Raw genomic sequence first — 52,921 nt, 5'->3', positions numbered from 1 at the left:
GGGGATCATGTTGTCTGGGCGACCCGGTCCGTCCGGGACGGTCCCGGTGGCCTCGATCGTCGTGTCGATGTGCCGACCGGCCGGGTCGAACTCGTGCAGGACGGCGTACCAACGCCGCACGACGGTGCCGGCGTCCCCGTCCTGCCGCCCTTGGGGGAGTCCGGACAGGTGCGCGAGGAACTGGCCCCGCTCCCAGCGGCCGATCGTGGCTGTGCGGTTGTCGGGCTCCCACCGGATGGGAATCAGGTCAGGCACACTCATGGCCGCACACCGGTGATCACCGGTGAAGTCCCTGGCGAGGCAGCCGCGGCCCGGGTGATGTCTCCCGGTTGCGCCTGGTCAGCGCCGTGACGGCTTGCGAGCAGCAGATCAGCGCGAAGCCGGCCCCTGCCGCCGGGATGGCGAGGCCCCTCTCGGCGCGGCCATCCGCCAGGAGCCACATTCCCGCGCCGACGCCGAGAAGGGCGATCCCCGGGATCAGAGTCAGGAGGCCGGCCGTACGGATCATGATCGTCCTACCGGTGGACCGGTGCGGCGCCCGGCCCCGAAGCGTCGGCCTCGTCCGCGAAGTCGGCGAAGTCCGAGTTGGCGATGCTCAGATTGGCGGAGATCTCCGCGTACCGGTCAGCCGGGACCCGGAAGGTCCGTCCGGGTTCGTCGTAGAGATCGACGGCCAGGAGGGGAGACGACGCGTCGGTCATCGTGATCGCGTCCGCGAGGAACACATACGTGAGTTTGTCGTCCTCATCGGCGGCGTCCTCCTCGTCGATGAGTGCCTGGATGCTCACGTCCGTGAAGCGGGGATCGCTGACGTACGTGGCGTGCGGGGATCCGTCGGCGGCGGCGATGGCCGCCCGAACCGCGGACCAAGCCGCCTCATCGCGGAAGTCGGTGCGCAGGATCGTCGAGGTCAGATCCTTCGGAGCGGGCAGGGGCATGCGGGCCATCCTGTCACCTGCCGGAAGCGAGGCCGAGGCCGCCCGTCGACCCCGGTCCGATCGGCTCCCCGCGACCGGCGCGTGCGCCGGCCAGGCCCGCCCGGCCCCCGGCACGAGAGGTCCCGCGCTGACCGCCGTCACAGCGACGGTTGTGGACGACCGCGGCTACGGGAGCCTCCTCATGGCGCGCAGGCCCAGCCGGTAGGCGAGGGTGGCGACGGCGAGGCCGACGAAGGTCGCGGTCGTGTGGGCGTAGTCCGGGAAGAGGTGGGTCGTCACTTCGAGCGCGGGCGGCAAGGTGACGAAGAAGCCGGTCGTGGCGGCCAGGGCGGCGCCGAGCCTGTCCTTGGTCCAACGGGCGTTCGGCGTGGGGGCGGTTGTCACGCGAAGGTTGTACCGGGCGGCCTCAGGACGCGCAACGCCCCACGGCCGGTGGCACGGAGACGCGATGCCGCTACGCTCCGACCGGCACCGCCCAGGGTGCGCGGACCGGAAGGGGTCGTCCATGCGGAGTCCGGGGAGAGTCGGCGGGGCGCTGGACCTCGCCCTCGGCTACCTCGCTCTGCTGCTCACCGTGGCCCTGACGGTGAAGGGCGTCGTGATGCACGAGCACGACGGCGCCTCGTGGTGGTGGGCCCTGACGGCCGGAGTGCTGGCGCTGCTGAGCCTGCACGGTCTGTACCGGCGTCACCGTGCCCGGGGCCGTGGCCGGGCCTGAAGGACCGGGCCCGCGGACCGCCTGCCTCGCCCCCGCGGTTCGGGGCGGGGCCGGCGGTCGCGTCGCGGGCGGATCGGGGACGGGATCAGGCGGCGGAGAGAGCGGCGCGGCCGGCGCGCTGGACGCGGGCGGTCTGGGCGAGGCGGGCGCCGAGGTGCTCGGCGGTCTGCAGGTCGGCCTTGTGGACGGCCTCCGGACCCTCGTCGTTGTTGGTCTGCGCGCCCGCGCCGAGGAAGAAGCCCAGCCGGTTGATGTCGTTCTCCGACGCGTCGGACATGTTCCAGCCCGGGTGCAGGCCCAGGTTGACCCAGGTCATGCCGTGCTGCGCGGCCAGCAGCGTGAAGAACTGCAGCGTGTGCAGCTTGTCGCCGCTCTTGGCGCCGGAGTTGGTGAAGCCGGCGGCGAGCTTGTCCCGCCAGGAGTGGGTGAACCACCGCTTCGAGCTCTCCTCGGCGAACGCGTGGAACGCGGCCGAGGCCGTGCCCATGTAGGTGGGCGAACCGAACGCGATGGCGTCCGCGCCGTCGAGCAGCTCCCATTGCTCCTCGGTGATCTCGTCGACCTTGATCAGGTGGACGGTGGCGCCCTCGGTCTCTGCGCCGGCCCGGACGGCCTCGGCGACGACGGCGGTGTGGCCGTAGCCCGAGTGGTAGGCGATGGCGATGACGGGGGTGGACATACGTGCTCCTCGTGGGGACGGGGCCCGAGCGGGCCGCCCATAGTTGAGCACTAACTTTTGGAAAGCGCAACCCATAGGTGAGCACACTCCACAAGGAAGCGCTCTCTCAGGGAGAGCGCAACCTCTAGGCCGGCGTTCCCCAAAAGGAAGCGCGGCCCCACGGAAAGCGCTGTGGCCGAGTACGCTTGTCGCATGAGCCAGACCCAGCAGTCCACGGGCGAACCGGACTCGGACGGGTACGACGTCTTCGAACGGGGCTGCCCGTCACGCGAGACGCTGGAGCACGTCACGGGCCGCTGGGGCAGCCTGACGATGTGCGCGCTGTCGTACGAGACGCTGCGCTTCAACGAACTGCGGCGCCGGATCGAGGGCGTGAGCGAGAAGATGCTCTCCCAGACGCTGCACGCACTGGAACGCGACGGCCTGGTCATCCGGGACGCCCAGCCGACCAACCCGCCGCACGTCGAGTACCGGCTCAGCCCGCTGGGCCGTGACACCGCCGACCGGCTGCTGGCGCTGATCGGCCTGGTCGAGGAGCGGATGCCCGACGTGCTGGTGGCGCGGGAGCGCTACGACGCGGCGCGCGGCACCGGCTGACAGCGCGGGCAGAAGTAGCTGGAGCGGTTCATCCACGCCCGGCGCCGGATCGGCGTGCCGCACCGGCGGCAGGGCTGGTCCTCACGTCCGTAGGCGTCCAGCGAGCGGTCGAAGTACCCCGACTCGCCGTTCACGTTGACGTAGAGGCTGTCGAAGCTGGTGCCGCCGGCCGCGAGCGCGTCGCCCATCACCTCGCGGATGTGCGTGAGGAGTTCGGCGGTGCGCGGGCGGGTCATCGTCGCCGTCGGACGCTCGTAGTGCAGCTTGGAGCGCCACAGCGCCTCGTCGGCGTAGATGTTGCCGACGCCGCTGATCAGGGACTGGTCGAGCAGGGCGCGCTTGACGGTGGTGCGCTTGCGGCGCAGGGCCGCGTGGAACGCGTCGTCGTCGAAGGCCGGGTCGATCGGGTCGCGTGCGATGTGCGACAGCGGCGCGGGCAGGCCCTCCGGGTCGCCGGGGACGGTCTCGTGCAGCGACAGGCCGCCGAAGGTGCGCTGGTCGACGAAGCGGAGGTCGGTGCCCTGGTCGTCGTCGAACGTGATGCGGACGCGCAGGTGGGTCTCGTAGGACTCGTCCTGGGGGCGCACCAGGAACTGGCCGCTCATGCCCAGGTGGGCGACGAGGGCGGTGCCCTCGGTCAGGGGCAGCCAGAGGTACTTGCCCCGGCGGTGGGCCTCGCCGAGGACGGCGCCGGAGAGCCGGTCGGCGAAGTCCTGGGCGCCGGCCGGGTGGCGGCGGACCGCGCGGGGATGCAGGACGACGGTCCCCGCGACGGTGCGGCCGGAGGTCCAGCGGGCGAGGCCGCGCCTGACCACCTCCACTTCCGGAAGCTCCGGCACGGCCCTCTCCTTCCACCTGGACGTGTGGGGTCCGCCCGGGACGGGCGGACGTCAACCATGAGGGGCGCGAGGTCCCCCGGGCGTCACCCGGGAGATCTCGCGCCCCTGAAACCCCTGCCCGGTCAGGCCGGGGTGGAGGATTTGCGGATGGAGCGCCAGGCCGCCTCGGCCGCCTGCTGCTCCGCTTCCTTCTTGCTGCGGCCGGTGCCGGTGCCGTACTCGACACCACCGACGCGGGCGGCAGCCCTGAAGGTCTTCTCGTGGTCGGGGCCGGACTCCGTCACGGCGTACTCGGGCACGCCGAGTCCTTCCGTGGCGGTGAGCTCCTGGAGCGAGGTCTTCCAGTCCAGGCCGGCGCCGAGGTTGGACGACTCCTCGATCAGCGGGTCGAAGAGCCGGTGGACGAGTTCGGAAGCAGCGTCGAGGCCCTGGTCCAGATAGACCGCCCCGATCACCGCCTCGAGGGTGTCCGCGAGGATCGACGCCTTGTCCCTGCCGCCCGTTCCCTCTTCACCCCGGCCGAGCCGGATGAACGCACCCAGGTCCAGCCCGCGGCTGACCCCTGCCAGGGCCCGCGAGTTGACCACCGCGGCCCGCAGCTTGGCCAGCTGGCCCTCGGGCAGGTCGGGGTGGGTGCGGTAGAGGGTGTCGGTGACCACCAGGCCGAGCACGGAGTCCCCGAGGAACTCCAGCCGCTCGTTGGTGGGCAGCCCGCCGTTCTCGTAGGCGTAGGAACGGTGGGTGAGCGCACGCACCAGAAGGGCGGGCTCGAGGGTGTACCCGAGCCGCCCTTCCAGAATCGTGTGGGACGAGGCCTTGTCCGTCGCGGTCTTCTGCGACGCCGGGACGTCGCGCTGCGATGACGTGGAGGACATTGAGCCTGTCACCCGCCGATCAGACCTCGAGGACCTGACGACGGTTGTAGGTGCCGCAGCTCGGGCACGCGATGTGCTGGAGCTTCGGCTCGTGGCAGCGCTCGCACGCCACCAGGCTCACGGGCGCAGCCTTCCACTGCGAACGGCGGTGGCGCGTGTTGCTGCGCGACATCTTCCGCTTCGGAACAGCCACGGCTACTTCTCCTGGTTCTCGTCGGCGCCGTCGCCGGCGCCGTTCTGCTGGAATTCCTGCAGGGCCGCCCAACGGATGTCGGCGACCTCGTGGTGGTGGTCCGGGTCGTCGGCGAGCCGCGCTCCGCACTCGGAGCACAGGCCCGGACAGTCGTCCTGGCACACCGGCTGCATCGGCAGTGCGAGCACCACCGCGTCGCGCAGCACGGGTTCGAGGTCGAACAGGTCGTCCTCGAGTTGAAGCGTGTCCTCGTCCTCGGCGTCGTCACCGGCTTCGTCCCTGCGGGCGGTCCGGGTGTCGGCGTCGGGGTAGGAGAACATCTCCTGGAACTCCGCGTCGAGCTCCTGCCCGACCGGCTCCAGACACCTTACGCACTCCCCCGTGACCGGTGCATGGGCGGTGCCGGTGACCAGCACACCCTCCATGACCGACTCCAGGCGGAGGTCCAGCTCCACCGTCGCACCCTCGGGCACGCCGATGACCCCGATCAGGCCCAGGTCCGGCGGCGCCGGCACGGAACGGGAGACCTTCTTCATCGCACCAGGACGCCGACCCAGCTCGCGTGTGTCGAACACGAGCGGGTTGCGGTGGTCGAGGCGGGTGTTCAGGGCTTCCTCTTTCGAACGGGCGCTGCTGCGCGGTGACGGCCCTCACCGCTCGACGAGAGCGGGCAGGCCGAAGCGCCGGCGATTCACACGGCTGGAGTGGACAGGATACTGGACGCGCCGCCCCCGCCCAAACGGACCCTTTTCACCTGCCCTGTTCCAGCTCCCGCAGCCGGTTGAGGTCGATCATCCCGGTGTCGAAGAAGCTGGTCTCGTCCAGGGCGGCGGGCTGCTGCCCGTACCCCTGGTGGTGGCCCTGCTCCTGCGGGTGGCCGCCCTGCTGCTGGTACGGGATCTGCGGCGGGTACTGCTGCTGCCCGTACGGGTCGGCGCCCTGCTGCTGGTAGTCGTACCCCTGCTGCTGGCCGTAGGCGTCGGCGCCCTGCTGCTGCCCGTACGGGTCGGCGTAGGCGGCGGCCGGCTGGGCGTACTCCTGCTGCTGGTAGTCGTAGCCCTGCTGCTGGTACTCGTAGCCGCCCTGGTCGTACGGCTCGGGCTGCCCGGGGGTCTGCTGCGGCTGCGGGTCGTAGCCGTACTGGGCCAGGTCCGCCTGCTCGGGGGCCGCGGGGGCGGCGAGGCCGGCCAGGTACTCCGCGTCGGACTGCTGGTGGACGTCCGCGCCGCCGGCCGCGTCGGCGGCGGCGATCTGCGCGGCGAGGTCGTCGATCGGGTTGTGCCCGGTGAGCTTGAGCCGCCCGCGGCCGACCGCCTCCAGGGTCTTGCTGAGCACCGCCTCGAAGGCGCCGAGCTTGGTGTCGACGTACTCGTCCGCGAGCCGGCGCAGCGTCTCGGGGTCGCTGCTGCGCTCCGGGGCGTCCGGGTCGTCCTCGCCCTCGGGGTAGCCGCCCTCGGCCTCGTACGGGCTGCGGCCGAGCAGCTTCTCGCGGCCGCGGTCGACCGAGCCGATGGTCTTGGTGAGCACGACCTCGAAGTTGGCCAGCTTGCTGTCGACGTAGTCGTCGGCCTCGGCGCGGATCTCGTCGGCCTCACGGCGGGCCTCGGCGAGGATCCGGTCGGCCTCGTCCTGCGACTGCCGGGCGATCTGGGTGTCGGAGACCATCGAGCCGCGTTCGGCGTGTGCGGACTCGATGATCCGCTGCGCCTCGGCACGGGCTTCCTGCACCATCTGCTCGCGGCCGCCGAGCAGTTCCTGGGCCTGCGCGAGGGAGCCGGGGAGTGCCGCGGACACTTCGTCGAGCATGGCCAGCAGCTCGGCCCGGTTCACCACGCAGGAGGCCGACATCGGCATGGACCGGGCGTTGGCCACGGTCGTCACGATCTCATCGAGCTTCTTCTGGACGTCCACGCAGGAGAGCCTAGCGCTGCTTCAGCTTCGCGTTGAGCGCCTCCAGGACCGGCCCCGGCACCAAGTGCGAGATGTCGCCGCCCCATTGGGCGACTTCCTTGACGAGGCTGGACGACAGGAAGCTGTACTCGGGGTTGGTGGGGACGAAGAGGGTCTCCACGCCCGACAGGCCGATGTTCATCTGGGCCATCTGCAGCTCGTAGTCGAAGTCGCTGACCGCGCGCAGGCCCTTGACGATGGCCGGGATGTCGCGCTGCTTGCAGAAGTCCACGAGCAGGCCGTGGAAGGACTCCACGACGACGTTCGGGAGGTCGGAGGTCACCTCCTCGATCAGCGCGATCCGCTCCTCGATGGGGAACAGGCCCTTCTTGGACTGGTTGATCATCACGGCGACGTGCACCGTGTCGTACAGCCGGGAGGCACGGGCGATGATGTCGAGGTGTCCGTTGGTGATGGGGTCGAAGGACCCCGGACAGACTGCGCGGCGCACGACTGTCTCCTCGCTCTGCGTACGGGGGTGGCCGGTGCTGGTCATGGCGGGCTCATGTCGTTCGGCGGGCTCATGACCCATCGGTAACGTGGGCGGCGCGACCGTACCAAAGAGTCGCCTCGCCGTACCGGCGGGCACGCAGGCCCTCGAACCCCTGCGGCCAGCCGAACTCGCCGCCGCGGGTCCTGCGCTCCACGGTGACCAGCGCGTCCCCGGCGAGCCAGAGGTTGGTCCGGAGTGTGAGCAGGATCTCCCGCAGTTCGGCGTCGGCGACGTCGTAGGGCGGGTCCAGGAAGAGGACGTCGTAGGGCTCGGCGGGCGCCGGTCCCGCGGCGGTCTTCTCGGCCCGGCCGGCCCGCACCTCGGCGCCCGGCAGGCCGATCGCGGCGGCGTTCTCGCGCACGATCCGGGCCGCCCGGGGGTCGGCCTCGACCAGCAGCACGTGGGCCGCCCCGCGGGACAGCGCCTCCAGGCCGACGGCCCCCGACCCGGCGTACAGGTCGGCCACGCGAGCGCCCTCCAGGGTGCCGCGCAGCGACTGCCAGGTGGAGAACAGGCCCTCCCTGGCCCGGTCCGAGGTGGGCCGGGTCCCGGTGCCGGGGGGCACGGTGAGGCGCCGCCCTCCGGCGGCACCGGCGATCACGCGGGTCATGAGGTGCTCACGCCGACGACACTACCCCGTGCCGACCTGGTCACCCCTTGTCGAGGAACTCCTCGCGGTCGGCGTCCAGCAGGCTCTGCAGGGCGCTGCGCAGGTCGGCGTGGGCGGTCAGCTCCGGGTCGGCGGCGACCAGCGCGGTGGCCTCGTCGCGGGCGGCCTCGATGACGTCGCGGTCGTCCATCACCGCCAGGACGCGCAGCGAGGACCGGGCGCCGGACTGCGCCTGGCCGAGGACGTCGCCCTCGCGGCGCTGCTGGAGGTCGATCTCGGAGAGCGCGAAGCCGTCGAGGGTGCCGGCGACGGCGTCGAGCCGGGCGCGGGCCGGGCTCGCCTCGGACGCCTCGGAGACCAGCAGGCACAGCCCCGGCGCGGAGCCGCGGCCGACGCGGCCGCGGAGCTGGTGGAGCTGGGAGACGCCGAACCGGTCGGCGTCCATGATCACCATGGCCGTCGCGTTGGGCACGTTGACGCCGACCTCGATGACGGTGGTGGCCACCAGCACGTCCACCTCGCCGGCCGCGAAGGCGCGCATGACCTCGTCCTTGGCCTCGGGCGCCATCCTGCCGTGCAGCACCTCGACGCGCAGGCCGCGCAGGGGGCCGGCGGCGAGCTGCCCGGCGACGTCCAGGACGGCCAGCGGCGGCCGGCGCTCCCCGTCGTCGGGCTCGTTCTCCGCCTTCGCCGGCGGCTTCTGCGCCGCGGCCGTCGACCGGCTGCCGGACCTGCCGCCGCCCGGGGCGTCCGCCGCGTCCTCGGCGTCGCCGATCCGCGGGCAGACCACGTAGGCCTGGTGGCCGCTCTCCACCTCCTCCCGCACCCGCTCCCAGGCGCGGGCCAGGAAGTGCGGCTTCTCGGCGGCCGGCACGACGTGGCTGGCGATCGGCGAGCGGCCGGCGGGGAGCTGGTCGAGCACGGAGGTGTCGAGGTCGCCGAAGACCGTCATGGCGACCGTGCGCGGGATGGGCGTGGCGGTCATGACCAGCAGGTGCGGCGGCTGTTTGCCCTTGCCGCGCAGCGCGTCGCGCTGCTCGACGCCGAAGCGGTGCTGCTCGTCCACCACGACCAGCCCGAGGTCGTGGAACTGCACCTTGTCCTCGATCAACGCGTGGGTGCCGACCACGATGCCGGCCTCGCCGGTCGCCAGGTCCAGCAGCGCGGCCCGGCGGGCGGGGGTGCCCATCGAGCCGGTGAGCAGCACCACCTTGGTGCCGGCGTCGGATCCGCCCAGCATCCCGGCCTCGGCGAGATCGCCCATCATCTCGGTGATCGAGCGGTGGTGCTGCTGGGCGAGCACCTCGGTCGGCGCGAGCATCGCCGCCTGGCCGCCGGCGTCCACCACCCCGAGCATGGCCCGCAGCGCGACCATCGTCTTGCCGGAGCCGACCTCGCCCTGCAGCAGCCGGTGCATGGGGTGGTCGGTGGCCAGGTCGGCGAAGATCTCGGCGGAGACGGCCTGCTGGCCGTCCGTGAGGGTGAACGGCAGCTTGGCGTCGAACGCGGTGAGCAGGCCGTCCGCGGACGGGCGCCGCGGCACGGCGGGCAGGGCGGCGTCGGCGGCCCGGCGGCGGGCCAGCGCGACCTGCAGGACGAACGCCTCGTCCCACTTCAGCCGGTGCCGGGCCGCGGCGATGTCCTGCTTGGACCGCGGCCGGTGGATCTTCTCCAGCGCCTCCGGGAGCGGGGCGAGGCCGCGGTGGGCGCGCAGTTCGTGCGGCAGCGGTTCGCCGACGCCCGCCCAGCCGGTGGCGGCGAGGGAGTTCAGCGCGGTGTCGACGGCCTGGGCGATCCGCCAGGAGGTGATCTGCTTGCACGCCGGGTAGAGCGGGATGAGCCGGTTGGCGAACGCGTCCGCCGCCTCCCGGGCCTCGGCGCCGTCCTCGGCGTCCAGCAACTGGTAGTCGGGGTGGGCGAGTTGGCGTACGCGGTTGAAGACGGACACCTTGCCGGAGAACATCCCGCGGCGGCCGGGGATCAGCCGGTGGGCGTGGGCGTGCGCGGCCTTGCTGAAGAAGACCAGGGTCAGCGAGCCGCTTCCGTCGGTGACCACGACCTCCAGCCGGACGCCTTTGCCGCCGCCGTAGGTCCGCTTGTCGGCCTTGGCGATCTGGGCGACGACGGTCACGTACTCGTCGACGGGCAGGTCGGCGAGCCGGGTCAGCTCGCCGCGCTCGGCGTACCGCCGCGGGTAGTGGTGCAGCAGGTCGCCGGTGGTGTGCAGCCCGAGGTGCTCGCCGAGCACCTTGGCCGTACGGTCGCCGACGAGGTCGCGGAGCCGGTCGTCGAGGGGGTTCGCGCTCATCCCCACCATCTTCCCGCACGCCACCGACAATTCCCCGGCACCCACCGCGCCGGGGACGCGCTACTCCACGCCGATCAGGAGCGGGGCGGCGCTCTGGCCGCCCTGGTACGTCATCGTGTCCACCGCCAGGTGCACCTCGCGGACGTGCGCCTCGATCCGCTCGCCGAGGCCCGACGGCGCCCCCTCGCCCAGCACGAGGGTGACGAGTTCACCGCCCGCGGCCAGCATCCGGTCGAGCACGACGACGGCGGTCTCCGCCAGGTCGCCGCCGATGACCGCCACGTCCCCGTCGATCAGACCGAGCACGTCCCCGGCCTGGCACACGCCGGCCATCGTCCACGACCGGTGCTCAGCGACCGCGAGTTCGGCGTACCGGGTGGCACCGGCCGCGGAGGTCATGGCCACCACGTCCTCGTCGAACCGGCGGGACGGCTCGTGCACCGCGAGGGCGGCCAGTCCCTGGACCGCCGAGCGGGTCGGGATCAGCGCGACGCGCACGCCGTCGGTGCGGGCCTGTTCGGCGGCAGCGCCCGCGGCGTCGCGCAGCTCGGTGTCGTTGGGCAGCAGTATCACCTCGTGGGCGTGCGCCCGCCGGACGGCCGCGGCGATCTCGCCGCTGGCGGGCGGCTCGCCGGGGCGCACCGCGACGACGGTCGCGCCGGCCTCGGCGTAGAGCCCGGCCAGGCCGTCGCCCTGGACGACGGCGACGACGCCCCGCAGGACGCGTTCGCGGTCCGGCGCCCGGTGCTGCGCGCCGAAGTGGGTCACCCGGATCCGGTAGGGCCGCCCGGCCTCGATCGCCGCCTCGATGGCCGCGCCGACGTCGTCGACGTGGACGTGGACGTGCCACAGGCCGTCCCCGCCGACGACCACCAGCGAGTCGCCGAGGGCGTCGAGGCGGGTGCGCAGCCGGGCGACGGGGGCGTCGCCCGCCGCCTCCAGCAGGAAGATCACCTCGAAGGCGGGGCCGTCCTCCCCGGTGTGACCGTCCTGCTCGCAGGCGTCCTCCCCGGGGGCCGGGGCTGGGCCCAGGTCGGGGTCGAGGACAGCGCCGGGACCGGGGGTGAGAGCGGCGCCGGGGCCGGGTTCCGGCACCGGGATGGGTTCGGTTCCGGGATCGGAATCGGGCTCGGGAGCGGCGGCCGGACCCGCACCGCCCGGGCGCGCGGTGTGCGTGGTCGCCGACCCGGCGACAGGGTGGGCGTGGCGGAACGACGTGCCCGCGCCGGTCACCGCTCCGGGCAGCGGCGTGAGCGGGGCCTCGCCGGTGACGGCCTCGCACAGCGCGCCGAGGACGGCGACCAGGCCCAGGCCGCCGGCGTCCACCACACCGGCCCGGCGCAGCACGCCCAGTTGCCCCGGGGTGCCGGCCAGGGCGGCCAGCGCGCCCGCGTGGGCGGCCCGGACGACCTCGGCGAGCCCGCCGTCGGCCGTCTGCGCGGCGTCGGCGGCCCCGGTGGCGACGGTCAGCATGGTGCCCTCGACCGGCCGGGACACCGCCTCGTACCCGGACGCGGCGGCGGTGCGCAGCGCCTGCCGCACCACGGCGGCGGCCGCGTGCTCCGCGTCGGGCACGCCGGGCCCGGCGACTCCGCCACCGGCGCCGCCCGCGCGGGCTTCACCGGTCCCTGCGAATCCGCCGAGCGTCACCGCGGGCGCCGCGATCGACTCGTTCATGCCGCGCAGCAACTGCGCCAGGATCGTGCCGGAGTTGCCGCGGGCCCCGATCAGGGCGCCGTGGGACATGGCGAGGAACGCCTCGGCGAGCGTGGGGCGGGTGCCGTCCGCGTCACTGGTGGCCGCGTGGCCGTCGAAGGCCGCGTCCACGGACTGCGCGGCGGACTCCATGGTCAGGTAGAGGTTGGTCCCGGTGTCGCCGTCGGCCACCGGGTAGACGTTGATCGCGTCGATCTCCTCGCGCGCCCGGCCCAGCGCCCGCAGGGAGAGCCGGCACCAGGCGCGCACCGCGGAAGCGTCGAGCGAGGGCGGCAACAGGTCCTCCTGGGACACGGCGAACGGGGCGGCTGCCCGTGAGGGTAGTCGTGAGCCGCGTCACGCGCCCAGGGCGGGCGGGTCGGGGCGGGTCCCGGACCATGGTAGTTTCGTTGTACGGGAGCAGGCGTTGTATGCTGCTCCGGTTGTCCGGGGCTCTCTCGGACTTTTCATCGTAAATGCATCTGAAGTCTTTGGAGTGACCCGTGGCTGCCAACTGCGACGTCTGCGGCAAGGGGCCGGGCTTCGGCAACAGCATCTCCCACTCGCACCGCCGTACCCCGCGTCGTTGGAACCCCAACATCCAGCGCGTGCGTGCGGTCGTCGGGAAGACGCCGAAGCGCCTCAATGTCTGCACCTCGTGCATCAAGGCCGGCAAGGTCTCGCGCTAGTTATCCAAGCGCGTACGCACGCGTACGTCGTAGTAGCGCAGCCTTGCGGCTACCGAAAGCCGGTCCACCTCGCGGTGGGCCGGCTTTTCAGTGTCCGCGGGCGAGCCATCCGTGATCGACCGGGCCGATGCCGGCGCCCAGCGGGAAGCCGGCCGCGATCGCCCCGGTGACGTACCGCTTGGCCCGGCCCACCGCGTCCGGCACGTCGTGGCCCAGCGCCAGGTACGCGGCCACCGCGCTCGCCAGGGTGCAACCGGTGCCGTGGGTGTGCCGGTTGCCGTGCCTCGGGGCCCGGTACCAGTGCTCGCGGGCGCCGTCGGTCAGCAGGTCGACCGCGTCGGAACCGGCGTCCAGGTGCCCGCCCTTGATGAGCGCCCACGCGGGGCCGTGCGCCAGCACCGCCTCCGCGGCCGCCCGCATGCCGTCCTCCCCGGTGACCCGGACGCCGGTGAGCAGGGCCACCTCGTCCAGATTGGGTGTGACGACGGTCGCCCGCGGCAGCAGCCGCTCGCGCACCACCGCGACGGCCTCCGCGGCGAGCAGGGCGTCGCCGTGCTTGGAGATGCCGACGGGGTCGACGACGACGGGCGCCGCGACATCGGCCAGCAGGTCGGCGACCACGACGGCCAGCGCCGCCGAGGCGAGCATGCCGGTCTTCACCGCCTGCACCCCGATGTCGTCGGCGACCGCGCGGAACTGGGCGCGGACCGCCTCCTCCGGCAGTTCCCAGGAGGCCGTGACGCCCAGGGAGTTCTGCGCGGTGACGGCGGTGACCACGCTCATGCCGTGCACGCCCAGGGCGAGCATCGTCTTGAGGTCGGCCTGGATGCCGGCGCCGCCGCCGGAGTCCGAGCCGGCGACGGTCAGCACCCGGGCCGGGGCGGCCGCCGCCGCCGGGTCCCGCGTCCCGGTGGTGTCCCCGGGGCGCGGCTCGTCGTACGTCATGGTGATCCCCCCGGGTCAGGACTTGTCGTCCCCGAAGTGGTCCCAGCCGCCGGCCTTGTCCCAGGGGGCGCCGTCGACGGTGACCTGCGGGGTGCGGCCGGCCGGGGTCCGGACCTCGCCGATCACCCGCCAGCGGGCCGGGAGTTTCACGTCCCGCGGGAACGCGGCGACTATCGCGTGGTCCTCGCCGCCGGTGAGCACCCAGTGCAGCGGGTCGACGCCGACCGCCTGGCCGATGTCCGACATCTGCGCGGGCACGTCGACGTCGGCGGACCGCAGGTCGATGTCGACGCCACTGGCCGCGGCGATGTGGCCGAGATCCGCGACCAGCCCGTCGCTGACGTCGGTCATGGCGGTCGCGCCGAGCTCGGCGGCCGCGGGGCCCGCGTGGTACGGCGGTTCGGGCCGGCGGTGGGCCTCGACGAAGGCGCGCGGCGACCGGAAGCCGCGCGAGAGCACCGCGAACCCGGCCGCCGACCAGCCGAGCCAGCCGGTCACGGCGATCAGGTTGCCGGGGCGGGCTCCCGATCGGGTGACAGGGGCGCGGTTGCGCAGGTCACCCAGGGCGGTGACGGCGACGGTGACCAGATCGCCGCGCACCACGTCGCCGCCGACCACCGCGGCACCGGCCACCTGGCACTCGTCGCGGATGCCGTCCATCAGCTCGACCGGCCAGGTCGCGGGCAGTTCGGTCGGCACGACCAGGCCGACCAGCACCGCGGTGGGCACCGCGCCCATGGCGGCGACGTCGGCGAGGTTCTGCGCGGCGGCCTTGCGGCCGACGTCGTAGGCGGTGGACCAGTCGCGCCGGAAGTGCCGGTTCTCCAGCAGCACGTCGGTGGTGGCCACCACCCGGCGGTCGGGCGCGGCGACGACCGCCGCGTCGTCCCCGGGGCCGATCTTCACGGCGGGGGTCGAGGTGAGGCGGGAGGTCAGTTCCCTGATGAGACCGAACTCCCCCAGCTCGCCCACAGTCCCCTTCATAGTGTCGTCCCCTTCGGTCGTGACTCCGGTCGCGGCTTCCGCCGGTTCTGCGTGTTTCCCGTCAATACGGGGGTCAGGTACCGCGCGGGTCTCCCCGCCGCAGGCGGCAACGCGATACCGTGGCGTCCCCCTTCCCACATGATCCTCGAAGCCGCCCTGGAGGTTCCGTGGTACAGGCGTACATCCTGATCCAGACCGAGGTCGGCAAGGCCTCGGCAGTAGCGGAGGTGATCTCCAAGATCGACGGGGTGATCCAGGCAGAGGACGTCACCGGTCCCTACGACGTGATCGTGCGGGCCCAGGCCGACACGGTCGACGAACTCGGCCGCATGGTGGTCGCCAAGGTCCAGCAAGTGGACGGCATCACCCGAACCCTGACCTGCCCGGTCGTGCATATCTAGTCCCCCACTATGCTCGCCCGGTGAGGATTCGCCGCCGGGCCGCGCTGATCGCCGTGTCCGCCGTCGCCTGCCTGTCAGCGGCGGCGGTCTACGCCGCCACGTCCGGTACGGACGAGACGGTGGCCGTGCCGGTTCCTGACGCCCAGGTGGCCCGCTACTGCAGCGCGCTGCACGCGCGGCTGCCGGAGAAGGTCGACGGACTCCCCCGGCATGATCTCAAGCCGAGTTCCGAGCTGACCGCCGGGTGGGGCGATCCGTCGATCGTGCTGCGCTGCGGTGTGCCCCGGCCGGCCGCGGACGACAGCGTGAACACCGACGCCGTGGAGGTCGACGGTGTGGGGTGGTCCATCGAGCCGCAGGGCGACGGCGTGTTCCGGCTCACCACGACGCTGCGCAAGGCGTACGTGGAGGTGACGCTGCCCAAGAGGTACGCCCGCGATCTCGATCCGCTGACCGATCTCGCGGGCGCCGTCAAGGCGGCCGTTCCCGAGGGGATCTGAGCGCGCTCCCGGCCGGGAGCGCGCTCCGCGCGGGTCTCAGCGCAGGCCGGTCGGGCGGCGCAGCGCCGCCTGGATGAGCCGGTCGACGAGCTCGGGGTAGCCGATGCCGCTCTCCTGCCACATCCGCGGGTACATCGAGATGGGCGTGAAGCCGGGCATCGTGTTGATCTCGTTGATCACGAACTCCCCGCTGTCCAGCAGGAAGAAGTCGGCCCGGACCAGTCCCTCGCAGGACGCCGCCTCGAACGCGGCCACCGCCAGCCGCTGCACCTCGGCGGTCTGCTCGGGGGTGAGCGGGGCCGGCACGACGCCTTCGGCGGAGTCGATGTACTTCGCCTCGAAGTCGTAGAAGGAGTGCGTGGTGGGCGGCGGGATCTCGGCCGGCGCCGACGCGCGCGGGCCGTCCTCGAACTCGAGCACCCCGCACTCGATCTCGCGGCCGCTCAGCGCCGCCTCGACGATGACCTTCGGGTCGTGACCGCGGGCCTCCTCGATCGCCGCGTCGAGGCCGTCGGGACCGTCGACCTTGGTGATGCCGAACGAGGAGCCCGCCCGGGCCGGCTTCACGAACAGCGGCCAGCCGTGCTGCGCGGCGAACGCCAGCACGCGGTCACGGGCGGCGGCCGGGTCCTGCTCCCACTCCCGCGGCCTGATCACCACGTAGGGGCCCACGGCGAGCCCGAACGAGGTGAAGATCCGCTTCATGTACTCCTTGTCCATGCCGACGGCCGAGGCGAGTACGCCCGCGCCGACGTACGGGACGCCGGAGAGTTCCAGCAGGCCCTGCAGGGTGCCGTCCTCGCCGTACGGGCCGTGCAGCATGGGGAAGACGACGTCGACCTCGCCGAGCGCCTTGGGCACCGCGCCGGCCTCGGTGTAGACCACCTCGCGGTTGGCGGGGTCCACCGGCAGCACGACCGCGCCCTCGTGGTCGGTGACCTGCTCGACGGTCGGCATGCGCCGCTCCGCGATGGCCATCCGGTCGGGCGCGTCCGCGGTCAGCGCCCAGCGGCCCTCGGTGGTGATGCCGATGGGCAGCACGTCGTACTTGTCGCGGTCGATGGCGCGCAGCACGCTGGCGGCGGTCACCACGGACACGCCGTGCTCGGAGCTGCGGCCGCCGAAGACCACGGCGACGCGCGGCTTGCGACCGTAGCCGGGCCGCCCCGCGCGGGGCTCCTCGGCCTGGTCGGGACGCTGCTCGGGGCTCTGGGGAGAAGGCAGGTTGCTCATGTCGCGTTGACCTTACCGTTCCGGCTTCGCAGAACGTGACATCAACTCCTTGACGGCCACGACGGGCGGCTTCCCGTTGTGCACGATGTCGACCACGGTCTCGGTGATCGGCATGTCGACGCCGTGCCGGCGGGCCAGATCGGCCACCGACTCGCAGGACTTGACGCCCTCGGCGGTCTGGCTGGTGACCGCGATGGTCTCGGCCAGGCTCATGCCGCGGCCGAGGTTGTGCCCGAAGGTGTTGTTGCGGGACAGCGGCGAGGAGCAGGTGGCGACCAGGTCGCCCATGCCGGCCAGGCCCGCGAAGGTGTGCGCGTCGGCGCCCATCGCCAGCCCCAGCCGGGTGGTCTCGGCCAGGCCGCGGGTGATCAGCGACGCCTTGGTGTTGTCGCCCAGGCCCATGCCGCCGGCGATGCCGACGGCGAGCGCGATCACGTTCTTCACCGCGCCGCCGAGTTCGACCCCGACCACGTCGGTGTTGGTGTAGGGGCGGAAGTACGCGGTGTGGCAGGCGGTCTGGATGCGCCGGGCGACCTCCTCGTCCTGGCAGGCGACGACGGACGCGGCCGGCTGGCGCGCGGCGATCTCCGGTGCGAGGTTGGGGCCGGACAGCACGGCGATCCGCTCCGGGCCGGCCTTGGCGACGTCCTCGATGACCTCGCTCATCCGCTTGGCGGTGCCGAGTTCGACGCCCTTCATCAGGCTGACCAGGACCGCGTCGGAGCGCATCAGCGGCGCCCAGTCGGCGAGGTTGGCGCGCAGCGACTGCGAGGGGACCGCGAGGATGACGAACTCCGCGCCGGCCGCGGCCCGCGCGGGATCGGCGGTGGCCGTGACGGCGGCGGGCAGTTCGAGCCCCGGGAAGTAGTCCGGGTTGGTGCGGGTGGTGTTGATGGCGTCGACGAGTTCGGGCCGCCGGCCCCACAGCGACACCTCACACCCCGCGTCCGCGAGGATCATCGCGAACGCGGTACCCCAGGAACCGGTACCGAAGACCGCGCAGCGTGCCGTCATGCGCCCTCCCGCGTCTCTTCCGCCGCCTCGCCGGAGCCCTCTCCGGCGCCCGCGCCGGCCGCAGCCACGGAACCGTTCCCGGCGGCACCGGACGCACCGGCGGCCTCCTCGGCGGCGGGCTTACCGGTTCCCCTGCCCGGGCTCTCCACGCGCATGCCCTGGCGCGGGTCGTACAGGCCCGCGGGGGCGGGTTCGCCGCGCAGTTCGGCCAGCAGGTCCTTCACCGCCTCCATGATGGTCTCGGTGACCTCGCGCAGCACCTCGGCGGTCGGCTCCTTGCCGTAGTACGCGCTGAGGTCCACCGGCGGGCCGGCCAGCACCTTGTGCGTCTTGCGCGGCCACAGGTCCATCTTCTTCGCGTACGGCGCGAGCAGTTCGTTGGCGCCCCACTGCGCGACGGGGATGACGGGCGCCTGGGTGAGCATGGCGACGCGGGCGATGCCGGTCTTGGAGACCATCGGCCACAGGTCGGGGTCACGGGTGAGCGTGCCCTCGGGGTAGAAGGCCACGCACTCGCCCTTGTTGACCGCCTCCACCGCGGCGCGGTAGGCCGCGGCGGCGTCCGCGGTGGCGCGGAACACCGGGATCTGGCCGGTGTTGCGCATGAAGGGGCCGACGAGGAACGGCGTGAACAGCGAGGCCTTGGCGAGGAAGCGCGGGACGCGGCCGGTGTTGTACTGGAAATGCGCATAGACCAGCGGGTCCAGGTACGAGTTGTGGTTCACCGCCGTGAGGAATCCGCCCTCGGCCGGAATGTTCTCGATTCCCCGCCAGTCCCGCTTGAAGAGCAGGATGAGGGGCGGCTTCGCGATCACGGCCGCCAGGCGGTACCAGAAACCGATTCTGCGGCGGGACACCCGGACTCCTCTACGTTGCGCCGGCACTGCGTGTGTGCAGCGCCCGTACTTGCCGCGCAGCATGGCGGCAAGCAGAGACTAACGCCAGGACAGGGCCAGGCGGGGGGCACCTCTGGCACCTCAGGAGCACAGCACGGTGACAATGGGCTGGTGCAACGGGTGGAACGGGTGGATCGGGCGGAGGGAACCGGCGGCGTGTGGTCACTGGTCGTGCCGTTGAAGCCGCTGGCGCTGGCGAAGAGCCGGCTGGCGCAGGCGACGGGCGAGGTGCGGCCGGCTCTGGCGCTGGCGTTCGCCCTGGACACGGTGGCGGCGGCGCTGGCCTGTCCGCGGGTGGCGGACGTCACGGTGGTCACCGACGACCCCACCGCGGGCCGGGAGCTCGCACGCCTCGGGGCGTTCGTGGTGCCCGACGTGCCGGCGGCCGGCCTGAACGCGGCGCTGCGGTACGGGGCGGAGCGGGTCCGGGAGCGGCGGGAGCCCGGCGGGGCGGATACCGGGGCCGGAGCCGGCGGACGGTACGCGGGAAGGGCCGCCGCAAAAGCCGCCGGAAGGGCCGAGGGAGGGGTCGCGGCGCTGAACGGCGATCTCCCGGCCTTGCGGCCCGCGGAGCTGTCCCTGGTGCTCGACGAGGCCGCGCGGGCGCCGGAGCGGGCGTTCCTGGCCGATGCGGCGGGCGTGGGGACAACCTTGCTCGCCGCCGCGCCGGGTGTCGCGCTCTCCCCCGCCTTCGGCGGTCCCTCGCGGGCCCGCCATCTCGCCTCGGGCGCGCGCGAGATCACGCTCGCCCGGGTGCCGTCCGTGCGGCAGGACGTGGACACCGCCGAGGATCTGCGGGCGGCCGGGGCGCTGGGCCTCGGCCCGAGGACGGCCGCGCTGCTGGGCGCGGTGCCCTCGGTGGCGGCTCAGGCGCCCGGGTCCGGATAGGTCGGCAGGGTCAGGAAGACCACGCGCCGGGCGTCGCCGGACCCCTCGGTGCGGATGCGCACCCGCTGGCCCGAGCGCAGCAGCCGCAGACCCCCGGCGTCGAAGGCCGCGGCGTCGAACGGCAGCGGCGTCCCGTCGTCCAGCAGCACGCTGCCGGCCCGGGTCGCGGGGTCAAAGGTGAACGCGGTGGCCTGCATGCGGCCAAGCCTACGGGCGGGCCGTGCGGCCATCTCGCCCGGAGGCGAGACCGCGGCGGCACAGCCGACGGGCCGGGCTCCCGGTGGGGGGCCCGGCCCGTCGACGGTGCCGGTGGGGCGGCCCCCACCGTCGGGGAGCCGTGGGCTGCGCGGCCCGGCTATCACCTGGCGGCGGCGCGCTTGCGGGTGGATCGCTTGGCCGGGGCCTTCTTGGCGGTGGCCTTCTTCGCCGGGGCCTTCTTGGCGCTGGTCTTCTTCGCCGTGGCCTTCTTCGCCGCGCTGGTCTTCTTCGCCGCCGTCTTCTTGGCGGTGGCCGCCTTCTTCGCCACGGTCTTCTTCGCGGCGGCGGTCTTGGCGGTGGCCTTCTTGGCGGCGGCCTTCTTCGTGGTGGTCCGGGCCGTGGTCGCCGCACCGCCGCTCAGGCTGCCCTTGGGGGCCTTCTTGACGGAGACCTCGCCGCCGCGGGGAAGCTTCTTCGCCCCGCTGACCAGGTCCTTGAAGCCCTGGCCCGCGCGGAACCGCGGCACGGAGGTCTTCTTGACCCTGACCCGCTCCCCGGTCTGGGGGTTGCGAGCGTAACGGGCGGGACGCTCGACCTTCTCGAACGAACCGAATCCGGTGACCGACACCCGGTCGCCGGCGACCACCGCGCGGACGATCGCGTCGAGAACCGCGTCAACCGCGTCCGCGGCGTCCTGACGCCCGCCAACCTTGTCGGCAATCGCTTCTACGAGCTGCGCCTTGTTCACGTCTTCCCCTTCGGAAACTTGCCCGGCGAATGAGTGCGGGCTGATTTCGCACGCTAGGCGGATATATACCGCAAATCAAATACGAAACGGGCGAATCACCCTTGTGCCGCAACGAACTCGGGGCTTCCGGCGATCAGCGATCGGGGATTCCGAGCTCGTCCAACTCAGCCGTCAACACGTCCAGACGCCGTGCCGCGTCGGCGAGATCGTGCTTCGCCACGGCGGTCACCGCGAGCAACCGCCGACTCAACTCCCGCCTGGTCTCATCAGGGACTTCGGGATTCGCAACGCGAGTGTGCGCCTGCTTCAGACGCGCGGCCAGGACCCCGTAGAGCTCGAGTTGGCCGTCACGTCCCATGCGTCGATTGTGCCATCTGCGGCGAGTTGTCGGGGGCGACAGGGCCAACCGGGTGCCTCCTTGCTCCCGTTTGCCCGCTCGTGCGGCCGCCATGCGGCCCCGCGGGCCGTCGCACGGGCGTCCCCCGGGAAGGCCCGGAAAGCGCCCGGGGAACGCCGAAGCGCCCCTCGGCCGGCGCGTGCCGGGGGGGCACGGTGGGGCGAGGGGCGCTTCGGAGAGTGACGAACGGGCGTTGCCCGGGAGGGTCAGAGCTGCACGGTGCTCGGCTTCCAGGACGGCCGGTGGGCCTCGTAGGCGGCGATGTCCGCCTCGTTGCCGAGGGTCAGGCTGATGTCGTCCAGGCCTTCCAGCAGCCGCCAGCGGGCGTTGTCGTCCAGCTCGAAGGGCGCGGTGACGCCTTCGGCGCGGACCTCGCGGGCCACCAGGTCCACGGTGATCTCCGCGGCCGGGTCGGCCTCCACGAGCTTCCAGAGCTGCTCGACGGTCTCCTGCGGCAGGACCACCGTCAGCAGGCCGTTCTTCAGCGAGTTGCCGCGGAAGATGTCGGCGAACCGGGAGGAGATCACGGTCTTGAACCCGTAGTTCTGCAGCGCCCACACGGCGTGCTCGCGGGACGAGCCGGTGCCGAAGTCGGGTCCGGCCACCAGCACCGTGGCGCCCTTGCGCTCGGGCGCGTTGAGGACGAACGACGCGTCCTTGCGCCAGGCCTCGAACAGCCCGTCCTCGAAGCCGTTGCGGGTGACCTTCTTCAGCCAGTGCGCGGGGATGATCTGGTCGGTGTCGACGTTGCTGCGGCGCAGCGGCACGGCCCGGCCGGTGTGCGTGGTGAAGGCTTCCATGGTGCTCAGACCTCCGCGGGAGCAGGGACGTCGGACAGGTCGGCGGGCGAGGCGAGCCGGCCCACCACCGCGGTGGCGGCGGCGACCTGGGGCGAGACCAGGTGGGTGCGGCCGCCCTTGCCCTGCCGTCCTTCGAAGTTGCGGTTCGAGGTGGACGCGGAGCGCTCGCCGGGGGCGAGTTGGTCGGGATTCATACCCAGGCACATCGAGCAACCCGCGTGCCGCCATTCGGCGCCCGCCTCGGTGAACACCTTGTCCAGGCCCTCCTCGACGGCCTGCAGCGCGACCCGTACGGAACCCGGGACGACCAGCATGCGGACACCGTCGGCGACCTTGCGGCCCTGGACCACGGACGCGGCGGCCCGCAGGTCCTCGATACGGCCGTTGGTGCACGAACCGACGAAGACCGTATCCACCGCGACCTCGCGCAGCGGCTGCCCGGCCGTCAGGCCCATGTAGGTCAGCGCGTTCTCCGCGGCCAGCCGGTCGCTGGGGTCGGCGAACGAGGCCGGGTCCGGCACCGACGCGCTCAGCGGAGCGCCCTGGCCGGGGTTGGTGCCCCAGGTGACGAACGGCGTCAGCGCGGAGGCGTCGATGACCACCTCGTGGTCGAACGCCGCGTCCTCGTCGGTGCGCAGGGTCTTCCAGTACGCGACGGCCGCCTCCCAGTCCTCGCCCTTCGGGGCGTGGACCCGGCCCTGAAGGTAGTCGAACGTGGTCTGGTCCGGGGCGATCATGCCCGCCCGGGCGCCCGCCTCGATCGACATGTTGCAGACGGTCATCCGGGCTTCCATCGACAGCTTCTCGATGGCCGAGCCGCGGTACTCGATCACGTAGCCCTGGCCACCGCCGGTGCCGATCCGGGCGATCACCGCGAGGATCAGGTCCTTGGCCGTGACGCCGTCGGGCAGTTCGCCGTCGACGGTGACGGCCATGGTCCGGAACGGCGCCATCGGCAGCGTCTGGGTGGCCAGCACGTGCTCGACCTGCGAGGTGCCGATGCCGAACGCCAGCGCGCCGAACGCGCCGTGGGTGGAGGTGTGCGAGTCGCCGCAGACCACGGTGGTCCCCGGCTGGGTCAGTCCCAGTTGCGGTCCCACCACGTGGACAACACCCTGTTCGACGTCGCCCAGCGGGTGCAGCCGCACCCCGAACTCCGCGCAGTTCTTGCGCAGCGTCTCCAGCTGGGTGCGCGAGACCGGGTCGGCGATCGGCTTGTCGATGTCGAGGGTCGGGGTGTTGTGATCCTCGGTGGCGATGGTGAGGTCGGTCCGGCGGACCGTCCGGCCGTTCATCCGCAGCCCGTCGAACGCCTGGGGGCTGGTCACCTCGTGGAGCAGGTGAAGATCGATGAAGAGCAGATCGGGCTCGCCTTCGGCGCGGCGGACGACATGGTCGTCCCAGACTTTCTCCGCGAGTGTCCTACCCATCGCTGTCCCTCCGGCCCGCGCCCTCGCGGGCTGCTCGGTGTGTGTCCTGCGCAACGTGCCTGCGCTGAACATCCAGCCTGACGCGTTCTCGGGAAAATTGAACTTGCGTTTCACACTCTGAGACGCGAGTATCGTTGCATGGACAACTCTAGCGGCGTCGGCGTTCTCGACAAGGCGGCTCTGGTGCTCAGCGCGCTGGAGTCCGGCCCGGCCACCCTGGCCGGGCTCGTCGGCGCCACGGGTCTCGCCCGCCCCACAGCCCACCGCCTGGCGGTGGCGCTCGAACACCATCGCATGGTCGCCCGGGACATGCAGGGGCGCTTCATCCTGGGCCCGCGGCTGGCCGAGCTGGCCGCCGCGGCCGGCGAGGACCGCCTGCTGGCCTCCGCGGGGCCGGTGCTCACGCACCTGCGCGACATCACCGGCGAGAGCGCCCAGCTCTACCGGCGCCAGGGCGACATGCGCATCTGCGTGGCCGCCGCGGAACGGCTGTCCGGACTGCGGGACACCGTGCCCGTCGGGTCGACGCTCCCGATGAAGGCCGGCTCGGCGGCCCAGGTCCTGATGGCCTGGGAGGAGCCGGAGCGGCTGCACCGCGGCCTGCAGGGGGCGCGGTTCACCGCGACCGCGCTGTCCGGTGTGCGGCGCCGCGGCTGGTCGCAGTCGATCGGCGAACGCGAGCCCGGTGTGGCGTCGGTCTCCGCTCCGGTGCGCGGCCCGTCCAACCGCGTGGTGGCGGCCGTCTCGGTCTCCGGACCGATCGAGCGGCTGACCCGGCACCCGGGCCGGATGCACGCCCAGGCGGTCGTGGACGCGGCGGCCCGGCTGACCGAGGCGCTGCGGCGCAGCGGCTGAGATCCCACCGGCTTCCCTGCCCGGCGCCGGGCGGGAGCCGGTTCCGCCGAGTCCGCGGCGGTTCGCCCAGGAGGTGGAGCCGCGGTCCCGGCCGCCGACCCCGAACACGACGAAGCCCGCCGCTGGTCAGCGACGGGCTCGGTTCGCGTACCCCCGACCGGATTCGAACCGGCGCTACCGCCTTGAGAGGGCGGCGTGCTAGGCCGCTACACAACGGGGGCCCTTGGCGATCCTCACGTCGTTCCGGCCGGGTGCGACCCGGAGGGAGCGGAAGGAAGGATCAGTACCCCCGACCGGATTCGAACCGGCGCTACTGCCTTGAGAGGGCAGCGTGCTAGGCCGCTACACAACGGGGGCTCGCACTTGCGAAGTGCTGCTGGGGTACCAGGACTCGAACCTAGACTAACTGAACCAGAATCAGTCGTGCTGCCAATTACACCATACCCCACCAAAACTCAACCCCCCGCGGGGGGCTTTGTTCGGCGTGCGCTCCGGTCCGGGCTTTTGCCCTCTCCGGCGGCGCAGGAAGAACATTACCCGATGCTGGTCACCGCTCCAAAACGAGTATCCCCACGCAGGACATCGGGCAGTTCCGCGAGACAGGTGATGCGGGTGAGGTCCGGCCGGCCGCCGTTCCCGCGCCGGTCCAGCCAGATCCCGAACAGCCCAGCATCGGCCGCTCCGCGGGCGTCGATGTCCGGCTCGTTGCCCACGTAGGCGACCTCGTCCGGGGCCAGCTCCAGGGCGTCGCAGGCGGCGTGGAAGGCGGCCGCCTCGGGCTTGGAGACCCCCAGCTCGGCCGCGCACAGCAGCACCTCGAACCGGTCCCGCACGCCCAGCGTCCGCAGCTTGCGGTCCTGGTGCGCGAAGGCGGAGTTGGAGAGCACGGCGTGCCGGTACTCCCCCGCCAGCCCGTCCAGCGCCGGCACGGTGTCCGGGAACAGCGACCAGGCGGCCTCGTAGTGCACCACGTGCCGCCCGAACCAGGCGTCGGCCTCGCCGTCGCTCAGGGCCTGCCGCAGGAAGTCCCGCACGCGGTCCCTGCGCTGGCCCTGGAAGTCGCAGACGCCGGCCGCGAACCGGGCCCAGTGGCGCTCGGTCAGCCGCTCCCAGAGGAGAAGGGCCTGCTCGACGCTGCTGCAGCCGTCGGGCAGGCCCTCGTGGTCCAGATGGTTCCGCATGCCGATCCGGTCGGCGCTCGCGTAGTCGAAGATCGTGTCGTCGATGTCCCAGAGCACCGCTCGGATGGTCATGCCGCCAGGCTAGCTCTCCAGCCTGGCCAGCGCCGCGCCGATCCTGGCCAGAGTGCGGTCGCGGCCGAGTACCTGGAGCGACTCGAAGAGCGGCAGGCCGACGGTACGGCCGGTGACCGCGACGCGGACCGGGGCCTGCGCCTTGCCGAGCTTGAGCCCGTGCGCCTCACCGGCGGCCAGGACGGCCTCCTTCAGCGCCTCCGGCGAGGACCAGTCGGCCGCCTCCAGCTTCTCCCGCGCGGTGCGCAGCAGGTCCGCCGAGCCCTCCTTCATCGCCTTGGCCCACGAGGCCTCGTCGTCGACCGGCTCGGCCAGGAACAGGAAGTCGACGTTGGCGGTGATGTCGGAGAGCACGGTCAGCCGGGTCTGCGCGTGCGGCGCGATGGCCTGCCAGGCCGCCTCGTCGAAGTCCTCGGGCCGCCAGGGCGCGAAGGGGGCCCGCAGCCACGGCTCGCAGGCCTGGGCGAACGCCTTCTCGTCCAGCCGCCGGATGTGGTCGGCGTTGATGGCCTCGGCCTTCTTCAGGTCGAAGCGGGCCGGGTTGGCGTTGACGCCGGTGATGTCGAAGCGCTCGACCATCTCGGCGACGGTGAAGACGTCCTGGTCCGCGGAGTACGACCAGCCCAGCAGCGACAGGTAGTTGAGCAGGCCCTCGGGCAGGAAGCCGCGCTCGCGGTAGAGGTTGAGCGAGGACTCCGGGTCGCGCTTGGAGAGCTTCTTGTTGCCCTCGCCCATGACGTAGGGCAGGTGGCCGAACTGCGGCACCGCCTGGGCCACTCCGAGCTCGATCAGCGCGTCGTAGAGCGCGATCTGCCGCGGCGTGGAGGACAGCAGGTCCTCGCCGCGCAGCACGTGCGTGATCCCCATCAGCGCGTCGTCGACCGGGTTGACCAGGGTGTACAGCGGGGCGCCGCTGGCCCGGACGATGCCGAAGTCCGGCACGTTCTCCGGGGTGAAGGTCAGCTCGCCGCGCACCAGGTCGGTGAAGGTGATGGTCCGGTCGGGCATCCGGAAGCGGACGATGGAGGCACGCCCCTCGGCCCGGTACGCCGCGACCTGCTCCGGGGTGAGGGTCCGGCACCGTCCGTCGTAGCCGGACGCGCGGCCGGCCGCGCGGGCCTCGGCCCGGCGCTCCTCCAGCTCCTCGTTGGTGCAGTAGCAGTCGTAGGCGTGCCCGGCCTCCTTGAGGCGGCGGGCGACGTCGGCGTAGACGTCCATCCGCTCGGACTGCCGGTAGGGCGCGTGCGGGCCGCCCACCTCGGGGCCCTCGTCCCAGTCCAGGCCGAGCCAGCGCAGCGAGTCCAGCAGCATGCGGTACGACTCCTCGGAGTCGCGCGCCGCGTCGGTGTCCTCGATGCGGAAGACCAGGGTGCCCTGGTGGTGCCGGGCGAAGGCCCAGTTGAAGAGGGCGGTGCGGACCAGGCCCACGTGGGGGTTGCCGGTCGGCGAGGGGCAGAACCGTACGCGGACGCCGGAGGTGCCGGGATTCAGGGGAGCGCTAGCCACGCGAGATCACCTTGTTGGTGAGAGTGCCGATGCCTTCGATGGTGACGGCGACCTCGTCGCCGGGGTGGAGCGGGCCGACGCCGGCCGGCGTGCCGGTGAGCAGCACGTCGCCGGGCAGCAGCGTCATGGCCTCGGTGATGTTGACGATCAGGTCCTCGATCGAGTTGATCATCTGGCTGGTGCGGCCGGCCTGCCGCAGTTCGCCGTTGACGGTCGCGGTGACCGCGAGGTCCGAGGCGGCCGCCAGGTCGAGGCCGGTCTCGATCCACGGGCCCAGCGGGCAGGAGGAGTCGAAGCCCTTGGCCCGGGCCCACTGCTTCTCGGTCTGCTGGGTGTCGCGGGCGGTCACGTCGTTGGCGCAGGTGTAGCCGAGGATGACGTCCTTGACGCGTTCGCGGGGCACCTCGCGGCACAGCCGGCCGATGACGACGGCCAGTTCGGCCTCGTGGTGCACCTCGCGGGAGAACGTCGGGTACACGATCGGGTCGCCGGGGCCGATCACGGACGTGGAGGGCTTGAAGAACGCCCAGGGCGCGGCCGGCACCTCGTTGCCCAGTTCGGCGGCGTGGGCCGCGTAGTTGCGGCCGATGGCCACGACCTTGTTCGGCAGGACCGGCGGCAGCAGCCGCACCTTGCTCAGCGGGACCTTGGTGCCGGACAGCTCGAAGTCGGCGAAGGGCACGCCCTTGATGATGTCGAGGACGAGCCCTTCGGAGCTGCCGGGCGCGGAGGGGTCGCCCTCCACCGCGCCGAAGGCGACGTTGCCGTCGATGGAGAACCTGGCGATGCGCATGGGTTCAGCCTAGCTGGCGGCAGGCTCGTCGCCGACCCACGCATCGCCGCAGGTCACAGGCGGGTTCGGGGCCTGTTCAGGAGGCGACGGGGGCCTGCGGGAGCTTGCTGAGGACCGTGCGGCGGGGGTTCGCCGTGCGCTGCGGCAGCACACCGGTGTCGGTGCCGAGGCCGGACCTGATCTCCGCGGCGGCCTCGCCGGCGCCGAGTTCACTCACGTCCTTGAGGTGCGCGAGCGTGGTGCGGCGCGGGTTGGCGATCTGACGGATCATCATGGTGGTCTTCATCGGGCCGTCGGAACCTCGGGTGTCGGGCGCCCACCTGGGGCGCGAGCGGTCGCACCGGCGGATGCGCCGGTGCGTGACAGTGCTTGACAGGGTCTCGTTTCTGTAAACCATCAGGCTAATGCGGCCCATTCCCTCCGCCCGGGGGGCCGCTCACCTGACGGACTGTGATTTTGCTCACGATGTGAGCTGTGGATCGGCCATTCCCGACATTTTCCAGCCATCCCGGATCCGGACATCCTGCCCGTCTTCGGAGATTCCCCCCGCCGCCTGCTCCCGCCGGACACGGGAGCACCGCAGGCCATGACCCCGCCCGGTGTCCGGAACATCCGGGTTTCACCATTTCACCACTACACTCTGTGTGCATGGCCCGATGCGTCGAGTGACACATTCCAACAGGTCGGCTACGGCCCTTGTTGGGAGATCCAGCACTGTGCTGGAATTCCCCGGACCGCCGCATCACATCGAGCCGGCGCGCAGGGGGCGCGTACGAGCACCGAGCGGTGGTGAAGGGCAATCGGCTTTCCCGAGATCCGGGAAGTCCTGAGCCCCCATGACTCGACACCGTCCTCTCCGCGTGACTGCGGGGGACGCCTGGTCCAGAGGTTGCGACGCTAGTGCAGGGACGTTTCAAGAGGGACAGCGGCGCTGCGGGTGACCCGGAGCAGCAGCCCGGCGGGACCGCCAGCGGTTCGACGCAAGCGGCAGCCGACTCCGGATCCGCCACGCCGGGGACCGCTGCGGCCCCCGGACGCAACAGCACGCCCAGCGGTATCGAGGCGGGCCGGATCACCGGTCTCGAAGGGAAACCCGGCCCCCGAATAGCGATGCGCAACTGGCGCATCAGCACCAGACTCGTCTCCCTGCTCGCCCTGCCGGTGGTCACCGCCGGCGCGCTCGGTGGTCTGAGCATCAAGAGCTCGTTGGACAACATCAACCAGCTCGAGCACATGAAGACCCTGACCGACATCACCGAGCACGCGACCGACCTGGCCGCCGCGCTGCAGGAGGAGCGGGACAGCTCGGCCGGCCCGCTGGAGTCGGGGCAGACGAACAACGACGCGATCGCGGCCTCCCGGGAGACCACCGACCGCGAGTACACGCTCTACAAGAACGCCAGCGACAACGTCCAGGCCACCGACTCGGTCTACAAGGGCGTCCGGGCGACGCTGCTGTCCATCGGCACCCAGCTGAGCAACCTCAACCAGATCCGCGACCAGGCGTACACGGCCCAGTCGGGGATCGCCCAGACCGTCTCGCAGTACGACGGCCTCATCCAGTCGCTGCTGTCGCTGTCGCAGGACATGGCGCAGGCGACCAACAACCACGAGATGATCCAGGCGACCCGCGCCCTGGCCGCGTTCTCCGCGGCCAAGGAGTACGAGTCGATCCAGCGCGCGGTCATCAGTGCCGCGTTCGCCACCGGCGGCACCCTCTCGGCGAACGACTACCAGACGGTGTACTGGAGCCACGACGACGAGAAGCTCGAGCTCAACCGCTTCCAGGCGATCTACGGCGAAGCGCCGAGCCGCGAACTGCTCATGCCGATCTACGGCGGCAACGACACCATCACGTCGCACGACTCGGTCCTGAACCGGATCTACCAGTCGCCTGACGGCATCAAGCGCGTGCCGATGTCCTATCCGGACTGGGACGACGCGGCGAAGACCAAGATCCAGGCGATGAACCAGATCGAGCGGTCGCTGCTCAACGAGATGCAGCAGCGGGCGCTCAAGCTCCAGAGCGAGGCCAAGCAGTCCGCGCTGATCTCCGGTGCGATCATCCTGCTCGTCCTCGGCGTCGCCGTCGTCGGCGCCTTCGTGGTCGCCCGTTCGATGATCCGCTCGCTGCGCCGGCTGCAGCAGACCGCCCAGGACGTCGCCCAGAAGCGGCTGCCGGAGCTGGTCAAGCAGCTGTCGGAGTCCGACCCGCAGGACGTCGACACGTCGGTCGAGTCGATCGGCATCAACAGCCGTGACGAGATCGGCCAGGTGGCCCGCGCCTTCGACGAGGTCCACAGTGAGGCGGTCCGGCTGGCCGCCGAGCAGGCCCTTCTGCGGGGCAACGTCAACGCGATGTTCACCAACCTCTCGCGCCGCAGCCAGGGCCTCATCCAGCGTCAGCTCTCGCTCATCTCGGAGCTGGAGTCCCGCGAGGCCGACCCGGACCAGCTCTCCTCGCTCTTCAAGCTGGACCACCTCGCGACCCGTATGCGCCGCAACGGTGAGAACCTGCTGGTTCTCGCCGGTGAGGAGCCGGGCCGCCGGTGGACCCGCCCGGTCCCGCTGGTCGACGTGCTCCGCGCCGCCGCGTCCGAGGTGGAGCAGTACGAGCGGATCGAACTGACCTCGGTGCCCTCGGCCGAGGTCACCGGCCGCATCGTCAACGACCTCGTCCACCTGCTCGCCGAGCTGCTGGAGAACGCCACGTCGTTCTCCTCCCCGCAGACCAAGGTGCGCGTCACCGGCCACTCGCTGCCCGACGGCCGCGTGCTGATCGAGATCCACGACACCGGCATCGGCCTGTCGCCCGAGGACCTCGCCGACATCAACGAGCGGCTGGCCAACCCGCCGACGGTGGACGTCTCCGTCTCCCGCCGCATGGGCCTGTTCGTGGTCGGCCGGCTGTCCCTGCGACACGGCATCCGCATCCAGCTCCGGCCGTCGGACTCCGGCGGTACGACCGCGCTCGTCATGCTGCCGGTCGACGTCACACAGGGCGGCGCGAACCAGAAGAACACCCCGGCGGGCGCCCGTCCGGCAGCCGCTCCTCCCGCCCAGGGCGGCACCGGCATCGCCGGCGCCTTCGGCAACACGCCCCGGGTCGGCGCGGGACAGCAGCGCGGCCAGGTCGCCGGCGGGGCGCAGCGCCCGGCCATCGGCACCGGCGGCGGGCGACCCGGCCCCCAGCAGAACGGCCCCCAGCAGAACGGCCCGCAGCAGAACGGCCCCCGCTGGGCGGCGCAGGACGGTCCGCAGGGCGGCTTCCCGGAGGACCGCGGCCAGGACACCCCGCGCGGTCACGAGGAGGTCGAGGCGGCCTCCGCGTTCGACGGCTTCGAGAGCGGCCCGGGACGGCGGGACGACTTCCCGCAGACCGGCCGCGACGGCGACCTGTTCGGCGGCCGGCAGGACCAGCAGCCCGGGCGTCCCGGCCCCGGCGGACCGGGTGCGCAGCAGCCGGGCCGGCCCGGCCAGCCGAACGCCAACGGCATGGGCGGCCGCCAGGGCGGCCCGCAGGGCGGCGGCTTCCCGCCCCCGCAGCCGCAGAGCACCGGCCCCGGCGGTTTCCGCTCCGACGTCTTCGGCGGGCGACCCGGCCCGACCCCGCGTCAGGGTGGCCAGGGCGGTCCCGGCGACACCGGCCAGTTCCCGGCGCACACCCCGCAGGGCGGCCCCGGCGACACCGCGCAGTTCCCGCCGGTACGGGACGACGACTTCGCGCCGACCGGCCAGACCGGTCAGTTCCCGGCGCAGGGCGGCCCGCGTGGCCCGCAGAGCCCGCAGGGCCCGCGCGGCGGCTGGGCCCCCAACGGCCAGGACCGCGGCGTCCAGGACCCGTACGGCACCGGGCAGTTCCCGGTCCAGGGCGGTCCCGGCGACACGGGCCAGTTCCCGGTCCAGGGCGGTCCTGGCGACACCGGCCAGTACCCCGTGCACAACCCGCAGGGCAGGCCCGGTGACACGGGTCAGTACCCCGTCCACAACCCGCAGGGCGGTCCGGGCGACACGGGTCAGTTCCCGGTCCAGGGCGGTCCCGGCGACACCGGCCAGTACCCCGTGCACAACCCGCAGGGCGGTCCCGGCGACACCGCGCAGATCCCGGTGGTCCGGGGCGAGGACCTCGGTGACTTCCGGGCGCCGCAGGGCGGCCTGCCCGGCGGGCTGCCGCAGCGCGGTCCGCGGGGCCCGCAGGGCACCCCGGGCTGGACCCCGAACGGCCAGGAGCAGGGCGGTCAGGACCAGTACGGCACCGGCTCGCACCGGATGCCGGACCTCGGCAGCCAGGGCACCGGTCAGTACCCGGTCCAGCAGCAGCCGGTCCAGCAGCAGCACCAGGCCATCGGACAGCAGCCGGTGCCGCCGCGCCCGGCCGCCGGCCGTCCCGAGCAGCAACTGCCGCCGGCCGCCGAGCCGATGGCGCTGCCGCCGGCCCCGACCCGCGGCGACGAGCCGACGCCGATCTTCTCCTCGATCGAGTCCGACTGGTTCCGCACCGGCCAGGCCGAGCGGATGCAGCAGATCCACGTCGAGCCGGGTCTGCAGGGCGCGCAGGGCGGCCACGGTGTGCGGGGCCAGCAGGCGCCGATGCGCCCGGTGGGCCGCACCGCGCCGCCGCAGCGTCCCGCGCCGGCGAACCGTCCGGCCGGACCGGGGGCCCAGCGCCCCACGGGTCCGCAGCCGTCGGTCCAGACGCCTCCGGCGCCGGTGGCGCAGCCGCTGCCGCGCGAGACGCCGAACTGGCGGTCCTCTCCCAACGACGCCCTGCGCCAGCGCGCGGAGCAGGTCAGGGAGCCCTCGGCCGGCGGCGTCACGCCGGCCGGTCTGCCGCGCCGGGTGCCCAGGGCCAACCTGGTCGCCGGTGGCGCGGCCCAGCAGCAGGCGCCGACGGACGGACCGCAGGTCTCGCGGTCTCCCGACGACGTTCGCGGACGTCTGACCAACCTCCGCAGGGGTATCCAGCAAGGCCGGCAAGCCGGCGGCGGCACAGACGGCCGCGGCTTCGGCACGAACCACCAGGAGCGCTAGTTGAGTGCGATGAGCCAGGCGGCACAGAACCTGAACTGGTTGATCACCAACTTCGTGGACAACACCCCCGGGGTGTCCCACACCGTGGTGGTCTCCGCCGACGGCCTGCTGCTCGCGATGTCCGACGGATTCCCCCGCGACCGCGCAGACCAGCTCGCAGCCGTGGCCTCCGGCTTGACCTCGCTCACCGCCGGAGCGTCCCGCATCTTCGAGGGGGGCAGCGTCAACCAGACCGTCGTGGAGATGGAGCGCGGCTTCCTCTTCATCATGTCCGTGTCCGACGGCTCCTCCCTGGCCGTACTCGCCCACCCCGAGTGCGACATCGGCCTCGTCGGCTACGAAATGGCCCTGCTCGTCGACCGGGCAGGGGCCGTGCTCACCCCGGACCTCCGTGCGGAGCTCCAGGGCAGCCTCATGCACTGAGACCCGGTGCCGGCACCGAGTCACCGCACCACCAGCACGTTCCCGTAATTCCGCACCAGCGACAGCACTGCCCGGACACGGAGGACCCTCATGACCCCGCCACCCGCCTCGCCGGGCCCGTACGGCGCGTCCCACCACGCGCCGTACGGGGTGGAAGGCGACCAGCCGCTGGTGCGGCCCTACGCCATGACCGGTGGCCGTACCCGGCCGCGCTACCAGCTGGCCATCGAGGCCCTGGTGAGCACCACCGCGGACCCGGCGCAGTACGCGGGGCTCCTGCCCGAACACCAGCGGATCTGCCATCTGACCCGCGAGATCAAGTCGGTGGCCGAGATCTCCGCCCTCCTGGCCATTCCGCTCGGCGTGGCCAGGATCCTTGTGGCCGACCTGGCCGAAGCCGGCATGGTGGCGATCCACCAGCCGGGCAGCGGCGAGGCGGGCGGCCAGCCTGACGTGACACTGCTTGAGAGGGTGCTCAGTGGACTTCGGAAGCTCTAGGCCGCAACAGGCGTACGGCGCGCCACCGGTGCGGTCCACGACCTCCGCGAAGATCGTGGTCGCCGGTGGCTTCGGCGTCGGCAAGACGACGTTCGTCGGCGCGGTGTCGGAGATCAACCCCCTGCGCACCGAGGCCGTCATGACGTCCGCGTCGGCGGGCATCGACGACCTGAGCCATGTGCAGGACAAGACCACGACCACCGTGGCGATGGACTTCGGCCGCATCACGCTGGACGACGACCTCATCCTCTACCTGTTCGGCACGCCCGGCCAGGACCGTTTCTGGTTCATGTGGGACGACCTGGTGCGCGGCGCGATCGGCGCCGTGGTGCTGGTCGACACCCGCCGGCTGGCGGACTGCTTCCCGGCGGTGGACTACTTCGAGAACAGCGGTCTGCCGTTCGTGATCGCCCTCAACGGCTTCGACGGCCACCAGCCGTACCGGCCGGAGGAGGTCCGCGAGGCACTGCAGATCGGGCCGGAGGCACCGATCATCACGACCGACGCCCGGCACCGGGCGGAGGCCAAGAGCGCGCTCATCACGCTCGTCGAGCACGCGCTGCTGGCACGCCTCAAGTAGGCTGTGCCTGCGGCAAGTTGTGAGGACCACAACCACGGGGACCCGCTGTGTCACAGGACACGGGGGTCCCCGTTTTCATAACGTTTCGGGTGAGTTTCGGAGCGCTGCCGACACGGCCCGCACTCGGCCGGTGTCACCACGTGTACGTCTGTCGTAGGGTTTGGCCGCGCCTCAGGCTTATGTCTTTTTTATCCCCAGGCGCCGGACGTCAGTTCCCATATGCCGGACGTTTGGCGAGCACCCCCGCGACATGCTGAAATTCGCACAACCCGAGAGTAGGAACGGCTGTCGTCGTAGCGCCGTCGCCGAGAGGTTGTTGGTCCAGTGAGGAACACCAGAGCAGAAGCGGGTACCCCACCGGGCCCGCGGGGGAACTTCACCCCGCCGCAGCGCCCGGGGAGTTCTCCTTCGGCGCCGGCCGAGGCCGAGGTCCCCGTGCTGCCCGATCCGGGCGGCCGGCTGAGCATGCGCAACTGGCGGGTGGCCACCCGCCTGAACGTGATCCTCCTGATCCCGGTGCTCGTCGCTCTCGTCTTCGGTGGTTTCCGGGTGAAGAGCTCGGTGGACACCTGGCAGCAGGCCGACGACGCGGTGCGTACCGCGAACATGGTGCGGGCCGCGGCGACCTACAGCAACGCCCTTGAGGACGAACGCGACGTCACGGTGGTTCCCCTGCTCGCCGGAAAGCGTGCCGACTCGTCGGTCAGCGCCGCGTACGCGGCCACCGACGCGGCCGCCCGGGCCTTCGACCAGGCGGCCCAGCACGTACCGGACGAGGCGGACCTCAAGCGCCGGATGGCCACCTTCCGTGCCGTCGAACCGCGCCTGGCCGCCCTGCGCAAGGCCGCGTTCACCCGCCAGCTGTCGGGCGTGCAGACCGAAGAGGGCTACGTCACCATCCAGCACCCGCTGATGGAGCTGGCCAACGAACTGGGATTCGGCACCAGCAACGGCGCCTCCTACGGCCGCACCCTCTACGCCCTGTCGCTGTCCAAGGCGGCCGAGTCCCTGACCCGGTCGATCGGCATGCACATCCTGGTCGGCAAGCCCGCCTCCGCGCAGGAACTGGCGCTGCAGAAGACCGCGCTGGGCTCCTACGAGTACCTGCAGGGCATCGCCGTCGAGGAGTACGAGGGCGGCGGCACCGCGGCCGACCAGGCCCGGCTCCGGGCCGCGCAGGAGGCGGCCGCGAAGAAGGGCCAGGAGCAGATCACGGCCGCGCAGCGCAAGGCCGAGGCCGACCCGCACTCCAAGTTCATCGTGCCGCCGGACCTGACCAAGATGGTCACCGACATCGCCAACCCGCAGTCGACGAGCGCGACGCTGCGGGCCGAGGGCGTCACCCCCGAGTCGTACATGGCGGCCTCCACGCTGTCCTTCGACGCCTACCGCTCGATCGAGGTGACCCTGGCCGACCAGGCCGCCTCGGACGCCGCGAAGGTGGCCTCGACCGCCAAGCGGGACGTCTTCATCAACTCGGCGATCGTGGTGGTCGCCCTGATCCTGGCGTTCATCGTGGCCGCGATGATGGCCCGCACGATGACCCGCAGCATGCGGCGGCTGCGCTCGGCGGCGTTCGACATCGCCGAGACCCGTCTGCCCAGCCTGGTCGACCAGTTGTCGCGGACGGACCCGGGCCGGGTGGACACCCAGGTGGCGCCGATCCCGATCAACACCCAGGACGAGATCGGCGAGGTCGCCCGCGCCTTCGACCAGGTGCACCGGGAGGCGGTCCGGCTGGCCGCCGAGCAGGCGCTGCTGCGGGGCAACGTCAACGCGATCTTCACCAACCTCTCCCAGCGCAACCAGGGCCTCATCCAGCGCCAGCTCGAGCTGATCACCGAGCTGGAGAACAACGAGGCTGACCCGGACCAGCTGGAGAACCTGTTCAAGATGGACCACCTCGCGACCCGTATGCGGCGCAACGGCGAGAACCTGCTGGTCCTCGCCGGCGAGGAGCCGGGCCGGCAGTGGAACCAGCCGGTTCCGCTGGTGGACGTGCTGCGCGCGGCCGCGTCCGAGGTGGAGGCGTACGACCGGATCGAGCTGGTCGGCATCCCGGAGACCGACATCCACGGCAGCGCGGTCACCGACCTCGTGCACCTGCTGGCCGAGCTGCTGGAGAACGCCACCACGTTCTCCTCGCCGCAGACCAAGGTGCGGGTCACCGCGACCCGGCTGCCGGACGGCCGGGTGATGATCGAGATCCACGACCGCGGCATCGGCCTGACCGCCGAGGACTTCGCGGACATCAACCGCAAGCTCGCCGACCCGCCCACGGTGGACGTCGAGATCGCCAAGCGGATGGGCCTGTTCGTGGTCGGCCGGCTGTCCCAGCGGCACGGCATCCGGGTCCAGCTCAGGCCCTCCGGTGAGCAGGCCGGCACCACCTCCCTGGTGATGCTGCCCGAGCCGATCACCCACGGCGGTGGCGGCGAGGAGCTGCTGCCCGACGACCAGGACTTCACCGTCTCGCGGATGGTCCCCGAGCCCGCGGACGCGCCGGCGTTCGGCCGCCCCCTGGACCACCGCAGCGCGGCCGAGCTGGGCTTCGACGACTCCCGCTACGAGCAGGGCGGCGTGCTGCCGGAGGGCGGGCGCCCGCTGGACCCGGTGGGCCGCTCGCTGCAGCGCGAGGAGCGCAGGGCGCAGCTCGAGGCCGCCGTCCACGAACGCCACGACGGCCAGGAGCCGGCGGAGGCGGGTCAGGAGCAGGCGTTCGCGCAGGGCGACTTCACCGTCCCCGGCCAGGCGCAGGACCCGGGCTATCCGGGCGGATACGACGCGGGCTTCCCACAGCAGGGGTACGACCAGGGCTACGGGCCGCAGGACGGCTACGCCGCACCGGACGCCTACGCGCAGAACGGCTACCAGAACGGCTACGGGTCGCAGGGCTACGGCCAGGACGGCCAGGGGACCCCGGGCTACCCGGTCGACGGCCGGGAGCAGAACGGTTTCTTCGAGCAGCCGTACGAGGCCGCCCAGGACTTCGGCGACGGCGGCCGGCCGGCCGCGGGCTACGAAGGAGCCGGTCACCAGGCGGAGTTCCCCGGTTACGGGGCAGCTCAGGACGACTGGCCGGCGGCTGAAGCCCAGGTAACGGAATCCGTTCCGCCGCTCCCCGAGCAGGGGGAGGACAGCGTAGTCTCGCCTTCGCTGACGGACGCCGGACTGCCGCGCCGGGACCGGCGGCAGTCGCACGCACCCACGTCCCCGTCCGCATCGGAGCCCTCCGAGCCGCAGCACCAGTCCAGCAGTCAGCCTTCGGGCGAGCCGGCGGCCTCCTCGCCGGACGACGACGGCTGGCGGTCCACCAACGACGAGCACTGGCAGCGGGCCGAGCAGGTCCGTGAGCCCAAGGCAGGCGGAGTGACCCCCTCCGGCCTGCCACGGCGAGTGCCCCAGGCCAACCTGGTCCCGGGTACCGCGACGCAGACCCCGCAGGGCGGCCCACAGGTCTCCCGCGCACCGGAGGACGTCCGCGGCAGGTTGAGTAACCTGCGGCGTGGCGTCCAGCAAGGGCGCACTGCTGGAACTGACACGAACGGACAGGCCACCGACAGCCGATTCGGCGGCCCCCAGAACCAGGAGCGCTAGTTGAGTCCGATGAGCCAGGCGGCACAGAACCTGAACTGGTTGATCACCAACTTCGTGGACAACACCCCCGGGGTGTCCCACACCGTGGTGGTCTCCGCCGACGGCCTGCTGCTCGCGATGTCCGACGGATTCCCCCGCGACCGCGCAGACCAGCTCGCAGCCGTCGCCTCCGGTCTGACGTCGCTCACGTCCGGTGCGTCCCGCATCTTCGAGGGCGGGACCGTCAACCAGACCGTCGTGGAGATGGAGCGCGGCTTCCTCTTCATCATGTCCGTGTCCGACGGCTCCTCCCTGGCCGTACTCGCCCACCCCGAGTGCGACATCGGCCTCGTCGGCTACGAAATGGCCCTGCTCGTCGACCGGGCGGGTTCCGTACTCACTCCCGATCTGCGCGCCGAACTGCAGGGCAGCCTGCTCAACTAACGCACGGGCGCGGGCTCGTGCCCGGACACCGGCCAGGGGTCCGGGCACGGCGCCGCAGCCGAACCACGAGGAGGACCCGTGAGCACGCCCACCGGCGGAGATCCGTACGGCGGTCCGCACCAGCCGCCTCTGAACCCGTACAACTTCCCCTCGGCGCCCTCTCCGGAGCCGGGGTACCGGCAGCCGCGCGTACAGCCGTACGCGCCGCCGCAGGCTCCGCCGCCGCAGACCGCCCGCGGCGGGCCGGGAAGTGCGCAGGGTGGCTCGGGTGCCGGCTCCGGCCGCTCGCGTACCCCCTCGGGCCTGGTGCGCCCGTACGCCATGACCGGCGGCCGGACCCGGCCGCGCTATCAGCTGGCCATCGAAGCGCTGGTCAGCACCACCGCCGATGCCGAGCGGCTGCGGGGACAGCTGCCCGAGCACCAGCGGATCTGCCTGCTGTGCCGGGAGGTCAAGTCGGTCGCGGAGATCTCCGCGCTGCTGACCATCCCGCTCGGTGTGGTCCGGATCCTCGTGGCCGACCTCGCCGAGGCGGGTCTCGTCGCCATCCACCAGCCCGGTGGCGACGCGGCGGCCGGCGGCCAGCCTGACGTGACATTGCTTGAAAGGGTGCTCAGTGGACTTCGGAAGCTCTAGCGGCCCGACCCGCGCCACCACCTCCGCGAAGATCGTGGTGGCGGGCGGATTCGGCGTGGGCAAGACCACGTTCGTCGGTGCCGTGTCGGAGATCAACCCGCTGCGCACGGAGGCAGTGATGACCTCGGCCTCGGCCGGGATCGACGATCTGACGCACGCGCCGGACAAGACCACGACCACCGTGGCGATGGACTTCGGCCGTATCACGCTGGACGAGGACCTCATCCTCTACCTGTTCGGCACCCCCGGACAGGACCGCTTCTGGTTCATGTGGGACGACCTGGTGCGCGGCGCGATCGGCGCGATCGTCCTGGTGGACACCCGCAGGCTCGCGGACTGCTTCCCGGCGGTCGACTACTTCGAGAACAGCGGCCTGCCGTTCGTCATCGCCCTCAACGGCTTCGACGGCCACCAGCCGTACCAGCCGGAGGAGGTCCGCGAGGCGCTGCAGATCGGCCCGGAGGCGCCCATCATCATCACCGACGCCCGGCACCGGGGCGAGGCCAAGAGCGCGCTCATCACGCTGGTCGAGCACGCCCTGATGGCCCGTCTGCGCTAGCCGCCCGGCGACGCGAGAGAACGCGAGAGGCCCCGCACCGGACGGTGCGGGGCCTCTCGCGTGTCGGGGGCGTGCTGCCCGGGGGTGTCAGCCCTGCCAGGAGTGCGGCGCCCGGAAGCCCGGGGTGCGCTCCAGCCGGCGCCAGCGGGCGGTGGACCGGGCCGGCTTGGCCGGGACGGTCCCCTCCCCCGCGGCGGCGCGGGCAAGCAGGATCGCGGTCAGCGCGGCGAGTTCCTCGGGGTCGGCGTGACCCCGCTCGACACGCACGATCGAGTCGGCGGGAGTACTCAAGGTGGTCTCCAGGGAGAGTTACTGAGGGGGGTTGCCGTGCTTGCGGGACGGCAGGTCCGCGTGCTTGGTCCGGAGCATCGCCAGCGAGCCGATGAGCACCTCGCGGGTCTCCGCGGGGTCGATCACGTCGTCGACCAGGCCGCGCTCGGCCGCGTAGTACGGGTGCATCAGCTCGGCCTTGTACTCCTTGACCATGCTGGCCCGCATGGCGTCGGGGTCGTCGGCCTCGGCGATCTGCCGGCGGAAGATCACGTTGGCCGCGCCTTCCGCTCCCATGACGGCGATCTCGTTGGTCGGCCAGGCGTAGGTGAGGTCGGCCCCGATGGACTGGCTGTCCATCACGATGTAGGCCCCGCCGTACGCCTTGCGCAGGATCAGCGAGATCCTCGGCACGGTGGCGTTGCAGTACGCGTAGAGCAGCTTGGCGCCGTGCCGGATGATCCCACCGTGCTCCTGGGCGACGCCCGGAAGGAAGCCGGGGACGTCCAGGAGGGTGATGATCGGGATGTTGAAGGCGTCGCACATCTGCACGAAGCGGGCCGACTTCTCGGACGCCTCGATGTCCAGCACGCCCGCCAGCGAGGCCGGCTGGTTGGCGATGATGCCGACCACCTGGCCGTCGAGCCGGGTCAGGGCGCAGATGATGTTGGTGGCCCAGCGCTCGTGGACCTCCAGGTACTCGCCGTCGTCGACGATCTCCTCGATGACCTTGTGCATGTCGTACGAGCGGTTGCCGTCGGCGGGCACCAGGTCGAGCAGCACGTCGCTGCGCCGGTCGGCCGGGTCGTGGCACTCGACGGACGGCGGGTTCTCCCGGTTGTTCTGCGGGAGCAGCGACAGCAGGTAGCGGACCTCCTCCAGGCAGGTCTGCTCGTCGTCGTACACGAAGTGCGAGACGCCGGAGATCCCGGCGTGCACGTCGGCGCCGCCCAGGCCGTTCTGGGTGATGTCCTCGCCGGTGACCGCCTTGACGACGTCGGGGCCGGTGATGAACATCTGCGAGGTCTCACGGACCATGAAGACGAAGTCGGTCAGCGCGGGGCTGTAGGCCGCACCGCCGGCGCACGGGCCGAGCATCACCGAGATCTGCGGGATGACGCCGGAGGCGCGAGTGTTGCGCTGGAAGATGCCGCCGTAGCCGGCGAGCGCGGAGACGCCCTCCTGGATACGGGCGCCGGCACCGTCGTTGAGGGAGATCAGCGGGGCGCCGGCCGAGATGGCCATGTCCATGATCTTGTGGATCTTGGTGGCGTGGGCCTCGCCCAGCGCGCCGCCGAAGATCCGGAAGTCGTGGGCGTAGACGAAGACCGTGCGGCCGTGCACGGTGCCCCAGCCGGTGATGACGCCGTCGGTGTAGGGGCGCTTGGCCTCCAGGCCGAACCCGGTCGCGCGGTGCCTGCGCAGCGGCTCCACCTCGTGGAAGGAGCCCTCGTCGAGCAGCAGGTCGATCCGCTCGCGGGCGGTGAGCTTGCCCTTGGCCTTCTGGGCCTCGGTCGCCTTCTCACTCGGTCCGCGCCTGACCTGCTCGCGGATGGCGTGGAGTTCTGCCACGCGCCCGCGGGCGTCGTTCGCCGCGACGGGCACCTCTTCCGATGTGGTCATGTACCGACAGTACGAGCGAAGGGCCCGATAAAGGGCCATCGACTCCGTACAGTGTCCGGTTGCTGTTCATGGTGGAACCCGACAGACGCGCTGGTCTGCGGTGTCCCGCCGCGGCGGGGCGGGACACCGCTGTCAGCAACCTGCCACCCCCGGAATGATTGATTCCGGTTGCTCCGTCCGGGTCAGCGACCGGCCACCGCGTCGGCCAGCGCGAGCGTCCGGCGGGCCTCCTCGACGTGCAGGTTCTCGATCATCCTGCCGTCCACCGTGACCACCCCCCGCCCCTGTGACGTGGCCTCTTCGAAAGCGGCGATGATCCGCCGGGAGCGTTCCACGTCGGCCTGGGCCGGCGCGAAGATCCGGTTGCACGGTTCGAGCTGGCTCGGGTGGATCAGCGTCTTGCCGTCGAAGCCGAGCCGGCGGCCCTGCAGCGTCTCCGCCTCGAAGCCGGCGGCGTCCTTCACGTCGTTGTAGACACCGTCCAAGATGACCCGGCCGGTGGCGCGGGCCGCGAGCAGCGCCAGCGACAGCCCGGTGAGCAACGGCGCCCGGCCGGGGACGTGCTCGGCGTGCAGTTCCTTCGCCAGGTCGTTGGTGCCCAGCACCAGGACGGTCAGGCGCTCGGAGGCGGCCGCGATCAGCCGGGCGTCGAACATCGCCACCGGCGTCTCGATCATCGCCCAGATCGCGGTGCGGTCCGGCGCCCCGGCGGCCTCCAGCGCCGCCTCGACCGCGCGGACGGTGTCCGGCGAGTCGACCTTGGGCACCACGACGGCGTCCGGGCCGGCCGCGGCGGCGGCCCGCAGGTCGTCGTCGTGCCACGGCGTGCCCGGCGCGTTGACCCGGATCGTCACCTCGCGGTAGCCGTACTCGCCGCTCGCGGCGGCGGCCGCGACCCGGTCGCGGGCCTCCGCCTTGGCGTCGGGGGCGACGGAGTCCTCCAGGTCGAGGATGAGCGCGTCGGTGGGCAGCGACTTCGCCTTCTCCAGGGCGCGCTCGTTGGCGCCGGGCATGTAGAGGACGGAACGCCGGGGCCGCAGGTCGCCGCTCATCGGGCGTCCTCCTCACGGGTGGCCGCGGCGTAGACCTCGGCGAGTTCGGGGTCCCGGGCGGCGAGCGCGTCCGCGAGGTCGGCGACGACCAGGCACTGCTTGTACGTGGCGTCGTCCTGCATCTTGCCGTCGATCATCACCGCGCCGGTGCCGTCGCCCATCGCCGCGATGACCCGGCGGGCCCACGCAACGTCCTGCGGGGACGGGGAGAACACGCGCTTGGCGATGGCGATCTGCGCCGGGTGCAGCGACCACGCGCCGACGCAGCCCAGCAGGAAGGCGTTGCGGAACTGGTCCTCGCAGGCGGTGACGTCCTGGATGTCCCCGAACGGCCCGTAGTACGGCAGGATGCCGTGCGCCGCGCAGGCGTCGACCATCCGGGCGATCGTGTAGTGCCAGAGGTCCTGCTGGAACGTGGGCCGCGGCGCGTCGGCGCCGCCGTCCGCGGCCGGCGCCGGATCGGCGCGGACCAGGTAGCCGGGATGGCCGCCGCCGACCCGGGTGGTCTTCATCCGGCGGCTGGCCGCCAGGTCGGCCGGACCGAGCGAGATGCCCTGCATCCGGGGGCTGGCCCCCGCGATCTCCTCGACGTTCGCCACGCCCGTGGCCGTCTCCAGGATGGCGTGCACCAGGATCGGCCGGCCGAGCCCGGCCTTGGCCTCCAACTGGGCGAGCAGACGGTCCACATAGTGGATGTCCTGCGCGCCCTCGACCTTGGGCACCATGACGACGTCGAGCTTGTCGCCGATCTCGGGGACGAGGGTGAGCAGGTCGTCCAGGACCCAGGGCGAGTCGAGGCTGTTGATCCGGGTCCACAGCTGGGTGTCGCCGAAGTCCGTGGCCCGCGCGGTCTTCACCAGTCCGAGCCGGGCCGCCTCCTTGCGGTCGGCGGGGACGGCGTCCTCCAGGTTGCCGAGCAGCACGTCCACCTGGGGGGCGAGCGACGGGACCTTGGCCGCCATCTTCTCGTTGCCGGGGTCGAAGAAGTGGATCATCCGCGAGGGCCGGAGCGGCACCTCCCGCACGGGGGCGGGCGCCCCCACGGCCAGCGGGCGGAAGAAGTCCTTCGCCGAGCGCATGCGATCTCCCGGTTGTCGGTCGGGGTGAGGGTGTGGCGCTCACCTTACGGGGGCGGCCCCTCGCCGGTTACCCGACAGTACGTGTGCCGTTCGTCACCGGTGACCAGCGCATCGCGAGATCGGGTTCGCGTTCCATGTTGCCCGAGCCGTCGGTCGCGGCGGTGACGGCGAAGCCGTGGCGGAGGTAGAAAGCCCGTGCGTCGGTGTTCTTCTGGAACACGAACAGGCTCAGCCCCTGCGGCCGGTGGGCCCTGGCCGCGTCCAGCAGGAGGGTGCCGATGCCGCGCCTGCGCACGTCGGCCAGCAGGTAGAGGGCGTCGAGGACGTCGCCCGCGACGGCCGCGTACCCGACGACGGCGCCGTCGAGTTCGGCCACCCACACGGTGGCGCCGGGCAGCACGACGTCCCGCACCCACGCCTCGACCTGGGCGTCGGAGCGGGTGCGGGGCGGGAGGAAGGGCATGGTCGCCTCGCGGGACCTGATGTGCACCTGGGCGATCGCGGCGGCGTCTGCGGCCAGGGCTCGCCGTACCAGGGCGGGCGGCGGGGAGGTCTGCGGGGTGGTCTGCGGCGAAGGGGTTGCGGTCACCGGGGCACCCTAGGGGTCACCCGCCCGCCCGGCCGAACGGTTTTCCGGAGGCCGGGCCGGCGGGACCGTCACGGCGGCGCGCCGCCGTGCGGAGGCAACGGGGTCAGCAGCCGCCGCAGTTGTAGTAGAGGACGTCCCAGTGGCTGCCCTCGTCGGTGTAGACGTTGCCCGCGCCGGACTGCCACATGGGGTAGCCGTCGCCGCGCAGGCCGATGTACGCGAACGTGTTGTGCACGTAGTTGTTCAGGCAGGTGTTCTTGCCGAAGTCGAGCTTGTAGCCGTTGTAGTGGGAGTAGGTGCCGCTGGCGTGGCCGACCTCGGTGCCGCCGGTGATGTTCAGGGCGCAGCCGCTCGCGTGCTTGAGGGTCACGGCGCCCTGGGCGGTGGCCAGGTTGAGGCCGTCGAAGGACGTGCAGGTGGAGTTGTTGCGGTTGGTGCAGCCGCCGGACGACGACCAGGTGATGCCCGCACCGCGGAACATGCTCTCGGCCTGGGCCTGCGTCAGCTTGGTGACGGCGAACGCGTCATGGCTCGCCGCGAGGCCGACGCCCGGCGCGAAGAGCACGGTGAGCAGGAGCGTGAGAGCGCTGACGACGGCCCGCATCCGGGTCCGCGGGCGCGCGGGGGACGGCGACACAAGGGGTGACACAAGGGGTGACGCAACGGGGGACACAAGGGTGGTGCTGCTCATGCGATCTCCTCCTGCGGGGGCGGCCGTGGCCGCCGTGAATGGGGGTGTGCAGGTGGCGCAGGAGGAGTGTGCCCGAGGTCTACGCGCGTCCGCCAGGGTTCCGGCAGCTTTGGGACAGGGTTTCGGCGGGATCGCCGGCCGGGCCCGCGCGCGACCTGCGGCGGGCCCTCGGCGAACACCCCGAGTTCATCGGGGCGTCGTGCCGCCGGTCCTACTCCTGGGGGTCGAGCCCGGCCCGCAGCAGACCGTAGGCGCAGGCGTCGTCCAGCGCCTGCCAGGACGCGGCGATGACGTTGTCCGCGACTCCCACCGTGGACCACTCGCCGGTGCCGTCGGTGGTGGTGATCAGCACGCGGGTGGTCGAGTCGGTGCCCGAACGCCCTTCCAGGATGCGGACCTTGTAGTCGACCAGCGCGAAGCCGGCCAGCTGGGGGTAGATCTGTTCCAGGCCCACCCGCAGGGCGCGGTCGAGGGCGTTGACCGGGCCGTTGCCCTCGGCGGTGGCGACGATCCGCTCGCCCTTGGCCCACAGCTTGACGGTGGCCTCGTTGGCGTGGGTGCCGTCGGGACGGTCCTCGATGATGGCCCGCCAGGACTCGGTGCGGAAGAAGCGGCGGGGCTCCTTGCCGCCGATGCTGTCCAGCTCCGCCCGCATGAGCAGGGCGAACGAGGCGTCGGCGGCCTCGTAGGTGTAGCCCTGGAGTTCGCGTTCCTTGACCCGGTCGACGATCCGCTGGACCAGGTCGCGGTCGCCACCGAGGTCGATGCCGAGCTCCTTGCCCTTGAGCTCGATCGAGGCGCGGCCGGCCATGTCCGAGACCAGCATCCGCATCGTGTTGCCCACGCGCTGCGGGTCGATGTGCTGGTACAGGTCGGGGTCGACCTTGATGGCCGAGGCGTGCAGCCCGGCCTTGTGGGCGAAGGCGGAGACCCCCACATAGGGCTGGTGGGTGGACGGCGGGAGGTTGACGACCTCGGCGATGGCGTGCGAGATCCGGGTCATCTCGCCGAGCGCGCCCTCGGGCAGCACCCGGCGGCCGTGCTTGAGCTCCAGCGCCGCGACGACCGGGAAGAGGTTGGAGTTGCCGACCCGCTCGCCGTAGCCGTTCGCGGTGCACTGCACGTGCGTGGCACCGGCGTCCACCGCGGCCAGGGTGTTGGCGACCGCGCAGCCGGTGTCGTCCTGCGCGTGGATGCCGAGCCGGGCCCCGGTGTCGGCGAGCACCAGACCGGTGACGGCCTGCACCTGGGCGGGCAGCATGCCGCCGTTGGTGTCACAGAGCACCACCACGGAGGCGCCCGCCTCGTGCGCGGCGCGGACGACCTGCGTGGCGTAGTCGGCGTTCGCCCGGTACCCGTCGAAGAAGTGCTCGCAGTCGACGAAGACCCGGCGGCCCTGCTCCACGAGGTAGGAGACGGTGTCCCGGACCATCGCCAGGTTCTCCTCCAGCGTGGTGCGCAGAGCCAGCTCCACGTGCCGGTCGTGGGACTTGGCGACCAGCGTGATGACGGGGGCGCCGGACTCCAGCAGCGCGTTGACCTGGGGGTCCTCCGCCGCCGTGGCGCCCGCGCGGCGGGTGGCGCCGAAGGCGACCAGCACCGCGTGGCGCAGTTCGAGCTCGGTGCGGGCGCGGGCGAAGAACTCGGTGTCGCGGGGGTTGGCGCCGGGCCAGCCGCCCTCGATGAAGCCCACCCCGAAGTCGTCCAGGTGCCGGGCGATCGTCAGCTTGTCGGCGACGGTGAGGTTGATCCCCTCACGCTGTGCTCCGTCGCGCAGCGTGGTGTCGAAGACATGGAAGCTGTCGTCCAGTTCCGCGGTCATAGCTGTCTAACTCCTGTCAGGTGGGTGGGTTTCCTCCGGGCGATCCTGAAGTCGCCCGGTGGACCGACTCCACTTGCCCCCAGCCACCGCGTGCGGTTTCGCCTCCGGCGCGGATGGGCCGGGAAACGAAAAAACCCCTCGCGGATGCGAGAGGTCTGCACGCGGGTCTGGGACACGGTGGCGTTCCACTGGGGTCAGTGGGGCGTCACTGCGGACCGGCGTGCCTGCGGCCAATAATCATGACGCGGGCGGACATGATTGGCAGTGTGCCACACCTCGGGGTCCAGCGAGACCCCGGTCTCACCATCCGAACACCCCCCGCGGCCCTCCGCGGACCGCGGGGAGAGCGGCGGCTCTAGTCGCCGAGGGGGTGCATCCAGTGGTGCGCGTCGGCCGCCCGCCCGGTCTGGATGTCCAGCAGCGCCTCACGCAACCGCATGGTGACCTCGCCCGGCCGGCCGTCCGCGACGGACCAGTCCGCCCGGGTGGACTTCACCGAGCCGACGGGGGTGATCACCGCGGCCGTGCCGCAGGCGAACACCTCGGTCAGCGAGCCGTCCTCGTTCCCCCGCTTCCAGTCGTCCACGCTGATCCGGCCCTCGGCCACCTCGTAGCCGAGGTCCGCGGCGATGTTCAGCAGCGAGTCGCGGGTGATCCCGGGCAGCAGCGAGCCGGACAGCTCCGGGGTGACGATGCGGTTCCCGTACACGAAGTACAGGTTCATCCCGCCCATCTCCTCGATCCAGCGCCGCTCGATCGCGTCCAGCCACACCACCTGGTCGCAGCCGTGCTCGATGGCCTGCGCCTGGGCGACGAGGGAGGCGGCGTAGTTGCCGCCGGTCTTGGCGGCGCCGGTGCCGCCGGGCGCGGCGCGCACGTACTCCTCGGACAGCCACACCGACACCGGCTTGACGCCGCCGGAGAAGTACGCGCCGGCGGGGGACGCGATCACCAGGAACAGGTACTCGTTGGCCGGCCGCACCCCGAGGCCCACCTCGGAGGCGAACATGAAAGGCCGCAGGTAGAGCGACGCCTCGCCCTCGGTCGGCACCCACGCCTTGTCCTGCCGCACCAGCACGTCGCACGCCTCGATGAACGTCTCGACCGGCAGCTCGGGCATCGCCAGCCGGCGGGCCGAGGCCTGGAAGCGGCGGGCGTTGGCCTCCGGCCGGAACGTGGCGACGCTGCCGTCGGGCTGGCGGTACGCCTTGAGGCCCTCGAAGATCGTCTGCGCGTAGTGCAGCGTCATGTTCGCCGGGTCGATCGACAGCGGCGCGTACGGGACGAGCTGCGCGTCGTGCCAGCCGCGGCCCTCGGTCCACTTGATGGTGACCATGTGGTCGGTGAAGTGGCGGCCGAACCCGGGGCTGCCGAGGATCGCGTTGCGTTCGGCGTCGGCCAGGGGGTGGGACGAGGGCTTGAGCTCGATCGTGGGCGTCGTCATATGTGTTCCTTCACCGTCTGCTGCCGTCCGACTGCTAGGACGTCCTAGTTTCCCGCCGCGCTGCGGCCCCGCCACCGATTATCGCAGCGGCGGGGCCGGGGACCTACCTCCGGGCGGGGGTCAGCCTGCGACCCGGGCCGCCAGCGCGTCGCCGATCTCCACCGTGCTGCGCGCCGGCCTGCCGGAACGCTCGGCGAGGTCGGTCTGGACCGCCGCGTCGATCCGGTCGGCCTCCGTGTCGTAGCCGAGGTGCCGCAGGAGCAGGGCGACGGAGAGCACGGTCGCGGTGGGGTCGGCCTTGGACTGGCCCGCGATGTCCGGCGCGGAGCCGTGCACCGGCTCGAACATCGAGGGGAACGCGCGGCCGGGGTTGATGTTGCCGCTGGCCGCCACGCCGATGCCGCCGGAGACGGCCGCGGCGAGGTCGGTGATGATGTCGCCGAACAGGTTGTCGGTGACGATCACGTCGAACCGCTCGGGCTGCGTGACGAGGAAGATCGTCGCCGCGTCCACGTGCAGGTAGTCGGTGGTGACGTCCGGGTACTCCGCGCCGACCGCCTCGAAGATCCGGGTCCACAGCCGGCCGGCGTGCACCAGGACGTTGTTCTTGTGCACCAGGGTCAGCTTCTTGCGCGGGCGGGCCTGCGCGCGGGCGTAGGCGTCCCGCACCACGCGCTCGATGCCGTACGCGGTGTTCAGGCTGACCTCGGTGGCGACCTCCTGCGGGGTACCGGTCCTGATGGTGCCGCCGTTGCCGGTGTACGGGCCCTCGGTGCCCTCGCGGACCACCACGAAGTCGATGGCCGGGCTGCCGGCCAGCGGCGTCCCCACGCCCGGGAAGAGCTTGCTCGGGCGCAGGTTGACGTGGTGGTCGAAGGCGAAGCGGAGCTTCAGCAGGAAGCCGCGCTCCAGCACCCCGGAGGGCACGGAGGGGTCGCCGATGGCACCGAGCAGGATCGCGTCGTGGACCTTCAGCTCGGCGAGGTCGTCGTCGGTGAGGGTCTGGCCGGTCGCGTGGTACCGCTTCGCGCCGAAGTCGTACTCCTTGGTCTCCAGCTTCACGTCCTGCGGAAGCGCGGCGGAGAGGACCTTGAGACCTTCGGTGACGACTTCCTGGCCGATTCCGTCGCCGGGAATGACTGCGAGGCTGAGGCTGCGAGACATGTCCGCACCCTACTCCCCGTCCCATCCCCTGACACGGCCCGTCCGCATGCCGGACATGCGTGTCGGGGCGCGGCTGCGTGCGGGACCGGCGGCACCTGCCGGGGCGGGTTCAGCCGCGCTCGTGACCGGTGCTGCCGCCGTTGTCGCGGCGGTCCATCGAGCGCTGCAGGGCACGGAGGGCGTTCTGGCGTGCGGTCTCGTCCATGGGGATCAACTCCACTGGGAAATCGGAGGAGATGGGGCTGCCATGGAACGCGGGCGGTGGGCCGGCGCCGCGGGGGGTGACCCGCTGAAGAGGGCGCCTTGCGCGCATCCGCCGCTCGCTCGGTCGAGCGTGGAACGTTCGGCTTGTTACCACGCTAGGTCAGCGGCTTCGTCCTGTCTCCACAATTACTCGGACTTCCTACTATCTGAGACGACGATCACCCTCGGGGGCCCCGGAGACGTCCGCGCGAGGGCGGACGCGGCCCCCGGGACATGGAAACCGCCCCCGTGTCCGGAGGGGGAGACCGGAGGCGGGGGCGGTGGCCGGGGGGCCGGGGCCCGCGCCCGAAGGGCGGGCCCCGGAAGGAGCGACCGGGGCGGTCAGCCCTGGTGCGGGTAGTGGTAGTCGGTCGGCGGGACCAGCGTCTCCTTGATGGCGCGGGTCGACGTCCAGCGCATCAGGTTCTGCGCGGCACCGGCCTTGTCGTTGGTGCCGGAGGCACGGCCGCCGCCGAACGGCTGCTGGCCGACGACCGCGCCGGTGGACTTGTCGTTGATGTAGAAGTTGCCGGCCGCGAACCGCAGCCGCTCCATCACGTGCGCCGCCGCGGCACGGTCCCGGGCGATGACCGCACCGGTGAGGCCGTACGCCGACACCGACTCCATCTGCGTGAGCATCGCCTCGAAGTCGGCGTCGTCGTAGACGTACACGCCCAGGACCGGGCCGAAGTACTCCTCGCGGAAGATCTCGTTCTCCGGGTCGGTGGAGACCAGGACCGTCGGGCGGACGAACCAGCCGACCGAGTCGTCGTAGGTGCCGCCGGCCACGACCTCGACGGTCGGGTCGGCCGCGGCACGGTCGATGGCGGCCTTGTTCTTGGCGAAGGCCCGCTCGTCGATGACGGCGCCGAGGAAGTTGGTGAGGTCGGTGACGTCGCCCATGGTGAGCCCGTCGACCTCGGCGGCGAACTCCTCCTTGAAGCCGTTCTCCCAGATCGAGCGCGGGATGTACGCGCGGGAGGAGGCCGAGCACTTCTGGCCCTGGTACTCGAAGGAGCCGCGGGTCAGCGCGGTCTTGAGCACCGCGGGGTCGGCGGAGGGGTGCGCGACCACGAAGTCCTTGCCGCCGGTCTCGCCGACGATCCGCGGGTAGGAGCGGTACCGCTCGATGTTCTCGCCGACCGTGCGCCACAGGTACTGGAAGGTGCGGGTCGAGCCGGTGAAGTGGATGCCGGCCAGCTCCGGGTGCTGCAGCGCCACGTCGGAGACGGCGATGCCGTCGCCGGTGACGAGGTTGATGACGCCGTCCGGGAGGCCTGCCTCCTTCAGCAGCTTCATCAGCAGCACGGCCGAGTGCGTCTGCGTCGGGGACGGCTTCCAGACCACGACGTTGCCCATCAGCGCGGGCGCGGTGGGCAGGTTGCCGGCGATCGCGGTGAAGTTGAACGGCGTGATGGCGTAGACGAAGCCCTCGAGCGGACGGTGGTCCAGCCGGTTCCACACGCCGGGCGCGTTGGCGACCGGCTGCTCGGCGAGGATCTGCCGGGCGTAGTGCACGTTGAACCGCCAGAAGTCGACCAGCTCGCAGGGGCTGTCGATCTCCGCCTGCTGCGCGGTCTTGGACTGGCCGAGCATGGTGGACGCCGCCACCGTCTCCCGCCAGGGACCGGCCAGCAGCTCCGCGGCCCGCAGGATGATCGCGGCGCGGTCGTCGAAGGACATGGCACGCCAGGCCGGCGCCGCGGCCAGCGCCGCGTCGATCGCGTCCTGCGCGTCCTGGGTGGTGGCGTTGGCGTATGTGCCCAGGCGCGCGCCGTGGTTGTGCGGCTGGACGACGTCGAAGCGCTCTCCCCCGCCCATGCGCTCCTCGCCGCCGATGAACATCGGCAGGTCGACCGGGTTGCCGGCCAGCTCCTTGAGCTTGGCCTCCAGCCGGGCGCGTTCCGGGCTGCCGGGCGCGTAGCTGTGCACCGGCTCGTTGACCGGCGCGGGGACCTGGGTCACAGCGTCCATGGAGCGTTCTCCTCGTGGGATTCGGGTCAGCGGGCGGGGAGGAAGGAGCGGAGGAAGAAGGCGAGGTTGGCCGGTCGCTCCGCCAGGCGGCGCATGAAGTACCCGTACCAGTCTGCGCCGTAGGGCACGTAGATGCGCATGCGCTCGCCCTCGTCCGCGAGGCGCCGCTGCTCGGCGGTGCGGATGCCGTAGAGCATCTGGAACTCGTAGGAGCCGGCTGACCGGTGGTTGCGGGCGGCGAGGTCCTGGGCGATGGCGATCATGCGCGGGTCGTGCGAGCCGACCATCGGGTAGCCCTGGCCCTCGAAGAGGGTGCGCAGCACACGCACGTACGCGCGGTCCACGTCCTTCTTGTCCTGGAAGGCCACGCGCGCGGGCTCCTTGTAGGCGCCCTTCACCAGGCGGACGCGCGAGCCGGACACCGCCAGCGCGCGGGCGTCCTCCTCGGTCCTGAACAGGTAGGACTGCAGCACCGCGCCGGTCCCCGGGTGCTCGCGGCGCAGCTCGTGCAGGATGGCCAGGGTGGAGTCGATCGTGGTGTGGTCCTCCATGTCCAGGGTGACCGTGGTGCCGATCTCGGTGGCCAGCTCGGCGACCTCGCGGACTCCTGCCAGCGCGATGTCGTGGCCGCCGTCGGGCAGCGCCTGGCCGAAGGCGGAGAGCTTCACCGACACCTCGGCGCGCGGGCCGAGGTCGTCCTTGCGCAGGGTCTCCAGCAGACGCAGGTAGGCGTCGCGGGTGGCCTGGGCGGTGGCCCGGTCGGTGACGTCCTCGCCGAGGTGGTCCAGGGTGACGTCCAGACCGGCGGTGGTCAGGCCGCGCACGGTGTCCATCGCGGGGTGCAGCTCGTCACCGGCGATGAAACGCTTCACCACGGGACGGGTGACGGGTGCGGCGGCGACGACGCGGCGCATACGGTCGCTGCGCGAGGCGGCGAGCAACACGGGACCGAGCACGGTGGCTCCTTCGGACATGCGGGTTCGGCGGAACGGTGCGGCGGACGCGCGCCGTCACCGTGAATCTAAGGAGCGGCTACCCCGCGGGACCACCGACAGCTGTCACGCATCCGGGTGCGGTCCCTCATACAGATGTATGAGGGAGGTGCGCGACAATGGGCGCGTGGCCGGTGAGTACGGGGACTTCCAGGAGCTCGTCGACGAGGTGTCGGCGCTGCTCGGCGCGCCCGCGACCCTGGAGGACCGGGACTTCCGGCTGATCGCGTTCGGGGTGCACGACAGCGAGGACGACGCGGCCATGGACCCCGTGCGGACCCGGTCCATTCTGACCCGCCGCTCCACGGCCGAGGTCCGCGCGTGGTTCGAGCGGTTCGGCATCGCCCGCGCCACCGGCCCGGTGCGCATCCCGGCGGTGCCCTCCGCGGGGGTCTTCCGCGGGCGGCTGTGCCTGCCGGTGCGCCACGGCGGCGTGGTCTACGGCTACGTGTGGCTGCTGGACGAGGCCGAGCACACCGAGGCGCAGCTCGCCGCGGCGATGGCGGTCGCCGCGAGGATCGGCGCGCGGCTCGCCGCCGCGTCCCGCGCCGGATCCGGCGCCGGGACGGCGCTGCGGGCCCTGCTCACCGCGGGCTCGCGGGCCGGCCGCGACGAGGCGGAGGACGCCCTGCGGGCGGCGCTCGGCGACGACGCGGACGAGGCGCACGCGCTGGTGTGCGTGCGCCTCGTCGGCGTCGTCGCCGGGGCGCCGGAGCTGCCCGGACTACGGGCCGTGCCGGGGGCGGCGTCCAGTACGGCTACCTGCACGCCCACGCGCCGCACACCATGAGCTCCTGGGTCACCGA

At 72.1% G+C, this 52,921-nt stretch carries 52 protein-coding genes, 3 tRNA genes and 2 pseudogenes; 16 read left to right on the top strand and 41 right to left on the bottom strand.

The window, feature by feature from the left end; translation table 11 throughout:
* The 3 genes and pseudogenes from K7862_RS30310 to K7862_RS30300 form a co-directional block, all read right to left on the bottom strand.
* Positions 1 to 261 (bottom strand): annotated as a pseudogene (locus tag K7862_RS30310) (hypothetical protein); the annotation flags it as partial.
* A 254-nt stretch (positions 262 to 515) separates the two neighbouring features.
* Positions 516 to 938, bottom strand: a complete 423-nt coding sequence (locus K7862_RS30305; protein ID WP_222967989.1) for a DUF6924 domain-containing protein — start codon at positions 936 to 938, stop codon at positions 516 to 518.
* 165 nt (positions 939 to 1,103) lie between these two features.
* Positions 1,104 to 1,322: a hypothetical protein gene (locus K7862_RS30300; protein ID WP_222967988.1), complete on the bottom strand. Its 219-nt coding sequence runs from the start codon at positions 1,320 to 1,322 to the stop codon at positions 1,104 to 1,106.
* A gap of 121 nt (positions 1,323 to 1,443) precedes the next feature.
* Between K7862_RS30300 and K7862_RS30295 the strand changes: the two genes are divergently transcribed.
* Positions 1,444 to 1,656 (top strand): hypothetical protein, encoded by a 213-nt coding sequence (locus K7862_RS30295; RefSeq protein ID WP_222967987.1) that lies wholly within the window; start codon positions 1,444 to 1,446, stop codon positions 1,654 to 1,656.
* Positions 1,657 to 1,741: 85 nt separating this feature from the next.
* Here the strand turns inward: K7862_RS30295 and K7862_RS30290 are convergent, their stop codons facing one another.
* Complete coding sequence (locus K7862_RS30290; RefSeq protein ID WP_222967986.1) at positions 1,742 to 2,335, bottom strand: flavodoxin family protein; 594 nt, start codon at positions 2,333 to 2,335, stop codon at positions 1,742 to 1,744.
* A 192-nt stretch (positions 2,336 to 2,527) separates the two neighbouring features.
* Here K7862_RS30290 and K7862_RS30285 point away from each other — a divergent pair, with 192 nt between their 5' ends.
* Complete coding sequence (locus K7862_RS30285) at positions 2,528 to 2,932, top strand: winged helix-turn-helix transcriptional regulator (protein WP_222967985.1); 405 nt, start codon at positions 2,528 to 2,530, stop codon at positions 2,930 to 2,932.
* Here the strand turns inward: K7862_RS30285 and mutM are convergent.
* The 9 genes from mutM to K7862_RS30240 form a co-directional block, all read right to left on the bottom strand.
* On the bottom strand, positions 2,905 to 3,771 hold the full coding sequence (gene mutM / locus K7862_RS30280; RefSeq protein WP_222967984.1) for a bifunctional DNA-formamidopyrimidine glycosylase/DNA-(apurinic or apyrimidinic site) lyase: 867 nt from the start codon (positions 3,769 to 3,771) through the stop codon (positions 2,905 to 2,907). The genes K7862_RS30285 and mutM overlap by 28 nt on opposite strands.
* 122 nt (positions 3,772 to 3,893) lie before the next feature.
* A complete protein-coding gene (rnc, locus tag K7862_RS30275; RefSeq protein ID WP_222967982.1) occupies positions 3,894 to 4,646 on the bottom strand; it encodes a ribonuclease III in 753 nt (250 codons plus the stop codon).
* Between the two features lie 19 nt (positions 4,647 to 4,665).
* Entirely contained in the window at positions 4,666 to 4,839 is a 174-nt protein-coding gene (rpmF, locus tag K7862_RS30270; protein ID WP_069465182.1) for a 50S ribosomal protein L32, read from the bottom strand.
* 2 nt (positions 4,840 to 4,841) lie between these two features.
* A complete protein-coding gene (locus tag K7862_RS30265; RefSeq protein ID WP_222967996.1) occupies positions 4,842 to 5,447 on the bottom strand; it encodes a YceD family protein in 606 nt (201 codons plus the stop codon).
* A gap of 142 nt (positions 5,448 to 5,589) precedes the next feature.
* The gene (locus K7862_RS30260) at positions 5,590 to 6,750 is read right to left on the bottom strand and encodes a F0F1 ATP synthase subunit B (protein WP_222967980.1); all 1,161 of its coding nucleotides are present in this window, start codon (positions 6,748 to 6,750) and stop codon (positions 5,590 to 5,592) included.
* A 10-nt stretch (positions 6,751 to 6,760) separates the two neighbouring features.
* The gene (gene coaD / locus K7862_RS30255; protein WP_222967994.1) at positions 6,761 to 7,240 is read right to left on the bottom strand and encodes a pantetheine-phosphate adenylyltransferase; all 480 of its coding nucleotides are present in this window, start codon (positions 7,238 to 7,240) and stop codon (positions 6,761 to 6,763) included.
* Positions 7,241 to 7,310: 70 nt separating this feature from the next.
* Positions 7,311 to 7,892, bottom strand: coding sequence for a 16S rRNA (guanine(966)-N(2))-methyltransferase RsmD (rsmD, locus tag K7862_RS30250; RefSeq protein ID WP_222967979.1), 582 nt, complete (start codon positions 7,890 to 7,892; stop codon positions 7,311 to 7,313).
* Positions 7,893 to 7,932: 40 nt separating this feature from the next.
* Positions 7,933 to 10,200 (bottom strand): ATP-dependent DNA helicase RecG, encoded by a 2,268-nt coding sequence (recG, locus tag K7862_RS30245; RefSeq protein ID WP_222967977.1) that lies wholly within the window; start codon positions 10,198 to 10,200, stop codon positions 7,933 to 7,935.
* 60 nt (positions 10,201 to 10,260) lie between these two features.
* Positions 10,261 to 12,192 (bottom strand): DAK2 domain-containing protein, encoded by a 1,932-nt coding sequence (locus tag K7862_RS30240; RefSeq protein ID WP_222967975.1) that lies wholly within the window; start codon positions 12,190 to 12,192, stop codon positions 10,261 to 10,263.
* Positions 12,193 to 12,398: 206 nt separating this feature from the next.
* On the opposite strand from K7862_RS30240, the gene rpmB reads away from it, so the two are divergent.
* Positions 12,399 to 12,584, top strand: a complete 186-nt coding sequence (rpmB, locus tag K7862_RS30235) for a 50S ribosomal protein L28 (protein ID WP_033173090.1) — start codon at positions 12,399 to 12,401, stop codon at positions 12,582 to 12,584.
* An 87-nt stretch (positions 12,585 to 12,671) separates the two neighbouring features.
* Here the strand turns inward: rpmB and thiD are convergent, their stop codons facing one another.
* Entirely contained in the window at positions 12,672 to 13,529 is an 858-nt protein-coding gene (thiD, locus tag K7862_RS30230) for a bifunctional hydroxymethylpyrimidine kinase/phosphomethylpyrimidine kinase (RefSeq protein WP_222967973.1), read from the bottom strand.
* Positions 13,530 to 13,544: 15 nt separating this feature from the next.
* A complete protein-coding gene (locus K7862_RS30225) occupies positions 13,545 to 14,513 on the bottom strand; it encodes a thiamine-phosphate kinase (RefSeq protein ID WP_222967971.1) in 969 nt (322 codons plus the stop codon).
* Positions 14,514 to 14,680: 167 nt separating this feature from the next.
* Between K7862_RS30225 and K7862_RS30220 the strand changes: the two genes are divergently transcribed.
* Positions 14,681 to 14,914, top strand: a complete 234-nt coding sequence (locus tag K7862_RS30220) for an Lrp/AsnC family transcriptional regulator (protein WP_033173093.1) — start codon at positions 14,681 to 14,683, stop codon at positions 14,912 to 14,914.
* A gap of 20 nt (positions 14,915 to 14,934) precedes the next feature.
* Positions 14,935 to 15,414: a DUF3515 domain-containing protein gene (locus K7862_RS30215; protein WP_222967969.1), complete on the top strand. Its 480-nt coding sequence runs from the start codon at positions 14,935 to 14,937 to the stop codon at positions 15,412 to 15,414.
* Positions 15,415 to 15,450: 36 nt separating this feature from the next.
* On the opposite strand, the gene K7862_RS30210 is transcribed toward K7862_RS30215, so the two are convergent.
* From K7862_RS30210 to K7862_RS30200, 3 genes are read right to left on the bottom strand one after another with little or no spacing between them, the layout of a single operon-like run.
* On the bottom strand, positions 15,451 to 16,647 hold the full coding sequence (locus K7862_RS30210; protein WP_222967967.1) for a D-alanine--D-alanine ligase family protein: 1,197 nt from the start codon (positions 16,645 to 16,647) through the stop codon (positions 15,451 to 15,453).
* A 12-nt stretch (positions 16,648 to 16,659) separates the two neighbouring features.
* The gene (locus tag K7862_RS30205; RefSeq protein ID WP_222967966.1) at positions 16,660 to 17,661 is read right to left on the bottom strand and encodes an NAD(P)H-dependent glycerol-3-phosphate dehydrogenase; all 1,002 of its coding nucleotides are present in this window, start codon (positions 17,659 to 17,661) and stop codon (positions 16,660 to 16,662) included.
* Complete coding sequence (locus tag K7862_RS30200) at positions 17,658 to 18,518, bottom strand: lysophospholipid acyltransferase family protein (RefSeq protein WP_222967961.1); 861 nt, start codon at positions 18,516 to 18,518, stop codon at positions 17,658 to 17,660. The genes K7862_RS30205 and K7862_RS30200 overlap by 4 nt, the downstream gene beginning before the upstream one ends.
* A gap of 150 nt (positions 18,519 to 18,668) precedes the next feature.
* On the opposite strand from K7862_RS30200, the gene K7862_RS30195 reads away from it, so the two are divergent.
* On the top strand, positions 18,669 to 19,445 hold the full coding sequence (locus K7862_RS30195; protein ID WP_308012269.1) for a CofC family guanylyltransferase: 777 nt from the start codon (positions 18,669 to 18,671) through the stop codon (positions 19,443 to 19,445).
* Here the strand turns inward: K7862_RS30195 and K7862_RS30190 are convergent.
* The 5 genes from K7862_RS30190 to leuC all read right to left on the bottom strand — a co-directional run bounded on the left by K7862_RS30190 (position 19,424) and on the right by leuC (position 23,018).
* Positions 19,424 to 19,642: a hypothetical protein gene (locus K7862_RS30190; RefSeq protein WP_222967960.1), complete on the bottom strand. Its 219-nt coding sequence runs from the start codon at positions 19,640 to 19,642 to the stop codon at positions 19,424 to 19,426. The genes K7862_RS30195 and K7862_RS30190 overlap by 22 nt on opposite strands.
* Positions 19,643 to 19,803: 161 nt before the next feature.
* Entirely contained in the window at positions 19,804 to 20,391 is a 588-nt protein-coding gene (locus K7862_RS30185) for an HU family DNA-binding protein (protein ID WP_222967959.1), read from the bottom strand.
* Between the two features lie 133 nt (positions 20,392 to 20,524).
* Positions 20,525 to 20,749, bottom strand: a complete 225-nt coding sequence (locus K7862_RS30180) for an SCO5555 family protein (RefSeq protein ID WP_222967958.1) — start codon at positions 20,747 to 20,749, stop codon at positions 20,525 to 20,527.
* A gap of 245 nt (positions 20,750 to 20,994) precedes the next feature.
* Positions 20,995 to 21,588 carry a 3-isopropylmalate dehydratase small subunit gene (gene leuD / locus K7862_RS30175; protein WP_222967957.1) on the bottom strand — a complete coding sequence of 198 codons (594 nt, stop codon included), beginning with the start codon at positions 21,586 to 21,588 and terminating at the stop codon, positions 20,995 to 20,997.
* A 5-nt stretch (positions 21,589 to 21,593) separates the two neighbouring features.
* Entirely contained in the window at positions 21,594 to 23,018 is a 1,425-nt protein-coding gene (gene leuC / locus K7862_RS30170) for a 3-isopropylmalate dehydratase large subunit (protein WP_222967956.1), read from the bottom strand.
* Between the two features lie 138 nt (positions 23,019 to 23,156).
* Here leuC and ndgR point away from each other — a divergent pair, with 138 nt between their 5' ends.
* Positions 23,157 to 23,873, top strand: coding sequence for an IclR family transcriptional regulator NdgR (ndgR, locus tag K7862_RS30165; protein WP_222967954.1), 717 nt, complete (start codon positions 23,157 to 23,159; stop codon positions 23,871 to 23,873).
* Between the two features lie 148 nt (positions 23,874 to 24,021).
* On the opposite strand, the gene K7862_RS30160 is transcribed toward ndgR, so the two are convergent.
* The 7 genes from K7862_RS30160 to K7862_RS30130 all read right to left on the bottom strand — a co-directional run bounded on the left by K7862_RS30160 (position 24,022) and on the right by K7862_RS30130 (position 27,711).
* Positions 24,022 to 24,094 (bottom strand) — tRNA-Glu (locus K7862_RS30160).
* 63 nt (positions 24,095 to 24,157) lie between these two features.
* Positions 24,158 to 24,230 (bottom strand) — tRNA-Glu (locus K7862_RS30155).
* Between the two features lie 19 nt (positions 24,231 to 24,249).
* A tRNA-Gln gene (locus tag K7862_RS30150) sits at positions 24,250 to 24,321 on the bottom strand.
* Between the two features lie 85 nt (positions 24,322 to 24,406).
* Positions 24,407 to 25,126: an HAD family hydrolase gene (locus K7862_RS30145; protein WP_222967953.1), complete on the bottom strand. Its 720-nt coding sequence runs from the start codon at positions 25,124 to 25,126 to the stop codon at positions 24,407 to 24,409.
* Positions 25,127 to 25,135: 9 nt separating this feature from the next.
* Positions 25,136 to 26,632: a glutamate--tRNA ligase gene (gene gltX / locus K7862_RS30140; protein ID WP_222967952.1), complete on the bottom strand. Its 1,497-nt coding sequence runs from the start codon at positions 26,630 to 26,632 to the stop codon at positions 25,136 to 25,138.
* Positions 26,625 to 27,425, bottom strand: a complete 801-nt coding sequence (locus K7862_RS30135; protein ID WP_222967951.1) for a fumarylacetoacetate hydrolase family protein — start codon at positions 27,423 to 27,425, stop codon at positions 26,625 to 26,627. Before K7862_RS30135 ends, gltX begins: the two co-directional genes overlap by 8 nt.
* A gap of 76 nt (positions 27,426 to 27,501) precedes the next feature.
* Complete coding sequence (locus K7862_RS30130; protein ID WP_222967950.1) at positions 27,502 to 27,711, bottom strand: hypothetical protein; 210 nt, start codon at positions 27,709 to 27,711, stop codon at positions 27,502 to 27,504.
* Positions 27,712 to 28,325: 614 nt separating this feature from the next.
* Here K7862_RS30130 and K7862_RS30125 point away from each other — a divergent pair.
* The 8 genes from K7862_RS30125 (at position 28,326) to K7862_RS30090 (ending at position 39,172) form a co-directional block, all read left to right on the top strand.
* Positions 28,326 to 32,456 (top strand): nitrate- and nitrite sensing domain-containing protein, encoded by a 4,131-nt coding sequence (locus K7862_RS30125; protein WP_222967949.1) that lies wholly within the window; start codon positions 28,326 to 28,328, stop codon positions 32,454 to 32,456.
* A 9-nt stretch (positions 32,457 to 32,465) separates the two neighbouring features.
* Positions 32,466 to 32,879: a roadblock/LC7 domain-containing protein gene (locus tag K7862_RS30120; protein WP_093717891.1), complete on the top strand. Its 414-nt coding sequence runs from the start codon at positions 32,466 to 32,468 to the stop codon at positions 32,877 to 32,879.
* A 90-nt stretch (positions 32,880 to 32,969) separates the two neighbouring features.
* On the top strand, positions 32,970 to 33,377 hold the full coding sequence (locus K7862_RS30115) for a DUF742 domain-containing protein (protein WP_037913670.1): 408 nt from the start codon (positions 32,970 to 32,972) through the stop codon (positions 33,375 to 33,377).
* Entirely contained in the window at positions 33,358 to 33,957 is a 600-nt protein-coding gene (locus K7862_RS30110) for a GTP-binding protein (RefSeq protein ID WP_222967948.1), read from the top strand. Before K7862_RS30115 ends, K7862_RS30110 begins: the two co-directional genes overlap by 20 nt.
* Positions 33,958 to 34,422: 465 nt before the next feature.
* A complete protein-coding gene (locus K7862_RS30105; RefSeq protein WP_262414055.1) occupies positions 34,423 to 37,554 on the top strand; it encodes a sensor histidine kinase in 3,132 nt (1,043 codons plus the stop codon).
* Positions 37,555 to 37,563: 9 nt separating this feature from the next.
* Positions 37,564 to 37,977, top strand: a complete 414-nt coding sequence (locus tag K7862_RS30100) for a roadblock/LC7 domain-containing protein (protein ID WP_308012268.1) — start codon at positions 37,564 to 37,566, stop codon at positions 37,975 to 37,977.
* Positions 37,978 to 38,055: 78 nt separating this feature from the next.
* Positions 38,056 to 38,613 carry a DUF742 domain-containing protein gene (locus tag K7862_RS30095; protein WP_222967945.1) on the top strand — a complete coding sequence of 186 codons (558 nt, stop codon included), beginning with the start codon at positions 38,056 to 38,058 and terminating at the stop codon, positions 38,611 to 38,613.
* Entirely contained in the window at positions 38,594 to 39,172 is a 579-nt protein-coding gene (locus K7862_RS30090) for a GTP-binding protein (protein ID WP_222967943.1), read from the top strand. Before K7862_RS30095 ends, K7862_RS30090 begins: the two co-directional genes overlap by 20 nt.
* A gap of 87 nt (positions 39,173 to 39,259) precedes the next feature.
* Here the strand turns inward: K7862_RS30090 and K7862_RS30085 are convergent, their stop codons facing one another.
* The 11 genes from K7862_RS30085 to K7862_RS30035 form a co-directional block, all read right to left on the bottom strand.
* Positions 39,260 to 39,463 carry an acyl-CoA carboxylase epsilon subunit gene (locus tag K7862_RS30085; protein WP_222967941.1) on the bottom strand — a complete coding sequence of 68 codons (204 nt, stop codon included), beginning with the start codon at positions 39,461 to 39,463 and terminating at the stop codon, positions 39,260 to 39,262.
* Between the two features lie 18 nt (positions 39,464 to 39,481).
* Entirely contained in the window at positions 39,482 to 41,065 is a 1,584-nt protein-coding gene (locus K7862_RS30080; protein ID WP_222967939.1) for an acyl-CoA carboxylase subunit beta, read from the bottom strand.
* Between the two features lie 182 nt (positions 41,066 to 41,247).
* Positions 41,248 to 42,117, bottom strand: coding sequence for an HpcH/HpaI aldolase/citrate lyase family protein (locus K7862_RS30075; RefSeq protein ID WP_222967938.1), 870 nt, complete (start codon positions 42,115 to 42,117; stop codon positions 41,248 to 41,250).
* Positions 42,114 to 43,196, bottom strand: coding sequence for an HpcH/HpaI aldolase/citrate lyase family protein (locus K7862_RS30070; RefSeq protein WP_222967937.1), 1,083 nt, complete (start codon positions 43,194 to 43,196; stop codon positions 42,114 to 42,116). The genes K7862_RS30075 and K7862_RS30070 overlap by 4 nt, the downstream gene beginning before the upstream one ends.
* 67 nt (positions 43,197 to 43,263) lie before the next feature.
* Positions 43,264 to 43,785, bottom strand: coding sequence for a GNAT family N-acetyltransferase (locus tag K7862_RS30065; protein ID WP_308012267.1), 522 nt, complete (start codon positions 43,783 to 43,785; stop codon positions 43,264 to 43,266).
* 103 nt (positions 43,786 to 43,888) lie between these two features.
* The gene (locus K7862_RS30060) at positions 43,889 to 44,389 is read right to left on the bottom strand and encodes a hypothetical protein (RefSeq protein ID WP_222967936.1); all 501 of its coding nucleotides are present in this window, start codon (positions 44,387 to 44,389) and stop codon (positions 43,889 to 43,891) included.
* Positions 44,390 to 44,687: 298 nt separating this feature from the next.
* On the bottom strand, positions 44,688 to 46,298 hold the full coding sequence (gene cimA / locus K7862_RS30055) for a citramalate synthase (protein ID WP_222967935.1): 1,611 nt from the start codon (positions 46,296 to 46,298) through the stop codon (positions 44,688 to 44,690).
* Positions 46,299 to 46,653: 355 nt separating this feature from the next.
* Entirely contained in the window at positions 46,654 to 47,742 is a 1,089-nt protein-coding gene (locus tag K7862_RS30050) for a branched-chain amino acid aminotransferase (RefSeq protein ID WP_222967934.1), read from the bottom strand.
* A 120-nt stretch (positions 47,743 to 47,862) separates the two neighbouring features.
* A complete protein-coding gene (locus tag K7862_RS30045; RefSeq protein ID WP_222967933.1) occupies positions 47,863 to 48,906 on the bottom strand; it encodes a 3-isopropylmalate dehydrogenase in 1,044 nt (347 codons plus the stop codon).
* 585 nt (positions 48,907 to 49,491) lie between these two features.
* Positions 49,492 to 51,123 carry an L-glutamate gamma-semialdehyde dehydrogenase gene (gene pruA / locus K7862_RS30040; protein WP_222967932.1) on the bottom strand — a complete coding sequence of 544 codons (1,632 nt, stop codon included), beginning with the start codon at positions 51,121 to 51,123 and terminating at the stop codon, positions 49,492 to 49,494.
* A 26-nt stretch (positions 51,124 to 51,149) separates the two neighbouring features.
* Positions 51,150 to 52,079 (bottom strand): proline dehydrogenase family protein, encoded by a 930-nt coding sequence (locus K7862_RS30035; RefSeq protein WP_222967931.1) that lies wholly within the window; start codon positions 52,077 to 52,079, stop codon positions 51,150 to 51,152.
* Positions 52,080 to 52,215: 136 nt separating this feature from the next.
* Between K7862_RS30035 and K7862_RS30030 the strand changes: the two are divergent.
* Positions 52,216 to 52,872 (top strand): annotated as a pseudogene (locus K7862_RS30030) (PucR family transcriptional regulator); the annotation flags it as partial.
* Between the last annotated feature and the right edge of the window lie 49 nt (positions 52,873 to 52,921).

Source organism: Actinacidiphila acidipaludis (assembly GCF_019890725.1).
GTDB classification, from domain to species: Bacteria; Actinomycetota; Actinomycetes; order Streptomycetales; family Streptomycetaceae; genus Actinacidiphila; species Actinacidiphila acidipaludis.
This window is presented reverse-complemented; position numbering and strand designations above follow the sequence as displayed.

Bases quoted from the DNA above. Each gene is read 5' to 3' on its own strand.
- K7862_RS30305 (WP_222967989.1), bottom strand. From the start codon at position 938: ATGCCCCTGCCCGCTCCGAAGGATCTGACCTCGACGATCCTGCGCACC.
- K7862_RS30295 (WP_222967987.1), top strand. From the start codon at position 1,444: ATGCGGAGTCCGGGGAGAGTCGGCGGGGCGCTGGACCTCGCCCTCGGC.
- K7862_RS30290 (WP_222967986.1), bottom strand. From the start codon at position 2,335: ATGTCCACCCCCGTCATCGCCATCGCCTACCACTCGGGCTACGGCCAC.
- K7862_RS30285 (WP_222967985.1), top strand. From the start codon at position 2,528: ATGAGCCAGACCCAGCAGTCCACGGGCGAACCGGACTCGGACGGGTAC.
- rnc (WP_222967982.1), bottom strand. From the start codon at position 4,646: ATGTCCTCCACGTCATCGCAGCGCGACGTCCCGGCGTCGCAGAAGACC.
- rsmD (WP_222967979.1), bottom strand. From the start codon at position 7,892: ATGACCCGCGTGATCGCCGGTGCCGCCGGAGGGCGGCGCCTCACCGTG.
- recG (WP_222967977.1), bottom strand. From the start codon at position 10,200: ATGAGCGCGAACCCCCTCGACGACCGGCTCCGCGACCTCGTCGGCGAC.
- thiD (WP_222967973.1), bottom strand. From the start codon at position 13,529: ATGACGTACGACGAGCCGCGCCCCGGGGACACCACCGGGACGCGGGAC.
- K7862_RS30225 (WP_222967971.1), bottom strand. From the start codon at position 14,513: ATGAAGGGGACTGTGGGCGAGCTGGGGGAGTTCGGTCTCATCAGGGAA.
- K7862_RS30210 (WP_222967967.1), bottom strand. From the start codon at position 16,647: ATGAGCAACCTGCCTTCTCCCCAGAGCCCCGAGCAGCGTCCCGACCAG.
- K7862_RS30205 (WP_222967966.1), bottom strand. From the start codon at position 17,661: ATGACGGCACGCTGCGCGGTCTTCGGTACCGGTTCCTGGGGTACCGCG.
- K7862_RS30190 (WP_222967960.1), bottom strand. From the start codon at position 19,642: ATGCAGGCCACCGCGTTCACCTTTGACCCCGCGACCCGGGCCGGCAGC.
- K7862_RS30180 (WP_222967958.1), bottom strand. From the start codon at position 20,749: ATGGGACGTGACGGCCAACTCGAGCTCTACGGGGTCCTGGCCGCGCGT.
- leuD (WP_222967957.1), bottom strand. From the start codon at position 21,588: ATGGAAGCCTTCACCACGCACACCGGCCGGGCCGTGCCGCTGCGCCGC.
- leuC (WP_222967956.1), bottom strand. From the start codon at position 23,018: ATGGGTAGGACACTCGCGGAGAAAGTCTGGGACGACCATGTCGTCCGC.
- ndgR (WP_222967954.1), top strand. From the start codon at position 23,157: ATGGACAACTCTAGCGGCGTCGGCGTTCTCGACAAGGCGGCTCTGGTG.
- K7862_RS30145 (WP_222967953.1), bottom strand. From the start codon at position 25,126: ATGACCATCCGAGCGGTGCTCTGGGACATCGACGACACGATCTTCGAC.
- K7862_RS30135 (WP_222967951.1), bottom strand. From the start codon at position 27,425: ATGCGCATCGCCAGGTTCTCCATCGACGGCAACGTCGCCTTCGGCGCG.
- K7862_RS30130 (WP_222967950.1), bottom strand. From the start codon at position 27,711: ATGAAGACCACCATGATGATCCGTCAGATCGCCAACCCGCGCCGCACC.
- K7862_RS30120 (WP_093717891.1), top strand. From the start codon at position 32,466: ATGAGCCAGGCGGCACAGAACCTGAACTGGTTGATCACCAACTTCGTG.
- K7862_RS30115 (WP_037913670.1), top strand. From the start codon at position 32,970: ATGACCCCGCCACCCGCCTCGCCGGGCCCGTACGGCGCGTCCCACCAC.
- K7862_RS30105 (WP_262414055.1), top strand. From the start codon at position 34,423: ATGCGCAACTGGCGGGTGGCCACCCGCCTGAACGTGATCCTCCTGATC.
- K7862_RS30100 (WP_308012268.1), top strand. From the start codon at position 37,564: ATGAGCCAGGCGGCACAGAACCTGAACTGGTTGATCACCAACTTCGTG.
- K7862_RS30080 (WP_222967939.1), bottom strand. From the start codon at position 41,065: ATGACCACATCGGAAGAGGTGCCCGTCGCGGCGAACGACGCCCGCGGG.
- K7862_RS30075 (WP_222967938.1), bottom strand. From the start codon at position 42,117: ATGAGCGGCGACCTGCGGCCCCGGCGTTCCGTCCTCTACATGCCCGGC.
- K7862_RS30070 (WP_222967937.1), bottom strand. From the start codon at position 43,196: ATGCGCTCGGCGAAGGACTTCTTCCGCCCGCTGGCCGTGGGGGCGCCC.
- K7862_RS30060 (WP_222967936.1), bottom strand. From the start codon at position 44,389: ATGCGGGCCGTCGTCAGCGCTCTCACGCTCCTGCTCACCGTGCTCTTC.
- cimA (WP_222967935.1), bottom strand. From the start codon at position 46,298: ATGACCGCGGAACTGGACGACAGCTTCCATGTCTTCGACACCACGCTG.
- K7862_RS30050 (WP_222967934.1), bottom strand. From the start codon at position 47,742: ATGACGACGCCCACGATCGAGCTCAAGCCCTCGTCCCACCCCCTGGCC.
- K7862_RS30045 (WP_222967933.1), bottom strand. From the start codon at position 48,906: ATGTCTCGCAGCCTCAGCCTCGCAGTCATTCCCGGCGACGGAATCGGC.
- pruA (WP_222967932.1), bottom strand. From the start codon at position 51,123: ATGGACGCTGTGACCCAGGTCCCCGCGCCGGTCAACGAGCCGGTGCAC.